We start from the raw sequence: 57,671 nt of genomic DNA, 5'->3' as shown, positions 1-57,671 counted from the left end.
AATACCGCGTCGTCCGCCTTTTCGGGCACCTTCTCTAAAAGTTCGAGCAAGACGTGATCAGTATCGAGCCCTTCAGCTTGGGCTTCGAAGTTAAGGATCACGCGATGACGCATAGCCGGCAAGTAAACACGCCGAACGTCTTCGTAACTCACGTTGTAGCGGCCATCTAACAGGGCACGCACCTTCGCGGTTAAAGCCAGCGTCTGGGCACCACGAGGACTCGATCCCCAGCGCAGATACTGATTGGTAATCGGAAGAGCCAGAGGACCTTCCGGATGCGTCGCCAAGGTCAATCGTACGATGTAGTCCTGGACGTGCTTGGCCAGAATTACCTCGCGGATGACCTGCTGCCACTTCATTATTTCGGACCCTTCCATCACCTTCTCTGCTTCCACCCTGGTTCCTTTGGTGGTGCGATCGATGATGGTGCCCAGATCGTCAGCTGACGAATAGCCCACGACCAGCTTGAACATGAAACGGTCCAACTGAGCCTCGGGAAGCGGATAGGTCCCTTCCTGTTCAATCGGGTTTTGAGTGGCCAGCACGAAGAAGGGCTTATCTAGTTCGTACCGATGACCACCCACCGTGACGCAACCTTCCTGCATCGTTTCCAGCATGGCCGACTGGGTCTTGGGCGTGGCTCGGTTGATTTCGTCTGCCAGACAGATCTGCGTGAAGATCGGTCCTTTCTGGAACTCGAATATGCGTCGACCGTCTGGCGTTTCCATCACCATGTTGGTGCCCAGAATATCGGCCGGCATCAAGTCTGGGGTGTATTGGATACGACTGAAGTTCAGATCAAGCGCCTGCGAAAGCGTTCGAATGAGCAGCGTCTTCCCCAGCCCGGGAACACCTTCCAGTAAGCAGTGCCCACCGACAAAAAGACATGTCAGTACGCCATGGACAATATCTTCATGCCCGACGATCACCTTCTGAATTTGCTCTTTGACGGCCTGATAGCGACTGCGAAATTCGTCAGCTTGCTGCTGCATCGATTCAGCGACACTCATGCGGTTTCCTTGCTGCGGCTTGGTTCTCGGGGGTGTAGTTCGGGTTGTGTTCTCTTGAAGTTGGCAGCCAGGGCAGCCATTTCCATCGTAACTGAAATTGTTTCTCGCAGGTCGAATCGGACAATCTACGACGAATCGTTGTCATCCAGATTTCCGCCAGGACGCTTGCGTGCTTGTTTCTTCGCTTTCAGCAGACGCGAAGTGTACGAGTCGTCATCCGGCGACGTATCTGCCATCTGTTTTGATTTCTTGGGCGGACCGCTGGAAGCCGGCGTCTTTGCAGCCAGTTCTTCGTCGACCGCCGATGTTTCGCCAGGTTGATCCAGGCCTACTTCAAATCTTGCAGACGATTTCCGCTCGTCATAGTCGGCCGTCGCACGCTCTTTGATCATGCGTAGACGTTCCATCCGATCTTCTTCGTCTTCTTTCTCAGGAGCACCAAACACACGAGCATGTACCCATTGGTAGCTGTGCTTGATCCACTCGGTACCCAGGGTGACACGTCGAACAAAGACGTCCTCGAAGAAGACGAGCCCGCAGAGGACCAAAAGAATGGGCCAAATGTGCTGACTGCTGATCGCTTTGGGAAGTGTGTGCCGAAACGTATCGACGTCCAACAATTCTTCGACGCGTCCAATCGCAAAGTCGCCGTCGATCACCTGGCCAACTTCACCCCCTGCCGGCTTGAGCGCCGCAAGGCTATCGACCAGTGCCGAATTCAAACGCTGCTGACGGAATTCCGCCGAGTAAGGGACATTGGCTCCGGTGCGAATCGGTGCTTCGCCCGGTCCCGGCAAGATCGAAAGGAAATAGCTTCCTGACTTATCCGCAGGGAACTCACCCACATAACGTCCCGATGCGACCTGCTCCAACTGGAAGTCCTTCGACTCCATTTCGGGATCGACCGCTGTGCCGGAAAGTTTCAGGAAGTTGAGATATTCATCCTTCTCATCGGTGGCAGTCACTACCACGCGGACCTTGCCATCCTTGACCTCGCTGGCAACTGTGAAGTTCCCTTGATTGTCGGTCGGTCGCATCGCGTAGCGAACGAACTGGGTGAAGAACTTGTCGTAGCCTTCCCACGCGGTCCACTTGTTCGCCCAGCGTTTGCCTGCGTCGGTTGTCAGCACGCCTGTCCGTCCAACCCCATAGGTCCATGTTGCCATAACGGTCGCATTCTCTGGGTGCTCGGCCGGAACGGGCGCGACCATTCCGACATCGACCAAGGCATTGTCCTTAACGGTCGTCATCACGTAACCGTCGAAGGATGGAAAGCCCTCGATCCCTTCCAGAACCTCGTGCGGATAGGTGATCGGAACCATTCCAGGATGGTCTTTGATCAGCGGTTGTGCGATTCGCCTGGCCTCGCGCTGATAGATCCGTGGCAGCGCTTTCGGATCGGTCACGGCGTAATACTTTCCGCCGGTTTGAGCAGCTAATTGTCGCAAGGGAGTACTACCAGCCGGACCATGCGTTCCGATAGCGACTGTAGTGATCTTGATATTTGCATTGACGTAACCCATCACTGTCGCCGGGTTGGGCGGCGAAGGGTCCCCATCGCTGATCACGATCATATGTTTGATCGCGACATTCGCCCCCTTTGCCTGAATAGCATTGAAGCCTGCCAGCGACATCTTCATGGCCGGGTCGAACTGCGGCATGTCACCGGGAGTCATGCGGTTGAGGCGGGCCAACATCTGATTCCGGTTGGGACCGACCGGGATCAGGCCGTCTGGTGCTCCCCACATCCATTGATCGTTGCCGCTCCAGTGAATCAGTCCGCAATAGTCTTGCGGACCCAGGGCCTTCAACGCTTCGCGAGCCACAACCTTCTGCCAGTAGTTGCCCTGGGCAAGTTCGGAAGCGTGCATCATCATCACCAAGGCACCCACCGGCACGACCTTGGCATCCTTGATGTTGAAGTCGACAGGCATCGACTTCTCGATTTCGGTATTCGACCAACCACCAGCGCCGAAAGCTCTTGGACCACCGATCATCAGCAGTCCGCAGCCCATCTGCTGCGTATTGCGGACAAGCATCTCGATCTGCTGATCGCTAAAGCTCGACACGTCCCCTGCCCCGGCTCCACTGGCCCGGGGAACATCACCCAGAATGACACAATCAAAGCGTTGCAATTCAGCAAGCGAAGTGAATAACCCATTGCTGGGCATGACCTCCACCTCGATGTTGTTCGCGCGGAGACGCGAGATCAGGAAATCAAACTCACCAGGGTTTTCCCAGTCTTCGATCAGCAGCACTGATCCTTCGCCACGAACGTGCGCGAAAGCCGAGGCCAGGTTGTTCTGCGGCATCGAATCGTCGAGGCGATCATCCGGAACAAATCGAGCTTCGTACGTGTAGAAATCACTCTGGTCAATCGTATGCTCGAACGTCAGCACCTTTTTGCCAGGCTCGAGTTCCATCGGCTGCTCGATGAGCACATCTTCCCGCTTCCCGTGCTTTCGGACGACGACAACTTTGCCACTTACCTTTCCGTCGTCCTCTGCGGATGCCTCGGTCATGTTATTCAGGACCACATTGACCTGTACCGGCTGACCTTTGCGGATGTCGCTAGGAAGGGAAATCTTCTCGACCGCCACTTCGGCCCGACTCGACAGTTCGACAGGGACCACGTCGATACCAATTCCGCTTTCAGCAAGTTGCCGGGCAATATTCGTCGCGTCGCCGTATGTTTCGTTTCCGTCGGTGACAATCACCACACGCTTGGCCGTATCCTCCGAGAACGATGCCTGAGCGAGTTTTAATGCACCCTCTAGGTTCGTCGCATCGGTACGAACCTGCATCATGGCTTCCAGACGCCCTTGCTGGATCGGCAAGTTGTCATCGTAGGGAGGAACTTCGATCGCAGCTTCTCGACCAAATACAACGACGCCGGCTCGATCTCCGCGCGCGGCTTGGCGGTGCTCGACGACATCCTTCACAACGTACTGCACCATGGCGGCACGTTTCTCGCGAGGAATACTCTCTGATTGATCCAGAACATAGATAACCGTTACCCGATCACTTGAGTGTCGTAGCTGCATCTCGGCCAGGCAAAAGACCAGCAGCAGGTACACCAGCGAACGCAGACCTAGCGCGAAGAATCTTCGCACGCGGCCCAGCCCCGAAATGCTACGAAAGCTGAAGAACCACAAGAGCGGCAGCCCGGCCAGCAGCAGCAAAAACCAAGGCTTGTTGAACGCAACATCGACGCCAAACATGCGGCTGGGTGACTCCAGGGGTGCGAAAACAGGGACGAGACCAGGTAGATCCACTTCGGATTCTACCTGACAATTCGAGAAGTCCTTTAATGGTAACGGTTTTGTGCGCACGTGCCCACAATTTCATGGGCAAAAATCCGATAAGCAAACACAAACCCGCCACCCAGAAGAGAGGGGTCAAATTCATCCCGCTCTGTTTCCAACGAACCAACGTGTTTAGCCGTCATGCTCTGGATTGTTACTGCGGTACATCACGTCGCTACGAAGTACGTATTTCACACCACTTGAAACGACTTCCCCTTCGTGGAGTTGGGGATGATGAAACAGTAGGGCGCTACCGGCTTTTGGAGCAATCCGGAACGCTTGCGGCTGAAAGAACCTGGTACCGCCCCCCTCGAAGTCATCGTTCAAGTACACAAGAAAGGTGAAGTCACTTTTCTCGAATTCGCTTCGCCGATAGCGACCATCGAAGTGAGGAGCAAACGACTGCCCCGGTTCATACTTATAAAAGCGAAGACGCTCATTCAAACCAATTGCGCGGCGATGTCGCCAAGGATCGATCACCCACGGATGGATTCGCTGCCACAGCATTTCGGCGGTTTCCGGATCATCCGACATCAGACGCAAGTTATTGCGGATATCCTTCCGAATAACGGTCCCTTCCGATGTCGAAATGGGCGCCTCGCAGAAGCCAATCCCTTCGGCCATCTCGATGTAGCGTGCGCATTCTGCCAGATTCAAGAAATCATGAATGACGTAGACGTAGTCGTAATAGAATGTCTCGCGATGCATCGAAAATCCCCTTTGCTGGGCGTGTAGTTCTTCTAAAAAGAAGAGATAACGCCGTATTGCAAAGGTTCACCTAAGTTCTATGCGTCGATGACGAAGACAAATGCCCGCCGTTTGGTGCCGCAAAAGCGATTCAAGTCTCTACGACTGCTTCTCCTTGCTGCGTGATAGTGCTTTCTGACGAATCTCTGCGCGGGCCTTATCCAAGCGTTCCGGCCAAACAAACTTGGGAGCCTTGGTCGGATCATAGTCCTCTAGATGATCCTTCAGTCGCGTCACAGGCTTGGTGTATTTCAGCTCGGTCTTTCCAAAGACTTCCTCGCATAGCTTGGCCAGGCCGGGGTCGTATTCCTTCAGTTCCTTACGCGTATCCACGTGATTGTGATCGTGATCCGGGGCCCGATTGTTATTGAACCATGACTGAACCCCTTCGGCGAAGTATTCATGGTGATTCACCGAAGCGTACTTCCCTTTCCAGAGTCCTGCATCCATGGCCTCGTCGTAGGCCTTCTTCACGCGATCATCAAAGGTGGAGTCGATATTCACCATGCCACGCAGATGAATGTTGTGAGCGAACTCGTGAATCAAAATGCACTCGGTCGAGTAAGGATCCCCTTCGAAGCCCAGCAGGTTTTCTTCGCCGCACGTGCAATATGGATCGGTCTGGGAACCGCCCGTTCCGCGAGCCCGAGCGTCCCAATAATCCTTAGGCTTAAAGTGAGCAAACTCAGGCAGGTCGGTGGTGTACTCGTTGTGGGCGATAATCAACATGCGCGAACCACTGGCCACCATCGCATGCTTGATATCGGGCCGCTCGCTCAACATCATTTCGATCAGGTAGGCGGCTTCCTTCAGTGCGTAATCGTCGACGGTACTGGAGGCCAAAACGGGATATCCGCCCGCATCGACATACTTCCCGTAGAACTCAGGGGCTTTCATCTCATCTGGCGGTGTCATGACGCGATACGATTCTCCCGCAATCGCTCCTAGCGTCATGAAACCCAACAGAAACCCCCAGGCGGCAATGGATCGAAGAAGTAAGCCAGTCATAGTCGCTTCTCACTACAGGTAGATTTCGGGCGAGGTGCATGCGCAATATAATACACCGAAAATGCCCAAGCTACATAACAAATTCACACTAGCTGTCGTAGCTGGTCTGAATCTCAATGCCTTTGGCACGCACCAGTTCAACAGTCTCATCCAGAAACCGCTGCCCGCTCTCAGGTGGTCGACAGCGACCGCGAATCTCGATCCGTGCCGTTCGTCCCTGGGCTTTGGGATACGCTTTGTGCATATCTCCACTCTCGATAAACCTCAGATAGTTGGCGAGTTTGTCCCGTAGCAATTTCACGTGCTCGCTTTCCTCGCTCCAATCTTCTTCATCCATCAAAGAGAGGACGACACAACCGGTTTGCCTGCAGATACCAACAGCGTCGATGATGTGGGTTTTGGTGAGTGCCATAGTTATTGCTCTTTCTGACTGGTACTCAACTTCTGGCCATATGTATCCACTACAACCGAATCCGCTGTACCCGATGATTCTCGGAATCGATCACATGAATCCGCCCGAACCGATCGAGTATCAATGCCCAGGGACTGTTAAGTTGCCCTGGGTCGTGGCCGGAACTTCCCCACGTACCTAGGCTGTTGCCTTCAAGGTCGAACTTCTGCACGCGGTGGTTGCTGTACTCGACGACATACAGATGCCCTTCTCCGTCGAGGACCAGGTCATAGGGGTAACCAAGTTTGCCTGGCTCACTCCCCTGCTCTCCCCAGATCTTGATGAGCTTCGCCTGGTCTCCTGTGGCGTCGAAGACCTGGATCCGATGGTTACACGCATCGGCGATCCAGATGTGGTCGTTCTCGTCGATGACCATATTCTGTGGGCGGATGAACTGCCCTGGCTCGCTGCCATGGCCGCCCCATTGAAAGAGGAAGTTACCGTTAGGATCGAACTTCTGTACACGGTCGTGCTGGCCGTACTCGCTGATGTAGTAGTTTCCCTGGGAATCCTGCACGGCCTCGGTGACAAAGCCGAACTCACCGGGCTGCGAGCCTTCGACGCCGCCGATCGTTTGTTCGTCCAGCCGCTTACCATCAGGCGTATAGACCAACATGCGGTTGTAGTGGGTATCGGCGACCAGGAGGTTGCCGTTGTTGTCGAAGGATAGTCCTGAGGGGCGACCTTTATAGAATTCTGGGATTTGCCATGCCCGGCGGAAGTTGCCATCGAGGTCGAAGACCTGGATGCGAGCCGTCATGTCGACAATAAACAGCTCGTCGTCCGGGCTGATCGCGACAGCGCGTGGTTTTTCGAACAAACCTTCCGAAACGCCACGTCTTCCCCATACGACCTCAGGCTCAACGCTGGGTCCCGATGGTGGAAGACAGCCGGAAATGGTCGTCAATCCAAGAGATAACAGCACCACGCACCAAGTGGGAAACGTTCGCTGAAGGCATGGGTAGGAAAAGATTAGCACGTTGGGGCGTATTTAAGGGAAAGATAAATGGCGAAAACGCTTGTGGGGGGATCGCCCCTTTTCGTATAGTAACTTCTTTCAAGATAATAACTTCTGCATCTGAGTCCACTCAACTGCCGATCAAACCCGATAAACCGCAGGCGATCCGCGGAAAAGCAGGCATTGGTCGCCGTCATTATCAGCTATTCCTAAGAACCAACCTGGAAATTTAAACGTTGCCCGCCACAGTCATTGACGTAAAAGCTGCTGATGACCGCCGAGATGTCGTCCATCGTGCCGTTCAAGCGCTTGCCGAAGGACAGCTTGTCGCTTTTCCCACCGAAACCGTTTACGGCTTGGCAGCTTCAGCGCTAAACCCACAAGCGATCCACGACCTTCGCCATGCCAAAGGGCGCCCAGAAACCAATCCTTTTAGTTTATGCGTTTCGGGCGCGGATACGCTCTGGGACTACGTTCCTAACGCTTCGCCGTTAATGTGTCGTCTGGCGCGTCGCTGCTGGCCTGGTCCGGTGACGCTGGTAATGCCGTGTGACGAGGGTTCGGTCGTTTCTCAGTTTACCGAAGAAGTACGTCAGGCGGTCTCGCCGAGTGGACTGGTCGGACTACGTGTTCCGGCTCACGACTTGATCGCCCAGGCAATGCACTTTTTGCCAGGCCCCCTAGCATTAACGAGCGCGAATCTGTCTGGGCAACCCGATGCGATTCATGGAAAAGAGGTCGTAGAGGCCCTGGGAGATCGGGTAGGATTAATACTGGACGACGGCAAGTGCCGGTATGGGCAACCTTCCAGTGTCGTCAAAGTGGAAGGCAATCACTTCCAGATGTTACGTCAAGGTGTCGTTTCGGAGAGTGTCTTGAATCACCTGAGCAGCTACTTTGTCCTGTTTGTATGTACCGGAAATACGTGTCGTAGCCCCATGGCCGAAGTGGTCATGCAAAAACACCTGGCAGATAAAATCGGGACAACGATCGATCAGTTGGATCAAAAGGGGATCTTGGTCGCCTCGGCTGGCATTGCAGCCTATCCGGGAGGTCGTGCGGCCCCGGAAGCAATCCACATCCTGGGAGCTCGCAGCTTGGATTTAAATGGCCACGCGAGTCAGCCGCTCAGCGATCGACTGGTTGAGCAAGCCGACCTGATATTGACGATGACCGCCGGACATCGCGATGCCATTTTGGCACGCTGGCCGGAAGCACGTGACCGAATTCAAACGCTAAGTAGCGATGGCCGCGACATTGCCGATCCGATTGGAGGTTCGGAAGATGTTTATCGCCAGTGTCTCGAACAAATCGAATCTGAAATCAAGCAGCGGGTCAAAGACCTCGACTTGGACAATCTCCTTCCCTCCTAGTCTTTTCCAGCCACGTCAGCGGAAGCATCCTCTGTTTTCCGTGGCACGTGGCATACCGCCTTTTGTCGAAATGTGACCGCCATGAAAATCGCGATTGGTAGTGATCATCGTGGGTATGAAGTAAAAGCGAAGATCATCGAACTCCTGAGTAAGCTCGGGCACGAGTCGGTCGACTGTGGTGCCCACGACTGTAATAGCATCGACTATCCCGATATCGCTTCGGCCGTGGCAGAGAAGATTGTGAGCGGTGAAGTTGATCGCGGCATTCTTATTTGTGGTTCGGGCATCGGCATGGCCATCACCGCTAACAAATTTCCTGGCGTTAGGGCCGCAACGTGTCACGACGATTTGACGGCCGAAATGAGCCGTCGGCACAACAATGTGAACGTCATGTGTCTTTCCGCCGATCTGCTGGGCGAACGCCTTATCGATCGCATGGTCGAACTATGGATCACGACTGAGTTCGAGAAAGGACGCCATCAGCGGCGTGTCGATAAGATCAGCGATGTCGAAAAGCGTTTCTCGAAAGATGACTAGGCGGTGGGCCTGGCTTCACGATTGGCGCATTCCACACACCACGTCTTGATTGGTTTTCCAGAGCCCCCTCAAGAGAACGGGCATGCTATCGCTTGAGTTTTTCCGCTAATTCCTAGCATAGTTTTTGGGAAACGTGGTTGGTTTACGCCGATTATTGCCGGATTCTTCGGCAAGCTATTCCGTTTATAACGATCGCACTCTCCTCGGGCCCATTTCTGCAGTTTTTCTCCTCTCGGGACGCACCCGAAAATCTTGATGCGAGATCGATTGTTGATAGAGTCATCTAAACAGTCATCGAAAGCGCACGTTTCGATTTCGCATCGTCGTGCTTCGCCTCTTTTTCGGAAAGATTGCCAGGAATGGTTCGGTTTCGTCGACCCCATCCCGAGGATGTTGAACAGCTGCTCTTGAACGCGAAACTGCGCGATGAGTTAGAGCCGTTCTTCGACGAATCGCTGCAGATTTTGGACAGCGGTCGGGTTCCTATCCGCGTAGAAAACGAGTTTCTCAGTGCCATCCTGGCCTGGGAACGTGCCCCGGTCCTGCCCATTGCCCAGTGGTTCACGCCAACTTTAGCCCCTCCCCGGGCTGATCATCTCGCCGCCGAAGAACTCCACGAAGTCCTATGGGACATGATCCACAAGCTGGCTTCGCGGCGGATCTACCTCGACTTCACCGATCACTTGAGTGACGTCGAACTGTATCGCTTAATTGTCCGTGACATCCTGCCATCGCAAGAGAAGATGGTCGATTTGTCCAGCCACTGCATCTATTTCAATTGCGCCGAAGCCGACGGCGACATCGATACGTGGCTGCGGTTTTATGCCTCGGAAGAAGAACGTCTGGGCTGGATGGAAGAAACCGGCGAGCCCCTGCCACCGGTTGAAAGCTCTCCCTATCCTCGAAAGCTTCCCGACGGTTCGCGCTAAACGATCACACGAAAGCGAAAGCGGATTTCACCGCGTGCGGCATCTCGCACCGGGGCATGGTGAAGTCCGCTTCGCTTTTTTACTGAGCGATTTCCTTCTTGTCCGCCGTTTGCAACCAACGGCGGGCCAGGAAGGTAAGCAGTAGAGGAAGCCCGGCCGAGATTGCCAGGGCAATAACCAACCACTCCTGCTCGGCAGCCAGATTACCGAATGCGGAGTACGCCAGAGCAATGCCTGCATTGGCGAGGAGAACCGGCGGCCAGAACTTTCGCCAGGAAAGTCCTTGAACTCCCAGCAGCACGACGGCGGCCTCCGCGAGGATGGGCAGTGCCCTGGTAATCACCAAAGTGACCACTCCCCAGTTGTCGGCAAACTTTTTTAAACTTTGGGCGTCGGAATCGGCCAGCCATCTTCGCTGAAGGGGCGGACCCGCCAATTTAGCGAGGCCAAAACCAATCGCAGCCCCCACAGTGAGGCCCGCGAAACATACGGCAGCCCCGGCAAAAACCCCCAATTTGGCCCCTGCCAACGTATTGACCAGGCTGGAGGGGACCGGAAGCAGCACATCCAGCGAGAGCAATCCAAACAGCACAATCGCCATAACCCATGGACTGGGCTGGGTTTCCTCCCACGCATGGGCCGCTTGCTCCAGCCATTGGCCCCAAATCAGAAAAGGGATGATAGGGATCGCCAACGCCACGGCAACCAAGATCAGGATTTTCACGAATGTCCGCATCGTTTTGCTCGGTGATTACCCCATTTTTCGTGGCATCTGATTTCTCACTTAACTATCATTTTTACTGGGGTAGGATTACCACAGCAAAACAACATTCCCTCGCAATATCGCTGCGAGGTCGGTCACCCTTATAGCTTTCCTGCAAACGATGGATAGTGTCATGGTCTCTCGATTACTTATGGCGGCATTAGTTTTGCCGCTTCTCGCAAGTTCCTGCTACGCACAATATTGGGGCCCATGGGGCGGTGGTTACCACGCCTCGACCGCGGCCGAAGGTTTTCAGCGAGGGCTGGCCGACGTGGTCCGTTCGCAAGGCCAGTACAATCTTGATACTTCGCGAGCTAACGTCAACCAGCAAGAGGCGAATGCGGCCTACATTGAGAATCGTAACCGCGCCCAAGAAGTCTGGTTCGACATGCGTCGTCGTAACGATGCCTATCGAGCTGAAAAAGCTGGTCCCAAGGTCACCAGCGAACAGATCTTCCGCATCAATGCTCAGCGGGCGCCCAAACGCTTGAACGACGATCAGATCGATCCGGTCACAGGCGAATTGCACTGGCCGCTCTTGCTCACTTCGATGATTTACACTCCGTATCGCGAGGTCATCGACAAGGGTTTTGAAAAGCGACACCAGAAAGGTTCGTTCGTCGACTACGACTCGCACCAGAACGTCGTCAAAGCCGTCGACTCGATGTACGAAGAACTGAAGAAGCGGATCCGTGACTACGAACCGCAGCAGTACGTTGATGCGAACCGCTTCATGGAAGCTCTTTCCTACGACGTGCGATTCCCATCGAGCTAAGTCGTCCGCAGAACGTTCGACCCCAACACCTTTGACTTGCAACGCAAACTCTTCTCAATGATTAAGAAACTGGAGACGGCGATGAGTGCCCGTTATTTGTTTGTGTGTGTCGCGCTGTTCTTGTGCGGCACTCTCTCTGCTGCCGAACCGGATGCCGGCAAGCTGACCGCTGACCTGAAAGCCGGAGGTGACGCGGCATATCAGGCAGCCGATGATTTGGCCGATGCCCCTGCCGACGTGGCCATTCCGGCATTAACCGAGGCACTAAGTAGTGACGACTCGGAACTACAACGCCGTGCCGCACGAGCACTCGCTCAGTTCGGCAAAGACGCTCATACAGCCTCGCCTGTGTTGGCCAAGCTCTTGGACAGCCCCATTCCCAAAGTCCGAGCCTACGCGGCTTACGCTCTGGGCAAGATTGGCAATGGCAGCAACAAAGCGTTGCCAAAGCTGATCAAGCTGATTACCGATGAAGATCCAAACGTCCGCCGCGAAGCTCTGGAAGCGATGATTGAAATGGACGCCGACCCAGACGTTACCTTGCCAATCATGGTAAGTGTTCTGGAGAAGGCCGATCCAGCGATGGTGCTTCCCGTTCTGAGCGAAATGGCTGAGAAGGGAGACAAAGCAATTCCTCGTCTCCGTAAGGCTCTGCAGTATGAAAAGGCAGCCTACTGGGCTTGTCTCGTGGCGGCAGAAATGGGTCCCGATGCGGCTCCTGCCGTTCCAGAGCTTACCGCAGTGCTCGATAGCAAAGACCCTGAAGTCCGCATGCATGCTCTGATCGCCCTGGGCGAAATCGGCCCGGCCGCCAAGCCAGCTTTGAGCCGCGTTGTGACGGCCCTGCAGTCGGATGACGTCCCGGCGGTAAAATACTCGGCCGCATTTGCTCTGGCCGCGATGGAAGATTCGCAAGCGACGGAAGCTCTACAGAAGGCAGCTGAAGGTGACGACGCTTTCTTGAGCCTGATGAGCTACTACGCCGTCGCCAAGCTAAATCCGGAAGACAAGCAAAAGATGACCACGGCAGCGACCTTCCTGGTCGAAGCCATGAAGAATGAGAATCCGAACGTGCGTGCTGCCGCGGCTCGCTGCTTGGCCAATCTCGAAGCTCCTGCGGAAATCGTCCAACCGATTATCGCGGACGCACTGCAAGATGCTGACCCACGTGTTGTGGTGAACATCACCGATGCGATCGTGAAGATGGGTCCCCAGGTCTTGCCAAAGGTTGTTAAAGGCCTGAAGAACGAAAAGATGAAGTGGGTCTCGGTGGCCATTATCCGCCAATGGGGCGAAGCAGCTCCTGAAGCAGTGGCTCCGCTCACCGAGGCGTTGTCCAGCGATGACGAACAATTCCAAGCCGAGGTTTTGATGGCACTCGGAGCCATCGGCGGAAAGTCGGCTGGAGCAATCGAGCAGATTCGTCCGTTCCTCAAGTCGGATTCGCGAACCCTGCAACTTGATGCCATGTATGCATTGGGGCGTATCGGTGCCCCAGCCATCTCGACCACGGATGAGATCGCACCGATGCTGTCCAACGACGATCCCTTCACACAGTTTGCCGCAGCCTGGTCGCTAGCACACATCGCACCGGAAGATGCCGATGTCGCCGCCAAGGCGGTTCCTGTGTTGATCACGCATCTGACCGATGCATCGCAAGAGTACATCCCCGGCGAAGCCGCTCACGCTCTGTCGCTGTTCGGTGACAAAGCCAAGTCAGCGCTCCCAGAGCTGAAAAAGGCTGCCGAAGCTGGCAATGAATCGGCTGCTGAAGCAGTCAAACTGATTTCGATGTAGTGCTACTCAACCAAATCGAAAACTCGAGAGGCCACCTGAATCAGGTGGTCTTTTTCTTTGCTAGCAGACGAGACGTCGGCAAAAGGGACGTTTGACTTGAACTGATCTTTTACCGAATTGGCAATTTTGCTAGTAATTTCGGGCCGACACTATTTTCTTGAGAATGGATGCCAGAAAGAAGTTTCGCATGTTAGGCAAGGATGCCATGAAAAACATTTACTTACGTTTGGCCGTGATTGGTGGAGTGGTTGCCCTGGGTGCCACCGCAATCGGACAATCGATGATGGCATCAAGGGATCCGGATCCCGAGCCAATTGAGATTTCACAAATTCCCCCAGGCACGTCGCCGCAGCAACTAGCCGCGTCGTTTCCTGAGTCTCAGGTTGTGCTGGCGTCGAACGACACGCCCGCGACGGAGAGCTCTGGCGAACCAACGCCTGCGAAGCCTCCGGTCGGCACAGGAACGCCGACTCCAGCGACACCGGCGCCGGCAGCAAGATTCAGTATTTCTGATTCTGAAGAACCCGCGCAGCCAACACCCGCAACATCTAATCCGGCCGCCACCGGTGAAGGAAGCGCCCCGCCAAGTCGATTCAGTCGATTCCTGGGTAATTCCTCTGCCAATCCAGCCACTACCGAAGCAACCGAAGTATCGGACACTGCTCCATCAGCCACTGCGGCAGCAAGCGGAAGTCGATTCAGCATCGGCGACAGCCCGACTCCTGCAGCTGAAAACCCAGCAGCTGGTGCCTCGGCAAATCCAGCTGCGGCCACGACTCCCATGCCTCCTGGCCCACAGAGCTTTGCCACCGATTCACAAAATCCAACGCCGGCCGCTCCAACGAGCATGTCTCCTCCGCCGGTCCGATTTCAGACAGGGGGCCCAACCGCTGCGGACAACGTAGCAGCGCAGGTTCAGGACACGGCCAACACCATTGCCACGGAAGCCAATGCCGCCGCCGGGGAAGTATCTTCCGCCGTGCAAGGAACCGTCGAAAACGTCAACAATCGCTTCTCGTCGATGGTCGATTCGACAAGGCAATCGATTGCCGATCAAGCAGGCGCCGCAGCCGATGCGGTGAACGGGCAACTTCCACAAACGGCTCCTGCGCAGCCGAGGTTCAGCTCGAATGCAAGTGTCAGTCCAGCACCAACCGCTGCGGAACCGATGACTGCTACGCCCCCAACGACACCCAATCCAACTCGATTCTCGGCAACGAATACCGCAACCAACACGCCGCAACCAAGCGTGATGGGTTCGGCAGCTCCGCCATCTTATGGACAAACTCGCGGCTTCTCGGCCTCGCCTTCTCCGCCACCAGCGGCGATGGCAGAACAGTCTCAGCCGACCTATCAGGATACTCCCCAGCCACAACCAACGCGATTCTCGCAGCCAACGCAAATCGCCTCGCTACCTTCGGCCGCGGACGGTGCGATGGTTTCGGCTCGCCCAGGTGATATTCATCTGGAAGGGGATCAACAGCCCAGCATACGACTGGAGAAAGTTGCTCCTCCCGAAGTTCAAGTCGGCAAGGTAACAACCTTTGAAGTGCACGTGGAAAACAACGGGCAGGTAGACGCCTCAAGCGTCATCGTCCGTGACATGGTGCCAGCCGGAACGAAGCTGGTTTCAACAAGTCCTCAAGCTCAACAGGGTGCCGATGGCAGCCTGGTTTGGGATCTCGGTACCTTGCGACCGCAAGAACGTAAGACGCTTAAGCTAGAGATCCTTCCGCTGGAAGAAGGAAACATCGGTAGCGTCGCGAGCGTCGTTTTCTCGGCCAAAGCTTCTGCCAAATCGATTGTCACGCGGCCGAAGCTGGAGATCACGCAGTCGAGCGCCGCAACGGTCTTGGCTGGCAATCAGCTCGGGATCACCATCACCATTACCAATCCCGGCACCGGTGCCGCCACTGGTGTCGTTCTCGAAGAAAACGTCCCTGGCAATTTCGCTCACCCAGCCGGCAATGAATTGGAATTCGAAGTCGGCACGCTCAAGCCAGGCGAATCGCGTCAGCTTGATCTCGTGCTCAACGCAGTCTCCGCAGGTCGCGTTCAGAATATCCTTCGTGCCCGAGCCGATGGGAACCTTACCGCCGAACATGCTGTTGAGCTGGAAGTTGTCGCACCGAAGCTTCAAGTTGCCATGACCGGCCCCAAGCTGCGATACCTGGAACGGCCTGCCAAGTATACCGTTTCGGTCAGCAACCCAGGCACGGCCCCCGCACATGAGATCGACGTCGTCACGTACCTGCCCAAGGGCTTGAAGTTTGTTGAAGCCAACAACGCGGGTCAGTATGACTCGACGCGACACGCCGTCTTTTGGAACTTGCAGGAACTGCCACCAGCACAAACGGGTACGGTTGAACTGGTCGCATTGCCGATTGAAGCTGGCGATCAACGACTTCGCGTTGAGGGCTCCGCCAACAAGGGCCTGACAGCCGAAGATGAATCGACCGTTCGCGTCGAGGGTCTAGCTGCCATCTTCTTCGAGGTCGCCGACGTCGCTGATCCGATCGAAGTCGGTAAGCAGACCACCTACGAAATCAAGGTCGTCAATCAAGGCTCGAAAGAGGCCAAGAACATCCAAGTGGCAGCTGCGTTGCCGCAAGGCCTGCGTGCCATTGCCGCGGACGGCGAAGTCCCTGGCCAGGTACAAGGCCAGCAGGTTGTCTTCCAACCGATTGGACGCATCGATCCGAAGCAAACGGTTCGACTACAAATTCAAGTCCAAGGAACCATGCCGGGCGACCAACGCATCCGCGTTCAAGTTCGCACCGACGGCATTCCAGATCCGATCACCAAGGAAGAAAGCACCACGGTATACACGGATCAGTAAAGACGCGAGTCGTCTCCTTGAAACAAAAAAAGGCCGTCATAATCATGACGGCCTTTTTCGTTTAGTAGTTCCTGGTCGGCTAGAAGCTTTCGGCCATGTCTCGAGCATGGTAGCTACTTCGCACGAACGGACCGCTGGCAACCTTCACAAAGCCCATACTCTTCGCCTGCTCGCCAAGTTCTTCAAACTCTTCCGGGCGAAGGTAACGAACAACCGGCAAGTAACGCTTCTGATCTGGCTGCAAGTATTGACCGAGCGTCAGGAAATCGACATCCGCGTCTCGCAGATCTGCCAAAGTGTCCAGTAGTTCTTCGCGTGTCTCACCCAGACCAAGCATCAATCCGCTCTTGGTCTTCGTATCGGGAGCGATCTCTTTCACACGCTTCAACAGGTCCAAAGTCCACGAGTAAACTGACTTCGGCCCGCGAACTCGGCGATAGAGTCTGGGAACCGTTTCGGTGTTGTGGTTAAAGACTTCCGGCTTGGCTTCCAGAACTCGTGCCAGGGCCTCTTTGGAATCGATAAAGTCGGGAGTGAGGACTTCAATCGTGGCCCCCGTTCGTTCTCGGACGGCTTCGATGCAGCGGAAGTAGTGATCAGCACCACCATCCGGCAAATCATCTCGAGTCACCGACGTGATCACGACATGCTTGAGCCCCAGACGGTAGGCGGCTTCGGCCAAACGTTCTGGCTCGTCACCAGATAGCTCTTGCGGAGTGCCACGTGATACCGAGCAGAAACTGCAAGCACGCGTGCAAACGGCTCCCAAGATCATGAAGGTCGCAGTCTGCTGCGAATAGCACTCCATACGATTGGGGCACTTGGCTTCCTCGCAGACCGTTTCCAGACCCAACTCTTTCATCAAGTTGGTTGTCTTGTGGCCGGGATCTCCCTTGGGGATATTCCGCTTGAGCCAGCGGGGAAGACGTCGCCCGGAATCAGGCGACGGAATATCGGACGAATCGATGATTGGCAGCTCAACTGGCTGCTTGGCGGGTTCGATCACGAGTATGCTTGACTACTTCAGGAAACAGAGGATGGCTCGAGTGCCAAACTGCCTGGGCAGACTCGAACCGTTGCGCCAAATGGTACGCCACACTCCGTGCGACCTCTCCTATTGTAGGGCACGTCTCTGTTTCTTCCAGGAGACTGCTCATAGTGGCAGGATCTCCGGGACAGGCAAGCTCTGCCGGATTCGCCTCGACACCCACCTGACTGTGGGGTCCGCAACTGACATTCAGGAACGCTCCGTGGCTGGTAATCCAGTTTTGAACGGCCACGCCGATGGCTGCCAGCATGCCACTTCGCCCCCAAAGACCGAAACGGCCAGGGCGTTTGTAGCTGGGAACCTCGAACTGGCGAGCCGTGTCCAAGAGTCCATTCTGCAAGCGTTGTAGATATTCGCCGACAGACCAGCCGTAATGCTTGAGCGGAACGATTGGGTAAACGGCCAATTGACCTGGCGTATGAGCCACGCAGGCACCTCCACGACCGATCCAACGCATTTCGAGCTTGCGGTGTCGCATCTCTTGTGTGGTCAAGCGGATATGTCGCCGCGAGCCCGCTCTGCCTATACTAATCAGCGGTGGATGTTCGCAAAGCAGACAAGTAATGTGACCATCGTCACGTCCCCCCGATTCGTAAACCAGACGTTTTTGCAAAGCGATACAGTGATCGAAGTCGACGATTCCCATGTAATGGAAGTCGATGACTGTCGGCCGCTGCCGGAGTAAATCGGAAGACTGAAATTCGAATATTTCCACGCGCTCGATATACCTGAGAAGTCGTCGTTGCGAGGTCTTCGTTGGAGGGGGGGAGATTAGCAGGAGGCGCGTTCTGAGCCTAGGTCGAAGTTCAGAAAAACTCCCTCCATATGCTGGCATCGCTGACACCCTACTGCCCCATCTGGAAAGCATTGGAAGTGGCCAAGAAGTCAAAAGCTGCGAAAAAAGAAGAAAACAAGAACGAGAAGAGCATCGGCGAAAACCGCAAAGCTCGGCACGAATACCACATTCTGGAGCACCTGGAATGTGGTATCCAGCTGACCGGCAGCGAGGTGAAGAGCCTTCGCGATGGCAAACTTCAACTGGCCGAATCGTTTGCCCACGTGGTCAATGGCGAGGTCTTTCTGGTCAACTGCGAGATCTCGCCCTACTCGAATTCCAGCGAGTTTCTCAATCACGAGGCCCGTCGCAAGCGAAAACTGCTGTTGCACAAGCGTGAGATCATCAAGTTTGCTCTGAAAAGCGAAGAGAAGGGGCTCACGCTTGTGCCTCTGAAGATGTACTTCAAGCAAGGACGAGCCAAGGTTCTGCTGGGCATCGGTCGTGGTCGACAAATGCATGATAAGCGCGAGAAGCTGAAGAAGGATGTCGCCAAACGAGACATCGATCGAGCCATGAAACGGAGATAACGCCTGCTGCCAATGCCGAACCGATCGCTAGCAGCATGCGTAAATGGCTTCGTAGCCAGCCTCTTAACAGAAACATGCGAACAAGATGCACACGCAACTCATTTGCATTTAGGGGTTGGCGCCAAACGCATCTCGTATTTCAATAGATGCTTGCGCGAGTCGCCGTTCCCCTGCCCTATGCCCCCATAAGTGGCCATGCTTAAGATCTCGAATCTGAAAAAGTCCTTTCGATCGCCCACCGGCGAACGAGTACCGATCCTGGACGTTCCTCAATTCAACGTTGCGGCCGCCGAACAGATGGTGATCGTTGGACGCAGTGGTTGCGGCAAGTCGACTCTGCTTCATCTGATCTCAGGGATTGGCACGCCTGACTCCGGCGTAATCTCCATCAATGGACTCGATATTACGCGACTCTCCGAAGAAGGACGCGATCGCTTCCGAGCAGAAGTCATGGGGTATGTCTTCCAGACCTTCAATCTGTTGCAAGGTTTCACGGCCTTGGAGAATGTGGTTTTAGGGATGTCCTTCTCCCGCGGCCGAGCCGACCGTGATCGGGCCCGGGACCTGCTCCGACGCGTCGGGCTCGAACATCGCCTGAATGCCTACCCACGCACCATGAGTGTCGGTGAACAGCAGCGAGTCGCCGTGGCTCGTGCTTTGGCCAATCGACCAAAGCTTCTGTTAGCCGATGAGCCGACCGCCAATGTCGATCCGGCCAACCAACAATCGATTGTCGATTTGATTCGTGAAACGTGCCAGGAAGAAGAGATCTCGCTGGTGATGGTTACCCACGCCACGGAAGTGGCGGAGCAATTCCAGCGAATCGAACCCCTTGAGAAACTGAACATGGTCGCCCAAGCGAATAAGGCACACGCATGAGTATCTGGCAAATCGCTTGGCGAAGCGTCCGACAACGAGCTCTGGCCTCGTCGTTAACTTCTTTTTCGATGGCCCTGGGGGTATTGCTGGTAACGGCAGTCCTGCTGGTTTATGGCCTGGTTTCGAAGTCGTTTACCGACAACTCCGATCTCGGTTACAACATGATCGCTGGTGCCAAAGGGGGCAAACTTCAACTGGTGCTGAACACCACGTTTTACCTCAGTGAACCGGTTGAAAATGTTCCCTACACGTTCTACCAGGAATTCCTCACCAAGGAGGAGCAGGAAAAAGAGCTGGAGCTGATGAAGCCAGCTGGTCGTGGCGAGTTAGCTGACGGCACCTACGCGAAGAACACCGAGTTTGCCATTCCTGTCTGCCTGGGCGACTACTACAAGACGTACCGCGTTGTCGGAACGCTACCCAAGTTCTTTGAGGTCTTCAAAGATTACGACAGTGACGAGCCGAAGTACTCCTTCCGAGAAGGACGCAACTTCGAGACCTGGAACGACGAGCACGGGTACTTTGAGGCGGTCGTTGGTTCGATCGTCGCCAAGCAAACCGGCTTGAAAATCGGCGACAAGATTGCCGCTTCGCACGGTGGTGATCCCAACGATATTCATACCGACTCGCCGTTTACCATTGTGGGAATCCTCGCTCCGTCTGGTACACCCAACGACCGAGCAGTATTCGTCAACATGGAAGGCTTCTACCTGATGTCAGGGCATGCCAAGGTAGAAGAAACCGAAGAGGTTGGGGCCAACGTGACTGGCACGACCATTTCGCGGCGGCAACCGCTGCCGATCAAGCAGCGAGAAGTTACGGCCATCCTCATTCGAACGTCCGATCCGTTCTCGCCGATCATCATCAAGAACCGAGTTAATGAAGGGAATATCGCTCAAATTGTGATGCCGGTGATGGAGATTACCAGCCTATTCGAGCTGATCGTCAAGCCAATTCAGACGCTACTGCTGGTCATAACGGTCCTGATTTGCTTTGTTTCGGGAATTTCTATCCTGGTCAGCATTTACAATTCGATGAATGACCGCAAACGCGAAATCGCCGTTATGCGTGCCCTCGGGGCTCGTCGTCGGACCGTGATGGGTATCGTTTTGTCCGAATCGATCATTCTGTCCGTTGGAGGGGGTATTCTGGGCTGGTTGGGCGCTCATTTACTGTTGTACGGGGCGAGCCCGATGATCGAAGCCCAGACTGGCGTTCAGATTGGGCTGTTCGACTTGGCTCCACTACCCAGAAAGCTTGAAGTTCTGATACCTTCGGCGATAATAGAAAATGATTGGATCGGCCCCCTATTCAGTCTGGAGTTGGTGATTGTTCCGGCTCTGATTCTGTTGGCAGTACTGGTCGGCTTTTTGCCTGCCTACACGGCGTATCGTACCGACGTGGCAGAAACACTCAGTTCGTCTCCTTAAAGACGAATCTGGTGGGGCTACATCCCAAGCGATGATCCCTCCCGGCGTACGTAGATGCGTACGGCAACCTCGCTATTTTGCCTCGAACCTAAGAGATTTGTTCTTATGCTCACGCGGCTCATGATTCTTTGCGGAGCGTTGGTATCCACCGCGGCTCTGCTAACAAATGCCCTGGCATGTCCCTTCTGCGCGGCCGTATCGCAAACCTTCTCGCAAGAGATCGATTCGATGGACGCGGCCGTGATTGCCAAGTTGGTAGAAGCTCCCGCGGTCACCGCCGAAGGTGCTGGTGTCGAAGCGACCTTTGAGATCACCCAGATCCTCAAAGGGAAAGAACATCTGGGCGACACCAAAACCATTAAATCGCTCTATTACGGCGAAGGACGCAAGGGGCGAGAGTTCCTGATCTTGGGAACTGAGCCTGAGAACATGATGTGGTCGACACCAACGTTGCTCACCGATCGTGGTGTGAAGTACATCAATGATGTGATCAAGTTGCCAGCAACCGGCAATGACCGCTACGCATTCTTCCAGGAGCATTTGGAAGACGAAGACGAAATGCTGGCTCGCGATGCCTATGACGAATTCGCGAATGCCCCCTACAGTGCCCTGCACGACCTGAAACCGAAGATGAAGCACGACCAATTGGTCAAGTGGATCGAAAATCCAGACATCGCCGCCAATCGTCGCCGCTTGTACTTCACGATGCTGGGCGTCTGCGGTACCAAAGCCGATCTCCCCTTGCTGGAAAAGATGCTCAACAGCGAAGAGCGAGCGAACAAGTCCGGTCTGGATGCCATGATTGGTTGTTACCTGACGCTGGCAGGAGCAGATGGCCTGCCGCTGATCGAAAAGCTTTATCTTGCCAACAAGGAAGCCGAGTACGCGGATACCTACGCTGCGATCATGGCACTGCGGTTCCACGGAACGGAAACAGACATCATCGAAAAGGATCGCCTGCTGAAGTCGCTGCACTTGATGCTCGACCGCCCACAACTGGCCGATCTGGTTATCGCTGACTTTGCTCGCTGGGAAGATTGGTCGGTGATGGACAAGCTGGTGAAGCTATTTAAGGAAGCCGATGAGGAAACAAGCTGGGTTCGCGTGCCCGTCATTCGTTACCTGATGGCGTGTCCGAAGCCGGAAGCCAAAGAGCACTTGATCGAACTGGAGAAGATCGATCCCGATGCGATGAAGCGTGCCCAAACGTTCTTCCCATTCCAATCGCAAGCGGTACCAACGCGAGCCGACGGAGAGAAGATGCAGGAAGAGAACCTGTTGGCCATGGCAGAAGTTGATGACAACCAGCTTCCTCCCGAGGAGGAAGATACCGAAATTCGCCAGCCGGAAAATGTGGCTCCTTCAGCCACGCCCAAGACCGGCGAACAAACCGCGATGGCGAAGCGGCAGGTTACACGAGACGAACTCTCGACCGACGGTGACCGAGCTCTGGCTGCGGCAATTACCGGCGGCAGTGCTGCGAACCTCGAAGAAACGTCCACCGTAGGACTTCTACAGCGTATTTTTTCGACGACGATTCCCATTGTTGTGACATTTGTGTTAATGCTCGCAATCTCGGGCATCCTTTGGAACCCTGGTAGCAAAACGTCGCTATAAATGCGGGGTAACTTTATCCCGACAATTCCCCGTAGCGAATCAAATCAATCAATGAGCACCTCCACCGAATCCCAACCTGCATTCACTGGCGATGTTGATCCGGCGATGTACGAGCAGTACCGCTCCATTAGCTCGTTAGCGGTGACGTCTCTGCTCATTGGCTTTATCAGCCTAGTGACCATTCTGGCCGTCGTGATGGCACCCATCGCCGTGGCCGGTATCGCCTTGGGTATTTGGGCGATCATCACAGTACGCAAAAACACCGCCACCCAAACCGGCTTACCGTTGGCCTATGCAGGGCTCGTTCTTTCTACGCTCGCTCTCGTAGTAGGCACCAGCCGCTACGTTTACGAAGAATACATCAACCTGCCTGAAGGGTACGAAGTCATCGCTTTTGGCCTTCTGCAGGAACAGCCAGGGCAGCCCGTTGGCCAACCCGTGCCAGACTCGGCGTTGGCTTTGGACGGCAAGCAGGTCCTAATTCGAGGGTATGTTTACCCTCATGCACAGAAGTCGGGTCTGACTCGCTTCGTGATGGTTCCCGACTTTGATACCTGCTGTTTCGGGGGCCAACCCAAACTGACCGACATGGTGGAAGTCCGCCTTGTCGAACCCCTTTCGGTTGATTTTTCCTTCAACCGACGCAAGATTGGGGGAACGCTACGGGTTCATACCGATTTGAAAAAGATCGAAGACCTGACCGGCGTATTTTACGAATTGGAAGCCGACTACGTCGATTGATGCATCCCACCTGTAAACCGCTCTCCTGGATCTGCCCTCTGATTCTGTGCCTTGTTGTCAGCCTTGGCTGCCGACCTCCGGAACCACTACGTCCAGCCAACACTACGCACGGTCCTGCTACGTCAAATCTGACCGTCGAGCCAGCGACCGAAGAGGTCGAGAACACCAGCCCGGATGAAGAGCCGCCGACCGAAGACTCGAACTCCGAGCAAGAGAAGACCGAACCAGTAGAAACCCAGCCAACATCGACCGAGAAGAAGCCTTCGCCCGCTGCAGAAGTCACCTCGCCCAAACGCCCCGTTCCTAAACCGCAACCCGGCAAGACACTCGACCTGACGTTTGATGACATCAAATTCGACATCGAGCCAGATGCTCCTTTCAAACGCGAGATGCTCCCTCAGGCAATCGAAGATCTGAACGGGCAAAAGATTAGTATCGGCGGTTACATGCTTCCCAGCTTTCAGCAGCGGGACATCAAGCAGTTCGTTCTCGTCCGCGACAACATGGAATGTTGCTTTGGGCCAGGCGCGGCTCTCTATGACTGCATTCTGATTGAGATGGACGGACGCGGCGTCGACTTCACCGTTCGGCCGGTGGTAGTCGAAGGGGTCTTCACCATCAAAGAATACAAGGACGACAGCGGGAAGCATCTGGCAATCTATCACATGCAGGGCACCGGCGTTCGTTAACCTGCTTGCCTGATCCGCGGAGAGTCGCGACGTGAATCCATCTTCCGCGGAACTTGAACGCACTTCGCGCGGGGCGAATGAGAACGCTGGGATTTGGGCCCTGGGTAATGGGCTCGTCTCGACCACGCTCGTCTCCTACTTCGCCCAAAGCCTGGGTGCCCAGTCAGCGGCCGTCTCGTGGATTATCGCAGCTCCGAAGCTGGTCGGCGTTCTGCGTTGGTTCGCCCCCAACCTTTTGAAGCTTGGCGGAAGTTACCGTACAACGAGCACCTGGGCATTCCTTGTATCGACGGTCTTCCTACTGCTTTTGCCGCTTTGTTCCGTCCGAGAGCTCTGGCCATCAACGACGGTCGCCATCCTGGCAATCGTCTTCTGCTGGTGCATGTACCACTTGGCCGAGTACTGCGGCTACGTAGTCTTTATCGCTTGGCTAATGCAGTTGGTATCGCCCGAGATCCGCGGTCGCTTTTTCGGTCTTCGTGAACGATGGTTAACGGCCGGCAACCTGGCCGGCTTCCTCTTCGCGGGCCTGCTGGGCGCTGTGCTCCGCAATGCGTTTGAGATGGATCTCCGCTGGATCGCCTATCCACTGCTTGCCATCTATGGGGCAATGGCGATCGGCCTCTCCGTCTTGCCGCTCCGGCGCATTCCCGAACCAGAAACGACCGCGCCGCCTGGCCACTCGCTTATCGATGACTGGAAACATTGGAGCGGCTCGCGTGCTCGCTGGTTCCTTCTTTATGGAACCTGGTTTTCGGCAGCTAACGGACTCTTCTCGACCTTGCTCTATATCTACCCTTACCGTGCCCTCGATTTGTCGCTCTTCCTTCCACTGACTATGGCCGCATCGATGCGACTTGGGCAATCGCTCATTAGTCGCCCGGTCGGGGTCACCATCGACCGATTTGGCTGGCGGTCGGTTATGATCTGTGGGCAAGTTCTAATTGCCTTTGGCCCGCTGCTGTTTAGTTTTGGTACGGTGGGATACATCGCAGGCAATCTGATTTGGATTGCATATGCGTTGATCAACGTGGCCCTTCCCATCGCGATTGTCGATGGCCGTCACGATCGAAGTGCGGCACCGCCGCTGGCCCTCTATTTTGCCTGGACCGGACTGGTTTATGGCCTCACTGCACTCGCAGGTCAGAGCGTTGCGGACTTTTTCGTCTCGACCCAGTACCGTAACGATCCCTCGGCGTACGACACCTACTTCTTCGTGGCAACCCTGGCTCGACTTTCGGCTGTCTTGCCGCTAGTTCTGCTCCCCGCTGAACGCAACCGCCACACCTGATAAACTTGAGGGAACACCTCTCCCTCTCCAAGGAACGAACATGGCCATCCAATCCTGGACCGGTTACTGCACCAACGTCCATGCCGGGGCAAACCTCGAGCAGACGCAACAGAACCTGATTACCCACGCTTCGCGCGTCCAGCAAATCCTTGGTCGCGATCAGCCTCTGGGGGTCGGACTGTGGCTCTCGAACTCGACCGCCCAGTCGCTGGTCGAGCCAGGCAAATTGGACGAATTCGCCCAATTGCTGCATGACAATCAGTGGATACCGTACACGTTCAATGGCTTCCCCTTTGGCGACTTTCACAAATCGATCGTGAAGCATGACGTTTACCTGCCAACGTGGTGGGAGCCAGAGCGTTTGGCCTATACCAAGAATCTGGTAACCATCCTCGACCGTCTGCTTGCCCCGGGAGAAGAAGGAAGTATCTCGACGATGCCGATCGCTTGGGGTACGCCTGAGCCCAGCGACCAGCAGTGGTCAATGACCGTACAGAACATGCTGGAGCTTGTGCGGCACCTGCACGAGTTGGAGCAATCGACCGGTCGGCTTATCTACATCTGCATCGAGCCCGAGCCTGGCTGTCTTCTCGACACGACAGAAGATGTGATCGATTTCTTCCAGCAGCGTCTATTCCCAGCAGGCGATGCCGAACTGATTCGCCGTTATCTACGCGTGTGTCACGATGTTTGCCATGCGGCGGTCATGTTCGAGGACCAACTGAGCGTACTCGAAAAGTACGCTCAGGCTGGCATCCTGATTGGGAAGGTTCAGATCTCATCCGCCATCGAGATTCGTTTTTCCGAACTGAGTGAAGACGAACGCCACAACGTACTGGCCGAAGTCGCCGAGTTTGCCGAGGATCGCTACCTGCATCAAACGACCTCGCGAGCTGCCGACGGGACAATGCGTTACTTCGACGACCTGCCGTTCGCATTGCAGGAAGCTTCGCAAAAGGTTCCCGAAGATGAAACATGGCGGATTCACTTCCACATGCCCATCTATCTCGATCAGTTTGGTTTACTCCGAACAACTCAGTCGCACATCCATGACTTCCTTTCCGAAATCAGGAATCATCCTGAGATTCGCCACTTCGAGGTCGAAACCTACGCTTGGGGTGTGCTCCCGCAGGAACTGCAACATAACGAGTTGGCCGAAGGAATCGCTCAAGAGATTCATTGGCTCCGGCAGCAACTCACTCACAGCAAACAGGTCTAAGGATCGTTCATGCAAACCGTTTCCAAGCGTCAGGAGACGCACGAATTCGTTTGGTTTGATAGCCAAGGCAAAAAGCGAAGCTTTCCTTTTCTGTGTTATCAGCCTCGCGAGTTTCAAGCAGAAACCAAGCTTCCGCTGCTCATCTTTTTACACGGGGCAGGGGAGCGGGGAACGGATCTGGAACTGGTCAAGAAGCATGGTCCTCCGAAGTTGATCGACCAAGGCGAAGATTTTCCGTTTGTGGTCATTTCCCCCCAGTGCCCCATGGACCAGTGGTGGGCGATGAAGGAGAACATCAACGGAGTGGCGCAGCTTACCGAGCATATTCAAAGCGAATACTCCGTCGATCTCGAACGGACTTACCTCACCGGCATGAGCATGGGTGGCTATGGAACGTGGGCAGCCGCGGCCTCATATCCCGATCTATTCGCGGCGATTATCCCGATATGCGGAGGCGCCGACCTGGCGATTGCTGCCGATCTGAAAGGGATGCCGACGTGGGCATTTCATGGCCGCGACGACGACATCGTTCCGCTTATTCGAAGCGAAGAAATTGTTGACGAGGTTTCCAAGATTGGTGGTGACGCGCGGCTGACCATTTATGACAATGTGCAGCACGACAGTTGGTCGGTCACCTATGCCAATCGCGATATTTACGATTGGCTCCTTTCTCACAAGATTCGCAACCGGAGGAAAGCCTGATGTCGACGTCTGGAGACAACCCGTTCGCTTCGCCCGAGGGCACCAACTACGAGCCTCAGCCAGCGGAAGGAAGCGAGACCGTCGTTCCACGTTCCTCTGTCGACTACATGGAAACGGTCGGAGATGTCTTCAATAACCCCAACTGGTTCGTCAACATCTTGCTGGCAGGTATCGCGATCATCATCCCGATTATCGGCGGCATGGTTGCCCTGGGATATGTCGCGGAAATCATCGGTGCTCGAGCCTATGGGCGGATGAAATCCTACCCGGACTTCGACTTCAATCGCTTTGGCGAGTACCTGACACGCGGTTTTTGGATGTTCCTGGTGACGTTCGTCACTTCACTCTGCCTGATGCCGTTGACCATGCTCGCCGGGGGAATCATGGGCGCGATGCAAGCTTCTGACAACGAAGCACTCATTGCGATCGGTTTCGTGATCTACTTTGGATCGATTTTCGCAATCAACCTGATTACGTTTTTCATCACGTGCCCCTTGGTGATTCGCGCTGGCATGCTCAACGATTTCGTGGGGGCGTTCGACTTCAACTGGATCATGGACTTCATCAAGAAGATGTGGGTCGAGCAGTTGCTAGGCGGCATCTTGCTCTACATCTTTGCCATCTTCTTTATGCTGGTCGGCTGTTTAGCGCTCTGCGTTGGATATATCCCTGCAGCTGGCGCCGTCATGATCATGTGGTCCCTCTTTCTCGCACAGCTTTACCAGGTGTACGTGCACCGTGGCGGTCGGGGACTGCCGTTCAAAGAAGCGACGAAGCTTTAATCGCTTGAACATCTAAGCAAGGCGGCCGTCTTCTGCTAAGACGACTGCCGGAACCACATCGGCGTCGGTGTACCCCTCAGCGAACTGAAGAAATTCGGGGCTGGCGCCACGCAATTGGAATTCGCCTTTCTTGTAGGCTTTCACTACGAGTGGGCCGTTTGCGCGAATGGCAAACGTGAGCATCGCCACAAAAGCTATGATGACGCCGAGAGAGAACCAGCCGTTCTCAAGGCTGATCATGAGCGCCACCATTCCGATAAAGACGGCCAATGATGCCACGCAATAGACGATGTTGATTCGCTGCTTGGCATTGCACTCTCGACAGAGAGAATACTCGACGCGACACTTCTTGCGCGTGGCGAGATAAACAATCAGAAAGATCAATAGCTGGATCACCAACACGAAGATCGCCGGATGCACCCAATACAGATCCTTTTTGCGACGGCTGGAACTGTCCTGCTCCGATAGTACATCACCACACTTCACGCACGCATGCGGAAGGATGATTTTGTCCGTCCCCAGAATCCGCTCTCCCTGGATCTCGTAATTCCCAGCAACGACCTTCACGGTCTCGCCAATCGACGGTGGGGAAGCGAATGGATTCGTGGAATTCTGGCCAGTTGTCATACGATTCAAACCCACATTGCAGGGGGACACTTTGCTACTTAAGGGGAAGTTTAGTGACTTTCTAGGTGAGAATCGAATCCCAATCCGGTTCCCACCGATGAATTTTCAATCCGGATCTGCTATACCAGATGGATTAGACACTCAAAATTGCTGATACCCTTTCCTATAGTGCACCCCCACCATGTCGATCGAACTCCGAAATCGCCTCTTCCAGCAGCTCGACCAACTCGTTCTGATTGACCCCCATACGCACATCAACGCACTTGATCCGTCGTCGCATACGCTCGCCGACATCCTCGGGTACCACTACTACACCGAGCTGGCTCACTCAGCCGGTATGCCCAAAGATCGGATCGAAGAGGAGGGGATCTCACCTAAGGAAAAGGTGGGCCGCCTGATCGAGAATCTCGGCCCGATTTCCAACACGATCCAATACAGCTGGTTCATCGAAATGGCCCAGAAGCTGTTGGACTTCGAGGGAGACACGATCGATACCAACAACTGGGAATCGTTCTACGATTCGGCCGAAGAGAAGATGTCGGCGGATAGCTGGACCGATACTGTCTTCAGCAAGAGCCGCCTGGAAAGTGTCTTCCTGACCAACGACTTTGACGATCCGCTGGAAGGTTTCGACACCTCCAAGTACATCCCATGTCTGCGAACCGATGACTTGGTGTTTCATCTCACCAATCCTCGCACCAAGGTACGGCTTTACGAAGCTACAGACGTCGACGTCACCGACGTAGCCTCGGCACGCCAGGCGATAGGGAAGCTGTTCGACCACTTCGTCAGCAACAACGCCAAAGCCTGTGCGATCTCGCTGCCACCGACCTTCGCCCCTTTGAAGGTATCGGACGCTCGGGCAAACACGGCCTTGTCCAATGTATTCACCCAAGGCCCTAATGCTGACGAAGACGATCAACGAGCCGTCAGCAACTTCATCTTCTGGACGCTGGCTGAAAACTGCCAAGAGCGCAAACTGCCGTTCGATCTGATGATTGGCGTCAATCGCAAGGTCTTCCCCGAAGGCGTTTTCCAAGGCCAGGATCTCTACGACAGCCGGGTTTCCTTGATTCAGTACAAGGAGTTGCTTAACGCATTTCCCGACGTTACCTTCCCGATCTCGGTGCTTGCCAGTGTGACCAACCAGGAACTGGTCAGCTACTCGTGGATCTTCCCGAATGTCGTTGCCAATGGTCACTGGTGGTATAGCAACACACCAACCTTCATCCAGCAGGATTGTGCGTCCCGCTTGGAAGCGATTCCACGCACCAAGCAGATCGGCTACTACAGCGACATGTACAAAATGGAATTCGCCTTGCCGAAGTTCGCTATGTACAAGCGAATCCTGGCGAAAGTCCTGGCCGAGAACTTTGTCATCGACCGTAGTTGGTCGGAGGAAGCGGCAGTCGAGCTGGGAACGCAACTGCTGCGAGGCAATGTCGAGACGATTTTCAACGTCGGAAACTAAGCCGCGGCCCAATCCGAACAGAAAAAGCTCGCGATGCTATCATCGTGAGCTTTTTCATGGGTTCACCGTGAAAGACAAGAAGTTTCCCGAGAAACTCCATTCGGACGTAAACTCCTTGACAGGCATCACTTGTGGGCATCCGCATGGTCATTTCTTGACCGGTTCGGCCAGGTTCTGGACATTTTTTCTCCCCGCCTGCGAACCTTTTTTAGGCACCTGGCATCTATCGGGTATCCCCGCTGACGGCAATTTCGCCGCACGCTGGGAGAATCTTTGTTGTTGCCGAGTCCTTTTCGGCGATTTAAGATTCATGATCCTCGCACTTGGAAGGTGCCAGGATTTCAAACTTCCACTTCATAGTTCTCTCACTGCGCGTAGACGCGTAGGAGGATGAAACAATGCGTTCCAACATCATCAACATTCGCGCCAATTTTGCCGCCGCCGTCGCCCGCGTTTTCGTGGTCGCCGTTGATGTTATTCGCAATGCATCCGCCACCTGTCTGCGCCTCTATGGCCATACATGGCAACAGTACGGACCAAAAACGTGGGGCAAGCAAAGCCCCCCGAAACCGTCCGAACACGATTTGCCGTGTGATGCTCTGCGATGTCTTGGCGGCAGCCTACTACTAGGCAGTAGCCCGTCAATGTCGCTCTCGATGCGATTCCGAAATGAGGGATCGCTGGGCCTGATACCCAGAAGCTAAAGGACCGGAAAACCCAAGCAATTTCGCAAGGGTTGGTCCCGCACAATTCGCGAAGCTTCTGAGACGCTAGGCCCCCGAGAGCTCGAGTTGTCCTGCTGTGATGCGCTTCATGCCATCCGTTTTCAGGCCATCTCGCCGCCGGGTTCCTTTGTGCCGTGTGCATAGCCGTCGTTTGCCGCCGCATGCACTTATTTCGCCAGAACTGCCCTGAATATATACGTCTGGAAACTATGATGAACGGAAACTTGTACAACGATGAACGGGATCGGATCGTCGATTTGGTCCTTGCAGCTCAGAACGGTGATCGGGATGCATTCGGTCAGCTGGTGGAAATCTTCCAGCCGGTCGTCTTCGCCATCGCTTTGAAGCGTCTGCGTCACTACTGGGAAGCCCAGGAACTGGCTCAGGACGTGTTCATCCAGGCGATGCAGAAGCTGGACCAGTTGCGTGAGCCGGCTGCCTTCCCAGGCTGGTTGCGTTCGATCGCGGCCCGGATGGCTATCAACCGGGCAGTTCGTCGGCCGCACGATTTCGCTACCGAACCGGAAGCCTTGGCTTCGGTCTGCGTAGAAAACGAAACGCCGCTGCACGCGATTTTGGAAGTCGAACGTCGGGATAACCTGGCAGTCGGCATCAGCCGCCTCGGCGCAATGGACCGGGATACGCTCCAGGCCTTCTACGTCGAAGGACAGTCGCTGCGTGAAATGAGCGATGAATTCGAAGCTCCGATCGGAACGATCAAGCGTCGTCTGCACGTCGCTCGTAAGCGGCTGGCAAAGGAGATGGAAGAATTGGAGGCGGTCGCCGTTTAGGCGACCAACACCTAAACTTCCGTTTCTAAATAAGATTGAGTTGACCGCGCTCTTGGGCTCCACCGAGCCCAGGGGCGTTTTTTATGCGCGGTGTCCAGTCAGTCGGTTTGGTCCAAGTGTTCTAGGGGTTCTCTTCGCCTGGACAATAGCTCGACAGAACTTCATTCAGTTGCTGATAGTCGCTTCCTTGAAACCACTTGCAGTAGAACTCGTAAGTTTCGCCGTCCTTAGTTACCAGCCTAAGTGTCGCAGGCGAATTGATCAGTTGAGGCAACCCTCCGAATTCAAATGACTCGACCTCTCTCAGATCAATCTCGTCGTAAATTTTGTATCGATCACGCCGGAATCTGCCACAGAGTCGGTGATCTACCAGTTGCAATCGGCCGTTGTACCAAGAGTCTACCGCCCCTTTCAGAACAAAGATGCCGAGAAGCGTGAACCCCACCACGACATACCAGAACGCCGACGGAATATTGTCTCCGGACATGAAGGCAACAAGAGCAAGCCAAGCTCCCACTAAGATCGAGAAAACACCAGCGATTGCCAGGGTGATCGGCAGACTAAAGCGAAGAGGAAACGTGCTCTGTGAATCGAGGCTCTTCTGAGTGGGAGACGCGAACGGATTGGATTGGCTTTCACTCATCCGTAGTGGCCATCGCGTCCGAATAAAATCGCAGCGTCTCCTTCAATGGGTGCCACTTTCGCGATCCCATCAAGCTAAGGTCCGCCACAAACTCTTTTCCATTCACCTCGGTCACCACCATTCGATTCCGCGGCGCGAAGGTGACTTTAGTAATTTCATTCCAAGCGAAGTAAAGCCCTGTCCACTTCCCACCGTCTTCAAACTTCGCGCGGACACCTTCATCATTTAGCTGAAGTGGGAATCTCTCCCAGGCTCGACGTGCTCGTACGGAATGATTGACAACAGTTGCCACGCAGCTAAAGGTCATAAAGGCCAGTACGCCATGACCAATGAGAACATCACTCGCAAAGAAACCAGTCTGAATGAACAGATTGATCCACATGCCTGCGAAAACCAAGACGAGAGCGCCCGCGAATACTGCCTGGTATTGCTCCCGCGAGGCGACTTCCCGATCACTGACGTGAAATTCACGATGCTCCTTCGCCGATACTGTGGCCGGAGATGCGAACGGGTTTTCGGAGGCCTCATTCACAGCATCAGGTCGTCAGCGGGATTTCTGATTCACAGAATGCCTGGTACTTGGCCGCCAACTGCTCCATGGCGTCTTTGCCTTCCGCCCGAACGAATTGAATCCGCGATCGTCGAATCACGCCCTTTTCCAGGTGAAGCGAGAAGAGAGGAATCGTGACCTCGACGGTTTCTTCGTTGGTGCGCTGGGCCAGAATCGAAGCGCAATCGCCGGGATAAGCAAATACAGCATATTGAATCGCATCGAGGCACCCAATCGCGACGATCATAGGATCACTCAACTCGGCGCGGTTCTCATGGCCTAACCCCGGCGCATTCCATTGGCCTGTCGCGTTCATCGTGATGACCGAGTTCGCGTCATCGAAACGAAACTTGAGTGCCATCTCGGCATCCGAATCGAGCGTTGATGTCTGACGCGAGAGAATCAGTTCGACACCATCCAGATCGGGCAAAACCCGGGAATAGATCTCGGTGGAAAGCTTGTCTTCGTCCGAGGTGTACCTTTCGACGAGATCGTTTCCACGAATGTAGAACTCTTCGCGATTGCCGATACCTTCCAGATTCCACTCGGCAACCTGCCAGTTTTTGGGCTGCGAGAGGAACTTGGCGTTCATCTTGCCGGGGAAAGCCGCCACGGAAAGCTGGAAGTTATCCGTTTTGCAGCGGTGAACGATGTCGTAGTCAGATATCCAAATCGAGTTGCTCATGGGCTCGATTTTGTTCGATGCGGGCGTTAGTCGGAAGACCACCGGCAAGAAATAAAAAACCCCGTCGCTCACTAAAGCAAGTCGACGGGGCCGGAACAGAGAAGAGGCCGAAGTTTTGCCCTGCGAAATTTTCCTTCGCAAAGCGGGTATGGGCGGTATTTAACCGCTGTCCCGGGGATGATGTAGTTGATGATACCAAAAATCGGGAAGGTGTCCACAATAATTTGCAAAGATTCTTGCGAAACCTGTACCCCGCATCAACCTTACGTATTTTACGCGAAGTACCCCTGGTAAAGGCAAGTACCCAAGTCCCAAAATACGTGTTAAAACGCACCCCACACCTCCGATTTTCAAACAACTCACTCAGCCCCCAAAAAGGAACGTAATGTCTTCCTATTTAACGAGTTGCGAAACAGCAGCCAGAGCTGCAGGTGACGTGCTGAAGCAATGGCGAGGCAAGTTCAATGTTCGGGAAAAAGGGCGGTCTGACTTTGTCACTGATGCTGACGACGCAGCCCAGAAGGTGATTGAAGAGATTCTTACGGCCGACTTCCCAGAATTCGAGTTCCTGGGCGAAGAGGGGCCATCCGGGTTGTCGCGCGAGACAGGCAGTCCATTCTGCTGGATTGTCGACCCATTGGACGGCACGATGAACTACGTCCATGGGCTGCCCAATTATGCGGTCTCGATTGGCCTTACCGAAGCCGGAAAGGTAATAGCAGGCGTGGTTTACGATCCCGTCTTCGATCGTTGTTTCAAGGCCGAAAAAGGGCAGGGGGCCTACCTGAATAACGAGAAAATCGAGGTCAGCGGAGCCGAATCACTCGATGAAGCGTTGATCGCGTTCAGCTTTCCCACCACCGTTAGTCGAGAATCCCAGGTCATCGAAGACTTCATCAATGTCCTGGTGAAATCGCAGGGAATTCGCCGCCTGGGTTCGGCAGCTCTGAACCTGGCCTATGTGGCCGCCGGACATATGGATGCCTATTGGGCGGCGTTTAACAAGCCTTGGGACGTGGCTGCCGGAGCGATCCTGGTCGAAGAGGCCGGCGGCGTTGTGCAGGGATTTGGCAATCAACCATTCGATATTAACAAGCCCAAGATCGTCGCGACCGCTACCCCCCAATTACAGGCAGATCTTCAAGCCCAAATTGCCACTTCGTAGAGTTTAGGGCGTCTTCCTCCCATCGGGCGGCTCTCCTGATAGTTGCGGGTGGTATAATTGGTGCGACTGGATTTTTTTTCGCAGTTTTCGCAGGCCATTGGCGTTAACCTTTCGGGAACAACGGTCATGGCTAAATAGACTTAGATTACAACGCCAGGCAGTGGGAATCGTGAGACAGCGGTTATTACGATCGATCTTCCCATGCGAGTTCAGGACACGTTCTCCAGCGGAACTCGCTCGTGCTTGGCGATCCCCCATGAATCTTTGGGGCACCTTATCAGACTCCTCGTACCACAGATTTCTCCTGACTCTATGAACACCGCGTGCCGAGAACATGGTTCCGCACTGCCGGGGCTCAGCGTTTATTGCTGGTCGCGCAGGATCGGTATCGCGCTACTCGCATGGGTGGTCGTCGCTTCGATCGCCAGCAGCAATTTCCTGTACGCCCAGGTAGGCTCATCAGGAACCAAGATCGAAGAACGCGAACCCGAGATCATTTATCTACCCATCAAGGATGGTGCGATCGCCGAAGGGGGACCACTGGAACGCGTTCTCGATTTCCCTGCTGAATCGTTCCGAGCCTGGTACAAAGATGTCTACCTGAACCGCAATCCCAAGGATCTCCCCAAGTATTCGCTAGAGGGAGTCACGGCCGACATTCAGATCCAGGGCCCCAATGCCGTCTTGGATGTGACGTACGAAGTCATCCCGTACGCATCTGGCTGGATACGAATTCCCATTGGCTTACAAAACGCCATCATTCGCTCAAGCGTGGAAGTCTCGCCGGCTATGCCAGTTCGACCTGATCGTCCGAACGGCAGTACGTCCAGCGGCGGATACGCTTTGTGGTGCGAAGTCCCTGAATCGGAGAGTGGCCTCCTTTCTCCACAACCGGCGGAAACGATCACCTTTCGAGTGACGGCCCTGCTTCCACTCACCACGCGAGGTGACGAAACCTCTCTGGAAACCAACCTGCCGGTTGATACCAAGTGCGTGGTCAAGTTGGATGTGCCTCAACCAGGCGCCAACATCTCGCACAAAGGGAGCATGGTCGTCAAAGATCCGATCGAACCACCGCCGGCCGACCATAGTCTTCAACACTTGGAGTACGCCGGAGGAAGCCTTGGGCTGAGCTGGCGTTTTGACGATCAGGCGATGGAAGAACAGCCGGTCCATCTCAAAGTGAAAGGGGAAGTGGCCGTTTCGGTCGACGTCGATGACACAGTCACCACGGTTGCCAAACTACAGGTCGAAAGCACGACAATTCCATTCGACTCGTTCATTGTCGAGATCGCCGACGACGCTGAGTTCGTACCGCCGGCCACGCCTTCAGCCGTATACGAGATTCATCCGCTCGAACGGCAAGGTCAGGCGTTTGGCAATCGCCTTCTCGTCGAACTCAGCGAAGCAACCAAAGCCCCTGTCTCGGTAACGATCAACACGAAACAGACCGATCCCGTCCCCGGAGAAAGAGGCAAGCGGCGATTTACCGTGGGCCAATTCAACGTCTTGGGATGTGATATCCAAGATGGCCGCTTGAGCCTGACCTCGGCCGGCAATGTCCACGTCACTTGGGATACACCGCGTGTCTTACGAGAACAATCGTCACGTGGGACCGATGGCATGAACTACCGTGCCACGTTCACCTACGACCAGCAGCCGGCGGCGCTTGTTCTGCACACGTTGCCCATCCAATCGACTGCTCGCGTTAAGACCGATTACGAGCTTCATGTTGGCAAGCTCAATTCGCAATTGGTCGGCAAGCTCTCTTATCGTTTGCCGCGTACGTATAACGACGACTTGGTGATTGACCTGAATGGCTGGAACATCGACTCCGTGGATACCCAAGGGGCATCACAGTGGCAAATCGCAGAAGGGGACGCGGACCAATTGATCCTTCCGCTCGCCGGCGAGACTGGTTCCGAAGCAATGACGGTCGCTCCGTACCGCACAATTGAAGTCAACATCAAGGCGCAGCGAGATCACGCGGAAGAAGATCCCACAGAGGTCAGCTTGGCATGGCCCATCCCTCGAGCCGAACCACTGGGCACCGCCACGGTAACCGCCATCCCTGATAACGACATCGAGATTCGCTTTCAGTCTGAAAAGAGTGAAGGCTTTCAACTCGACCGAAGCCGCAGCCAGGAAGTGGAACTCTCGGGCGAACGAGGTACGATCGTCCTGCGTGCCGCACCTTCTCAGGAATCGCTCCTCTTGGGACTTCGCCTGACTCCGGTGGTTCCGCGTTTGATTGTCGGTTCCACAGCAACCGTTCAACTGGCCGAAGGAAACGATCACGCGACGGTCACCCATGAATTCACTCTCGAGCCTTTCCATAGTTCTCCGGAACAAGCGGTCTTCAAGCTTCCCGAGAGCATCTATTTCTTTGAGGTAACAACGGCGGAGATCAACACGAAAGATGTCGCTGGACAGCGTGTCGGTCTGGGCGAAAACCAGACGATGGTTTATTCGCTTTCTGATCTCGCTCCGCCATATCGCATCAAATTGAAGTACAACTCACCTCTGGAAGTAATCTCTGAAGGTGGCAGCGACTATCGCCTGAACTTGATGACCCTGGATTCGACAGGCCTGACCGAGAAGGGAATTGATGTCGACTTCAAACCTCTGGAATTGACCTTTGAGTCTTCCCAAGAGGTGGAAGTCCTGTCTCAAACGGAAGACTGGCGATCGTTCACCATGAGCCATCCGGGGCAAACGGTGCAACTGCCCGGGGATCAATATGAACAAGTTGAATTCTCTGCTCCATTTCTGACCCCGAAAACCGACGATCGCGTTGTTGTCGACTTCCATTGGCTGCAGGTCGCGCTGACTCCAGACGAACGAAGAGATCGCGCCGTATTCACACTCCGAACTCTAGCACCGCAGTTGGACATCCAGGTCCCTGAAGGTGCCCGACAAGTTGAAGTGTATTGGAATGGAATCGAGCAACCATTGACCTTGAATGAAGATCGTATCCAACTCGATATCCCCGAACGCCGCGAGACTGGACGAGACCGTTTAGAGATTTGGTACAAGTTCCCCGCGGGTGATGGGATGCAATCTTCCCTCACGATCAATTCGCCGACCATCAAGAATTCGGTCCTGGGTACCAGCCAACCAGGACGCGAAGGTGGCTACACGTATCTGCAGATCGTTTCACCTGGTAACTGGCTTATCCTTTCCGCCTCGGGCATGTCCGATGAAATGGACTGGGCCTGGAGTGATGGGCGGTATCGTCGAACGGCTCGCCTGACGCAAAAGCAGCTAGAAGCACTGGCGAAGACCAACATTTCGACCGCCTACCCAGAAGGCATGCATCGTTCTTTGTATAGTACGATCGGGCCCGTCGAGAACGTGCGAGTTTCTTCCGCCAAGACAAGCTCGTTGATGCTTTTGTTTTCCGGAATCGCCCTGGGGGCGTTACTGACGCTTTTCTATCTACCACAGTCTCGGCATGTTCTGGTCTTTGGGGCCGCTGCGATCTTGGCGATTGGCATTGCCGTGACGTATCCCGATTTCGCCGTGCTTGTCGGAGAGATGTCGACGTTGGGCATCATGTTGGCCATCTTCGGAATTGTCCTCTATCGGCTCGCTTCGTACCGTGCCCCTGTCAAATCGGCTGTACGTGCGCGATCTTCCAGTGACAGTCAGGCCTCGGTTCCTGCGACCTCTCAGTCTGGTGTGGCAGGGAACTCAGCGGTTTCGACAACGTCCATGCCAGCCGCGGTTCAATCCAGCGGACAATCTCGATGATCGTTTGGCTTCGTAAAACGCTCGGCATGCTCCTGGCGGTATTTGTACTAACAAGTGCCGTCGTCGCCCTATGCGCAGCGCAAGAGAAGCCTTCGAGCCAGGCCATCGAGTTCCAACGCGTATACGTGCCGGAGAATCGCTCGCAAGAGTGGCCGCGGTCAGGCTTCGAATTTGCTCCACAGATGAAACTGGAAGACTTCGAGAAGCTGATCACGCAGTTTGCCAAAAGCCAGAACGACGTCGCCGACGATCTGGCGTTAAAAAGCCTCACGTATCATGCGACGCTTGATGGTCGTACGCTTCAAGGGGAAGCCGAATTCCAAGTCGAGGCACCGCAAACCGATGCGTCCGGGTTTGTCTCGCTCAAGAGTTCCAACCTGTTCTACTTCGATCAGCATGAGCGGTTGTCGACGATGCCCACGTTGTGGGTCGGCGGGAATGGTTCGCGGATGGGAGTCTTCTTAAAACAGGTCCCAGCTTCGTTCACCCTGGATTGGAATTACCAAGCCTCCGCTCGAAACAGCGACGAGTTAACGGTCGACCTGAACCTGGCATTTGCACCGAAAGTCGATTTCTACCTGGAACTCCCTTCCCAATGGCAAGTGGTCATCCAGGAAGGCATTTTGCTGGAAGGCCCTGGCGATTCGGATGACAGCGACGAAGAGACTAACGTTTGGCATCTAAGCCCACAATGGCAGGGAAAGCTTAAGTTTTCGCTACTTACCAGCGATCGGCTCTTTCAATCCGATGCCGCCGTCGCAACGCAATCGACACGTTATCACGTGCAAGATAACGTATGCGAAGTCAACACTCAGGTTTCGCTTCAGTCGCCGCCCCAAGCCACCTTGGATCTTTCAATACCGAAAGAACTGGTTGTCACTCGAGCTTCGGTTAACGGTCAGATCCTTGACAACCTCGATCTGCACGAAACGCCGGAAGGTCACCAGTCACTGATCATTCCCCAAGCGGTCTTCACGATGGGAGAAACCGCGGCGATCTCGGTTCAAGGATTAACTCCAATTACCCTCGGGGATTATTCTCACATCGATCTTCCCATTATTAGCATCACTTCGCAGCCAACCGAATCGCATGTCGTCGCGGTGCAATTGGATGAGGGAATCAACCTTTCGTTCTGCACACTCAAGAACGCCCAACAAGTCGACTTCGTCCCGCATAATTCGCTCGGACGATCCAATCTTAAGTTTCGACTGTTCGACGAATCTGCTCAGATCGGCCTGCAGTTGTTTCGCCGACAAAGTAAACTTCGCACGTCGATGGGGCATAAGGCGACCGTCAACGACTTGATGATTCAGTCGGACAGCGTGATTCACATTCTCGAGCGAGATGATCCGACCGATCACCTCGAGTTGCCACTGTCGCCAGGCTGGCAGGTAGAGTCGGTACAGCGATTCCCCGAAAGCACAGCCGTTCGATGGGAAGAAACAACTCGTGACCAGCAGCGGCTACTGCGTATTGAAGATGTGGCCGAGCTAGGCGATTTCCAGGTCACACTGCGTCGCACGCGTGAAAATGACTTCGGAAATTTGAAAATTGCCGACTTCCGCCCCTTCGACTTTCCTCCGGGAATTGGTCATGTCGAATGGCTCTCGGTGAAGCCTGCCCCAGGATTCGATCTTCAGCTTGAACCAGAAGGACTGGTCGCACGCCGATTGATCTCGGAAGCTCCCGTAGAAATCCAACGGATGTTTGGGACCAAGTGGCAAATACCGGCGTTTGAGATTCGTGGAAGATCCGATCTGCAGCACCTGACTCGCGTGACTCGAAAACGTGCGACCTACGATGCCGAAATGGACGTGCAGATTACCGCCAACGAAACATCCACGCGTCGCCAGGCAGCCATCCGCTTGAGTGGTACAGGCCTCTTGCCCGAGACCATTTTCGTCTGGTCGACGCAACCTTGGTCCGAGGATGTTTCCTGGACGACTCCTGACTTGGCGCCGATTCGTTGGACGGCCATTACGACTTCCGCTGGCGAAGGCCCCAATCAGCGCGAACCGTATTACATCTACGAAATGCGACCGCCATCGGATAGTTCGTTTCCCTTGATCTTGCGTGGCAGTTTTCCCCTGCAGGAAGAACAATTCTCCGAACCACTGCTGCTTGCCGTTCCTTCAGCGGAAGCCCAGTCCGGCGTGCTTACCCTGACCACACCAGAAACATGTCGACTGACGATTGATCCGGTACTGCTGCGAAAGATTTACCTCGATTCCGATTTCGACACCTCGTTGGAAGTCACGCGACTTGATTACCGTCCGGACGAAATCCGACGATTGGCCGAGAACATCTCGCAGTTGGTTACCTGCCAGTGGCAAGGGGCCCAGCCGCTACCGGATGTTTTCTCGACCCAAGCCAATCACTGCGTCAGCATCGAAAACAACGGTCGGCAACGCATGAACTCGGTTTGGACAATTGTCAGTCAAAGTACTTCGTCGGCTGTTTTCACGTTGCCGGAAGATGCCAAGGTCGAACTGATTCAATGGAATGGGGAACCCTGGACGCTCTGGACGCAAGACGGACAAAAGGTCGAGGTCGAATTACCGGAAGCCTTGTCTTCCGGCGAACTAGAAATGCATTACCAGATCAACCCTGGCCCCATTTCGCTGATTCGGTCCGTCTCACCGAAATTTGCTACGGCCGAGTTCCCCACCTCAACGGAGGAACGAGAGTTCGCATTGGGTAGCCTGATCCAGCAAGTTCAGTATCCTAGCCCTCGCTGGTCGAAGTTCGGCGATCGCATTCGTAACGGGCTTTGGTCGGGACTTTTCCAGGCCGATCTGATTTCAAGCCACCAACCGGCCAAGATTGCCGAGGCCAATACCTTACCGCTTCCGCCAGGTTCCATTTGGGTCGTCCATCGAGTCTCTCTCTTGATGGTCAGCCTTGCGATTCTCATGGTCGCGCTATTTATTGGTGCCTTTGGGTTCCTCAGGGTGCCTCGCGTGTTTTGTGTCGTTCTGCTCGTGCTACTCGTGCTCGTGCCATGGCTGCCGGATGTGACGGCTCCCATTTCGTCGGCCTGTTTTTTGGGGCTGATCTTGGGTGGCCTGGGCTCCTATCTCCTCATTCGACCGACCGAAGCCGCCTGGAAGTACTCGACGGGTTCGACGGTTACCGTGACCAGCTTGATCTTGGCTCTCACACTATCCTGGCTGGGGCATGGAGCTACGCCAACCATGGCACAAGATCCGGTTTCAGATTCCGTCACAAAACCCACGGTCTATCCCGTGCTTATACCGATGGACTCCAGCCGTAAGCCAGTCGGACAAGCCTATCTTCCGTTGCCGCTCTATGAACGACTCAGTGATTTGTCGGATCAACCTGAGGACGTCATTCCGCTTTGGATCGTGGAAGGGATGCGTTATGAATTCGCGCTCGTTGATTCGCTCGAGTTGACGCCAGAGATGACCGTGACGACCCATATCGAACTCGTTACGACGAAGACCAATCAGACGATTCGACTTCCGTACGATTCTCAGCTGGGAACCGGCATCAATACAGCTGTTGACCAAGTCGGAAGCGTCGCCGATACAGGAAGCATTCTTCCGAATCCATTTAACACGGACGAGAACGAGCTTGTCCTTTCCATTAAGGAAATGGGACATCACACGATCGTGATCAACAGTAGTGTCCCCTTGCAGCAAAGCGAAGATGGTCCTCTTCGCTTACACATTGACACTCCGTCACTCACCAGCACGGCTGTCACGATCGCCGATTCCATGCAATTGGGGTCACCCTTGATACGATTTGACGATCGCGAGGTTTCGATTGAAGCATCGACAATTCGGCAAACCATTCCCCTAGGTACCGTGAACGGATTCGATCTGGAGTGGAAGTCATCGGAACTTCAATCGACCTTTGAATTCCGAGAGCTAGACCTGCTCGAGTTCAACGATGAGAACGTTCAACTTCGCGTCCGGCTTGACTTGACGAGTCGCCCTGAAGAGATGGGACCGATCGTGCTGGCTGTCGACTCCCGTCTAACGTTGGATATGCAGCAAGCTCTTGGCTGGACGGCGGAAGTGAAATCGACCAGCCTTTCCGCTTCCACACGGACCTACGCCATTCACCTGCTGGATGGAGATGCGCCAGTCGAGCAAGTCGATCTAAGGTTCTCGCTGGAAGGTGCTCAACAGGTTGGCCAGCTTCGATTTCCCAACGTCGAAGTCATCAACGGATTGCTCCAACGCCGCTGGGTGGCCGTTGCCGCAACAAGCCAGTTGCAGGTACAAAGTCAGGCCCAGTCACGTGTCAGCATCCTGTCTCAGGAAGAATTTCTCAGAGAGTGGGACGAAGACGAACCACGCTTCCGCTTTGCCGTGGCGGTGGGCACCCTCGAGCCGCTGGACTGGCTCATCTCGACTCGTCCGATCGCAACACGCGGCAACGCAGACCTGCGATATCGCCTGATGTTTGATGAGGACGGCTTCGATTTTGATATCAAAGCCCAGATCGAAACTTACTCGGGCAAGGCCAAGCAGTACGTTGTCGAGATGATGCCTGGCTGTGAAGTTGATTCTGTTCAATACTTGGTCGACGGACTCTTGCGACCGATCCAGTGGCACTACGACATAAAGAGTGGGGAACTGGGGATATTGCTGTTGTCCGATGTCAGCGGGCTGCAAGAGCTTGCGATTACCGGAAGGAACTGGTTATCGCCTGAAGTTCATGAAGTGAAGATGGCTCCCATCAACATTCATGAAGTCCATACCCAGTCGAGTCGTATACAGATTGTCCGAGATCATTCGGTTCTGGTTCGCCCAGCCAGCACGATGAACCTGATTCCCATCCAGGAAGAAATCTCGGAACCGAACAACGACCAGATCATGAACGTTGGGATCTGGCAATCGGTTGATCCGGCACTCCCGCTCGAGTGGCAAGTTCTTCCCAATAACGTGGTGATCTCCAGCGATCTCCTAACAGTCGTAAATCGAATCGATAGCCAATGGCAACTTAAGTGGGTTGGCAAGATCGACATTCGTAGTGGCAGTGTCGGCTATCTCCAATGGTTAGTTCCCAAGGAGATCGAACTGGACGTTACTTCGATTGACGGGTTCGATGTTACGTCGCGACTTCTTCCCGATGAGTCCGCGTATGTTTATACCCTTATCCCGCGATCGACTTTGCCGAGTTCCTTCGCATTCGAATGGATCGGCACACTGAAGACCACACCAGGAAGACGCGTGTCCTTTTCCCCGATTCGATTGATTGGGCAACACCGCGTCAGCCAATGGGTGGCTGTGCCACGCGAAGTGGATGACCAGGAGGTCCTATGGCTTTCCCAGGCACTGCGCCCCACAACGGTGTCAGGTCGCTGGTTGATCGCAAACACCCCGGAAACGCATCAACTACTCAATGCCACGCGGCCTGACTACTTGTGTCAGATGATGCAGCGAGCCAACCCTACGGGCAATCCCGTGATTAGCAGCCTGGAAACGACCCTTCAAGTTGATTCCAAAGGAAGAGCGATTGGGCTGACGCGCGTCTCGGTTGTTCCGCAAGGAAACAACGCGGTCGAGTTTAAGATCCCTCAAGAGGTCGAAGTCCTGGGCATCTCGGTCGATTTCGATCGTCAGCGTCATATCGAAGAACAGGCTGAACGCATCGTACGGGTTCCGTTGAAGTCGAATAGCCTGCCGCAGGTGGTGGAAATCGCGTTCTCGTCGAAACTGGTTCCAAGCCAAAAGGAACTTTACCAGTTAGAGCGTCCGTCACTGAACTTCCCGATCAAAGTCGAAGAGATGTTGCGGGCTTCCCTACCACCCCAGTGGACACTCGAAAACGCCCCCCATCTCGATCGAATGGCTTGGAGCCGCGATCAGGTGACTTCGGCGTTTCAGTTGAAAGACGCGTCGCGAGATACGCAGTCTGGACTCTCAACGGCCGAAATTCAACGCTGGGATAAACTGCGGATGGAGCAGGCCTTCGCTGCCGTAACTCAATTCCAAGAGATCCTCCGTAAGCGAGGCGAGACACCTGACAATACATTAGACATTGTCACGAAGTTACTGGGTGATAATGTGACCGAAGTGGAATCCTGGACTGTTTCCCCAGACGCCGAGCAAGGGCTAACATCCGATAGGTTTTATTCGGCCGCAGAAGGGACGAATGACCGTTTCCACTACTATCGACTTTCGTCGAATTCCGGTCCGCTTTCCATCCGCCCATCCTCTCCCCGCGCGTATTCCTACTGGCCGCCGATCATGACGAGCCTGCTGGCCCTGGTTGCGATCGGGCTTCTTGTGGCAACTCCCCCGCTTCTGGTCCAGCAAGTACAACATGCACGAGATTGGATGAGTCGCAATCCACAGATTTGTGGTGTTTTAGCCGGGCTTTTCTGGTGGCTTTTCCTTCCCCCGCACTTCATTGGTTTACTGCTAATTGCGATGGTTGTCTGGGCTTCGCTTCCCTTCCGAGCCAGTGCCCTGTTGGGGCGAAGTTAGCCGGTTAGCGGGACTTTTCGACGTGGTTTGATAGCTAGCGTCGGGTGCATCTAGTTCGCTGTGCAAAGAGGCCGTCTTTCGGCTTGGCACATTTCGCCAATTCTGATAGGTTACCGCTTCCTCAGACAGACAATCCGAGCCGGTCGTGAGGAGGATGCCTTTCCGAGATCGATGCGAAAGGCAACCAAACGATTGGCACTAAACGCTCTCGGCTAAATACAGCTTTGGCTATTTCGGAAGGAGTCCGGCATGAGTCAAATTAGTCAACGAACTTTGCCTGTTCATATCCGCTGGATGATTCGACGCGATATGCAAGAGGTTCTCGATATTGAAAGCCTCAGCTTCGAATACGCCTGGAGTGAAGAAGAGTTCGTCAAATGCCTTCGTGAACGCAACTGCATCGGTATGGTTGCCGAGCACGAAGACCGCATTGCCGGCTACATGATCTATGAGATCCTCAATACTCGATTGCACCTGTTGAATCTCGCCGTCGCTCCTTCGATGCGTCGTGCTGGTGTTGGTCGCCAGATGATCGGCAAACTGGTTTCCAAGTTGACTCATCGTCGACGACGCCAGATCCTTCTCGAAGTTCGCGAAACGAACCTGGAAGCTCAGAAGTTTTTCCGCAGTCTCGACTTCAAAGCGATTTCACTGCTGCGTGACTTCTACGAAGACACGACTGAAGACGCCTACCTGATGCAATACAAGCAGATGGAAGCAGGCGGATACACTCCGGTCAACCGAATCGCACGTCTGGCCAGCTAAACTTCCACGATCTCGTGATGCATGGTCACAAGATCGACGATGGCAATCGTGTGCCTGACAGCGCGAAAGAGTGCTCCAGGATTTAGAACCAGCGTATGCCCAACCTGGCGCACATTCACCTGGTGAGTATGACCCGAGCAGACCAGGTCATACTCTTCGCTGCGGATCATTCGCATCAATAGGGCCGGATCGTCTCCATGGGTCATGCCTATCCGGCGGCCGCCAAGCTCGATGTCGGCAACTTGGCCATAATAGCGGCCTCCACTTGCTTCGATCTCCTCTTGGAGCACACTTCGGCTATCATCGGTATTTCCGTAGACATAGTGTGTCGGCCACTTCGAGAAAATCTCGACGACGCCCGTACTCCCGATATCACCGCAGTGCAAAACTTGCTCTACTGAGAACGTTTCCAGCATGTATGCAGCGGACTGGGCAAAACGACTGTGCCCGTGTGTGTCGCTGACAATTCCGATTTGCACTTTGTACCCCCTAATCCCGATCAAGAATTGAACGTTTCGTTGGTACTCGGCTTGGTAGTATCCACCTTACTGGTGGCATTTACCGTGCTTTGGCTTTTCGCTCGCCGTACAGAGTACACCATAGTCCAATTTCTGTTAGATCGCACGGCTTTTATCTTATTGCGATTCCTTTGGCATACTAAGGCCCCCTACGGACTACCGCTATCGGAGGATCAAGGCGCGGTCATTGTTGCGAACCATCGAAGTAGCGTAGATCCCTTTTTTATCCACCTGGCCGCCAAACGAAGAGTCCGCTGGTTTGTGGCCAGAGAGTTCTTTAGCAACTGGTTTTTCGGTTGGTTCCTGAACGAAACCGGCGCTATTCCTACACGTCGCGGAGGAATCGACAACGCATCGATTCGCGAAGCGGTCAGGCTCCTCCACGAGGGAAAATGGGTAGGCGTATTGCCGGAGGGACGAATCAATACCTCGGACCAGTTTATGATGCCCGTTCGCCCTGGTGCGGCACTTTTGGCCCGCAAAGCGGACGTCCCGATCCTCCCGGTCTACATTCAGGGTGCCCCCTATAACAAGACGGTGACCAGTCCCTTCTTCATGCGAGCCCAGGTTCAAATCACCGTGGGTGACCTGATCTACCCAAGTGATTTCGAATCGGACAAAGAGATGATTGTGGCGGCAGTCAAAGCGATCGCCCAGTTGGCTGGCCAAGCCGACTACGAACCAACCCTGGCCGGCAAGAAGTGGAAACCAACGCCGGAAGAGTTGGCCCAGAATCACCAGTCCCCAGAGGACTAAAACCCAGCGTAGATGATCTCCTCGAGCATCTCTTGGCTACTTCGCAATTCTTCTTCGGCCAATTCCTCGGTCTTACCGTCGGCATACAACGTGCAAACGGGGCTGCCAACATCGATGATTGTCCCCGGCATGGGAATATCACCAACTCTCGGATTGGCGAGAAAACTTTCTTCGGTCAGTGAGAATGCCTCCTGAATCTTGCGCAGCATCCGATCAGTAAACTCCAACCGCTGCGACGCATAGACAATCCTGGCTCCACTGGACCAATAGGCGAACCGCTCGCTCAGTTTGACCTCCGCATCAAGACAAGCCTGAATATGACAAGGCATCAAAGGATTCTCTCGCATCCGCTCATGCAAAGCGATACTCGCCGTCCAACGAGGATTGACTTCGAGCAGTGTCGGACGATCGGTTTGCAGAAAGTCGATTCCCCAAAGCCCAATCATGCCTGCCTCGTCATGAATGGCACGGACAATCGGATCGAGCGCGATCGTCGACGGTGTTCCTAGGGTAATCGCTCCAACAAAAACATACGGACCAGGAGCTCCGAACTCGTTTCCCCCGTGCAGCCGATTAACACCCACGATCTGGCATCCTTGTGAGGTCGACAAGACCACGGCGGACATCGGCACGCCCGGCAACTTCCGCTGCAAATAGAATCGGTGAGCCAACGCCGGCAAGGCACTCACCCTTTCGATATTTAATCCGCCGGCCGATCGATACGGCTTGAGCAGCCACTGATCACTTGGCCTGGGATGGATGGGATCATAGTCCGGATCATGAACACGACACGTTTCCGGAAATTCAAAACCATAGCGTTTTGCTAAGTCCGCCAGCCAGAACGGATCGCGAACCATTCGCAGTGTCTGCGGCGAATTACCCAGCAACCGCTTCTCGGCGGCCATCCGCTCGATTAACCGGGGGTAATTCTCTAGCCCACCTGTGTAGCACCAAGCATCCAGTTCCGTCTCGCGCAGCCATCTTCGAGCCGACCAGGGATAGTTGCGCAAGCCCTTGACCTCACCGATCTGCCCCAAGTCATAGTCGGCAAACATATCGGCAGCGGTGACGGAAAACCCGCCACGCACAAGAGATGCGGCCATGGCTCGGCAACTAGCACCGATCAATCCGATTCGCTGTACCATGCTCTTCCCAAATTCGTGTCCACATTTCGCGCAATCTGAAAGGTTTTTCCGACCTCGAGATCAGACGTAACCTACGTTTTTAATTAGCAAGGACACTCGTCATCTCTCTCCTTCAGAGAGGTTTACCGCAGAAAGCTGATCACCACATGTTGCGAAAAAGCATCATCGATCAGATGGAAGCGAACTCTCTAAATCTCGTTTCAGCCCCTTTTAAATAGTTCAGTTGCCCCGAGCACGCCAGCACGAATTTCCATCGGCTCGCCGCGACCCAACAAACTTCTTCCAACGTCCAGGAGAGAGTCTATGTTTCGCCGATCTACTTCCCCCGACGAGGAAATGTCATACGTAGGTTCCCACCGAAAACGTGGCATCATTGTCGTCCTGTCCGCGGTACTCATGATCGTCATGATGGCCATGCTCGCGTTCAGCATCGACGTCGGCTACATGTATACTTTGCAATCCCAGCTGCAACGCAGCGTCGACGCGGCCACCTTGGCCGGTGCTGGCTCGCTGATCAACGGCGAAGACGCGGCCACCGACGCCGTTCACGAATATCTTGTTCGCAATCCGGTCGGGACTCAATGGAGAGAATACGAAAACCAAGCGGTCGAAGAAAGTGTGGCCCACTTCATGGACCACTACGCCCAAGGGCTCGACGTTAATTTCGGTGAATGGGATGACACCACCAAAGAAGTTGTCCCCTCGGATCGGCCCGCGTCCACCGTCAAAGTGAGCATGCGGTACGACAACATGCCTTTCTTCTTTGGTCATCTGCTGGGTCGCGATACCTTCAGTATCCAGGCTCAAAGTGCCGCGGCCTACCAGCCACGCGATATTATGGTGGTGCTGGATCTCTCCGGGTCGATGAACGATGACAGTGAATTCAAAGCCTTCAATACACTTGGTGCTGGCCATGTTACTGCCAATCAGTTCCAGATGTACGAAGAACTAGGTTCTCCGATTTACGGAAACCTGGAATTTGACCCGCAGTGGGCAGTCGCCAAGGGACCGGTTCCTCAAATCGATGCCCAAGCTCAAGTCACCGTCGAATACCAGTACGACACGGTCGTCGTCAATTCGACGAAATCGTACAACCGAATTCGCGTTCGTCGAGGCAATGGAGACATCATCACTTACTACCCAAGTGGCACCACCGGTACCTACAGCCCTGGTGGCCAGGTTCGGGAAGTCTGGGCCTATAGCGGTAAGAACGCGGATGGCTCCAACCAGATTCACTACTTTGACTTTACTCGCCGCGATACATTCCTCTCTGCCCTGGGACTCGATACGGTTGACTATCCCTACAGCGGCAGTTGGGACAGCTACATCAACTACTGCACTTCCAGCAGTGGCCAGAACAACAACGCTGGCTTCCGCTACAAGTTCGGCTATCAGAACTTTATCGTCTACTTGCTGGAAAAACGAACCCTGCACGCACAGTCTACCGATATGTGGAAAGCCAGTGCTCAACCAATCACGGCTTTGAAATCCTCGGTCGCGATGTTCGTCAACTTCATTCAACAAGCCGACTCCGACGACAAAATGGGCCTTTCGATGTACAACGGCCCCGGTGGAGAAGGCATTCTCGAATCGACCCTGTCGGATGACTTTGGCTTCATCACAGCTCAGGCCAATCAACGCCAAGCTGGTTACTACCACAACTACACCAACATTGCCGGCGGCATGACGGTCGCTCGTGAAGAACTAGACGCTCGAGCACGTCCTGGTGCTTACAAGATGATGGTTCTGATGACCGATGGAGTGGCCAATTGGCATAACGGTGGTGTTAATAGCTCGGCGGCTCGTGACGCGGTGATCAACGAAGCTCACCTGGCCGCAGAAAAGGGCTATGTGATCGTCACGATCAGCATGGGAACTGGTGCCGACAAAGATCTCATGCAACAAGTGGCCGACATCACCCAAGGTTCACATTTCAATATTCCCGGTGGTAAGACTGGCGATGAGTATGCGGAAGAGCTAACGCAAGTCTTCCAGCAAATCGCCGGATATCGCCCACTGCGACTCGTCCAATAAGACCGTCGCAGGGAAATCGACTCTTCCCGCCAGAGGCCGTCGTGCACCGCTGCCCGCGCGACGGCCTCTTCTCCTTTCGAAGCCGCTGATTGCGGCGTTCACCTTTTCCAGGGTTCGATCAAGAATCACGCAAAATGAGTCTCGTGATTCCTGCCCCACCCCTCATCACAAGCGATTTGAAGCATGAGTTGGGCGCGGAAGCTTCTCTCTACTGAAGACTGAACGCCAAGAACTCCCTCCGAAAGCCGAATATCCACCCGCGAGATGTCGAAACGTTGACGAGCCCCACTACTTGCAATTCGGGCATAGTTTGCTATCGTCTTGGCTGTCAGCTGGCCCAAAGTCTTTTCGTACCTCGGCTTGCCGGGGCTTTCGATGCGCCTTGGGCCTCGTTAAATTGGACAAATCCAATAAGCCTGCGCACTGACGTCTTTGCATGAAAGTCGTCGCGGGCATCACCCCGTATCTTCTTAGTTCCCGCACGGAGAATCCCGGATGTCGATGTATATCGGAGAAGCCCTCGCTGGCGATGGCAACGAAGTCGCGCATATCGATCTGATGATCGGTTCCAAGGATGGCCCTGTCGGCCATGCGTTTGCTTCGGCGCTGGTCAATCAAACCGCCGGTCACTCCAACCTGCTGGCCGTTTTGACCCCCAACCTGGCTGTTAAGCCAGCCACTGTGACCATCACCAAGGTCACCATCAAGAACTCGAAGCAAGCCGTTCAAATGTTCGGTCCAGCCCAGGCTGCCGTCGCCAAGGCTGTTGCTGACGCTGTTGAAGAAGGCGTCATTCCTAAGGATCAGTGCGAAGATCTCGTGATCGTCTGCGGTGTCTTCATCCACTGGGAAGCCCAGGACGACAAAAAGATCTACGACTACAACTACGAAGCAACGCTGCAGTCGATCAAGAACGCCATGGCTGGCAAGCCGACTGCCGATGAAGTCATCGCTGGCAAGGAACAAGCGGCACATCCGTTCCGCGGTTTCTAAATAAGTGTCCAGTTACGGCACCGTTATCAAAGTCCCGCGAGGCCTCATCGATGGCCACGCGGGACTTTTTTGTATCGGTGCTGTTCGAAATCCTTCCCGATGAGCCTGCACGACAATCGAAGTCCCTTTTCATTGAGCACCCCCGATGAAAAACATCCTACTTCAGCTAGATACCGATACCCAACCAAGTACCTTTGATTCGGTCGTCGCCGTCGACTCTGGTGCCGACATCATGTTCCGCCATGGTGGAGTCAGCCCAGATCAAGTCGCCGGACTTGTGCACGGGCTCATCTTCACCCGTGCGCCAAGCAAGCTGAAACATTCGGCCATCTACGTAGGTGGCTCAAATGTGGACAAGGCCGAAGAGTTGCTCACTGCGGTTACCAAAAGCTTTTTTGGTCCCATGCGCGTCTCGGTCATGATGGACGGAAACGGCGCCAACACGACGGCCGCGGCCGCGGTCATCTGCGGTGCTCGCCATCTTGAACTCGAAGGGGCTCAGGCACTGGTCTTGGGCGGCACAGGTCCCGTTGGACAGCGTGCCGCTCGACTCTTGATTCGGGCAGGTGCCAACGTCCGACTCGCTTCACGGTCGTTGGAGAAAGCACAAGCAGCCGCTAAACAAATTGCCGAAGACATCCAGATCGGCTCTCCCGAACCCGTTGCCGCAAACGATCCCGATTCGACTGCATCGGCACTTGAAGGGGTGCAGCTATTGATCTCGGCCGGAGCTGCCGGTGTAACCTTGGTCCCGCATGCTGTTCGCCGAGAAGCCAAGGACCTTAAGGTCGCGATCGATTTGAATGCCGTTCCACCGCTGGGGATTGAGGGAATCGATTTCCAAGACAAAGCGGCGGAGAACCTCGGCCAGATCTGCTACGGAGCGATCGGCGTGGGTGGCACCAAAATGGCCATTCACAGAGCAGCCATCGAGCGTCTTTTCAGCCGCAACGACCAAGTTCTGAACGCGGAGGAGATCTTCGCCCTGGGAATGGAGCTCGAGGGTTAATTTTCACTGCGTGCTATCACCTGCGATCGGTCGACAATAGAGGAGTCGACACATTAGGTTTCTGCTGCAGGGAGAGAACGCATGCGAAAGTGGATGCTGGCATTTGCCGTGCTTGCTAGCTCGGTCGTAGGATCATCCGCCCAGGCCGCTGGTCCAGCTCAATACTGGATTATCGCACCAGAATCGACGGCTTCGCCCATACTGACACCACGCCCAAAAACGCGCTATTCGTATGGCTGGTTCGGAGTGAGCCAGCCCTATCGAACCGCAGGCTACCATCACGGGTATCAAAACACGTACGTCGATTGGACGTTTCGCTAAACGATTAGCGAGCTGCACCCACGAAGAAGCTGAAGACCTGCGTCTGATCGGTATCGGCGTGATTGACTGGGAAGGCGAAGTCCAACGCGATCGGAGCCTGCCCCAAGGCGGGTACCGAAATGCGGAGACCAAAACCTGGTGCGACGTCGAAGTCGTCCCAGACGATCTTGGTGGATTCTTCCACCGCACCCACATCGGTGAAGATCACACCTTTGACCATGTCGTCGGCGGTAATGGGGAAGGTGTATTCCACCGATCCCAACACACGGAACGGACCACCGACAAACACGTCACCCGATTTCGGACCAACACGTCGGAAGTCGAAACCACGCAAGGTGGAGAAACCACCAGCGTAGAAGTTTTCGAAGATCGGTGTGTCGGCTCCCGAGAAACCGGCTCGCGTCGAGAAGCCCAACGTATGCCGCCCGGAACCGTCGGGGCGTTCACCCAGCAGGAAGTACTGTCGGAAGTCGAATTCCGCCCGCGAGTAGCTGTATTCGCCGAACGCTTGTTCCAGGTTGATCTCAAACAAGTGACCTTCGGTTGGGGCGAATGCCGTGTCGCGCGTATCGTGCGTGACACTCCAACTTCCCGTGTAGAGATCCTGGTGACCCAACACAGCATCCAGTTCAGGTACGCCTGGGACGCGTGGATCACTGATCTCGACGTCCTCCATACGCAAGCTAACTGCCGTCGAAAGGTCAGGCGTCAACCGATAGCCAAGACCCACTCGGCCACCGACGCGCTGTTCGTCCCAGTCGCGGTAAATTCGGTTGAAGAAGTAACCACTCAAGTTCAGGCTCACCCGCGTATCAAACAGGTAAGGTTCGCTGAAGCTGACCATGTATCGCTGAACCTGGGTACCTGGCATGGCTTCAATTCGGAACCCCTGCCCTGCCCCACGCCACGCGCGGCCATTCCAGATGTCGTCCACGCTGGACGGATATCGTCGCCAGTCGAAGTTTCGTTCGTCGATCACGATATTACCGGTCACACCAGCGTCGGAGTTAATACCCACGCCAAACTGGAAACGCCCGGTCTGAGCTTCTTCTGCACGAATCGTCAGGTCGGCCGTACGACCAGGATCGTAGTAAGGGTTCGGCGAAATGATCGCATCAGGACCCAGCGGAGGATCGTAGATACGAGCACCACCCAGTGGTCGACCGTTAACTGGTGGGTAGCCATAAGGATTCATAGGCCTGGTAACAGGTGCCGGAATCGGAGGACTACCGTACCCGGATGGGTCCTGGCTATACATGCCTGTCTCGGGACTGGATGGCGACGGATATCCTTGCTGGTACTGAACCGGTTGGACCGGTTGCTGGTACTGCTGATAGGGATCGTAGTTGCCAACCGGAGCACCGGAAGCTGGCATGCCATTTCGGTACTGGTTCGGATTGCCGGGTGATGACTCGTAAGCTGTGCGATCGTACGAATCCCAGTTCTGTGCGCTTCCAGGATAACCTTGATTGTCGCGTCCCTGCACATTCCAGTTGGGAGCCGCTTGTTGCCCGTAGCTTCCGCCAGTCCAATCCTGAGCCGAAGCCGAGTTCCATCCGGCACATAGACCTGTGACGAGACTCAGAGCGAGGGTTATCTTCAGCAGTTGTCCGCTTCTGTCCACCTAGGGGTCCTCATTCAGCGTTGGCGCTCGGGGGGGAAATCGAGCTGAACCAGGCTTCTTAGTTGCTGGGCACGGATGAATAAACGGAAGTAGGATGTTGCTGCGGCGGTGTAGGCACAGCAGCTTCCCGATAAATAGGCTGCGAATAGCGACTCACTTGCGGCACCGCCTGCTGGGGAGGCATTTGCTGCGTTGGAGCCGGTTGATAGCCGCTGGGCTGCCCTGCGTATTGCTGGGGCGGATAGGCCTGCGGCTGATAGTTCGAAGTTGGGCTCTGACCACGGTAGGTCTGGCTTCCGCCTCGCTCGGCAACCTGAGTTTCGACATCCGTCAGCTCAGGTGGAGCCACGGTAATCGAAGGGGCCACGCCGCGATGCGGTTCGTTGACAAACAATTGCGAAGCTTTGATGCGGCGTTCGTCGTCGCGAATCTTCGTAATGTCGATGATGTCGCCAGGCTGCAGCGACATGCGATTCAAAATCACGGCGTGCTTCGTGTGAGGAAAATCACCGGAGATCTCGATGTTGATGTTACCAACCCGATACTGATCCCCTTCTCGGATGTCATACACCAGGTCCAAGGTACCTGGCGTTTCCAAGAAGCGTGGCTCCGCTTTCACGTCCGCGTGGATGTAACCCTGCGAACCATACAAATCGGAAATCGCACGCACATCGGCGGTCATGTTCTTTTGATCGAAGTACTCTCCGCGTTCCATCTTGATCTGCGAGAATAGTTGTTCAGAGTCAAACCGAGTCTGGCCCACGAACGAGATGTTTCGCACTTCGTAGCGTGGACCTTCGTCAATGACAAACGTGACATAGGACCACTTGCCGCTGTCGCTGTACTTGATGATTCGATTGATCTGAGCTTTAAAGAACCCAAGGCTTCGATAGTATGCCGTCAAACTGTCGACATCCTGTTCGACCTGAGTCTTGTCGAGTTCGCCATTGATTAGATAAAACAAGCCAGGCTTGCTTTTGATCTGTGTTTTCAGGCGTGAATCCGACGCAATCGAATTGCCAACAAAGTTCGTACTGCCAATTCGAGCCAGCGGCCCTTCGTGGATCATGAACGCGACGCCTTTGTCTTCCGGCTTTAATCCTTCGACCACCTGAACGGTCGCTTTGCCGTGTCCGCGGGTATGGTAGTAATCTTCCAGCTTCAGCCGAGCTTCTTCGATCACGTACTTATTGAGGGTGCCTTCTAACTTCATTTCCGACTTCTTCAGCAGCGTCTTGTCGCGTACCGATTCGTTGCCGAGAAACTTGATGTAGGCAATCCGCGGGCGTTCCTCGAATTGGAACGTGACGTAGATTCCCTCGGCCGACTTGTCGGTCAGAATCTGAACATCGCGAAACAATCCCGAGGCGGCCAAACGGCGAACATCAGATTGGATCTGTTCCGGATCGAACTCACGACCAACGCGTGACTTGATCATCGAACGAATCCGAGTCTCTTCCGTTTGGGCATTCCCCTGAAGGCGAATCCCGGTAATCAGAGGTCGAGTCGGAACACTGGGTGTAATCGGCGATGGAGCGGTGAGTTGCGGCACAATGTCCTGTGCTGCAACCTGTCCCTGTGCTAAGCCGAGATAACTTAGCGTGGCCGATATAACGACGCTCGTCAGCCCGTGGCGTATCCACTGCATGCGTTAAATCCCTTTATCAACTTCTCTGGCTGGCTTCCGTGCCTACCATCGCGTCCCTTTCGCGCAAAGCTTTGGGACGCAATGTGGAGAAATACTGAAACGCCAGACTCCTGGCAAGACGAATATCGCCTAGGAGTTACGATGAGCTGAGATACGCATCGGAAAAGTTTATGGTTCAGGCAAAATGTGACGCTAGCGATGCCTGCAGAAGGCCCATTTTCCGCCTACTGCACCGGCAGCAACTGAATCGCGTCCAAAATGACAAACCCATCAGTATCTTTATTCCGTATCACAATGGTGGTTGGCTGGTCAGCCGTAAGATTCACGGTACCGATCTTCCGAAAGGCCTCGCCACTAGGCAGCGGTACCGTTTGATCGACCGATAACGCAAAGGTTTCCGATCCGTTGATAAACGTCACCGGGACCTGCTTGGCCCGGGTAGGATGAGCTGAGTAAGCCATCCGCACCTCGTACTTGCCACTTTTGGGGACCTTCACCTGGAACGTCGCGGCCGATGTGGCGTCCCCCTTGGCCTCGTCGTGCACGTAGCTGCCGTCGATGCATGGTTTGAAGTTGGAAGAACTTGCCCACGTTCCCTCTAATTTGGCCGCCGAATCGTCCAGCACAATGCCGGGCAGGCTCTTCGAAGCGATACCACCGGCAACTGAAGGACGAGGAAGTTCGGCCAACTCCGGTAGTTCCAGGACTTGGCCTTGCGCCACGAGACGCTCACGAAGATCCGCATAGGGCAACGTCTGAACAGTCGTCCCTTGTTTCGCCGACATCGCAGCAGCAATGCCAGCACTCTGCCCAATGATCATCCAGGTAGGCTCGACCCGAATCGAAGAGATCCCAACATGCGTGCATGACATGGCCACCGGCACCAGCAAGTTGTCGCACTCACTTGGCTTCGGCAGAATCGACCGATAAGGGATGTGATATGCGTAACCATGTCGTCGGCCAGGCATACGAACCGGAAAGATCGTCCCCTCGTCAGCGACTGTCCCATCGGCAAAGGCCACACGTTGGCAATCGTGGGAATCAATTGGAAAAGACGAGATTGCGATCGGGTCTTCCTGCTCCGGCGCCTCAAGAATGTCCTTCTGACTGACGACGTACATCCCCTGCATACGTCGTCCTTCACGAACATACAATTGCGGCGAGAAGTGATCAGTCGCAGCGAACTCGTCTTTGCATAAGCCAAGTCGGGCGTACTTGTCCTTCACATCCTGCGGCACAGCAGGATCGGTGGTCAGGAAGTGATAGAACTCGAGCGTGTATTGTTTGTGCTGTTCGAAGATCTTATCGCGGCCCGCCTGATCGGCTTCGCTCCAGCCGTTGCAAGCCCCGACGAGCCCCAACGAGAACTGCCCGCCAATCGAGTTGTTACCGTCGAATTTGTTGCCTGGCAGTGGATACAGGTCGATACCATAGCTGCGACCACCCGTAGCAATGTAGCGCCTGATCGCTTCGAACCGAGCCGGATCGTAGTTATCAGGCTTGGGCATGGGAACCTTGTTATCCGCCTCGGCGGTCAAGCAAAGCCGAAAGCTGTAGACCATCACCAAATCATCACCGGCCGCTTCTTCGCCTGGCTGATCCGTCGTTACCAAAGGAAGCAGACTTCCGTCCGCAGCGAAACCGTCGATCTTCATCTTTCCCTTGGGATAACGTTTCCCGGCGAGCGATTCGCCAAAGTCGGCTTTGCCTTCGCGGCCGATCGTCCAGCTGA

Annotated in this window: 45 protein-coding genes (2 of these 45 running past the window's edge); 27 read left to right on the top strand and 18 right to left on the bottom strand. The window is 54.8% G+C overall.

The features are described 5' to 3' along the window. The 6 genes from PSR63_RS16455 to PSR63_RS16430 form a co-directional block, all read right to left on the bottom strand. A protein-coding gene (locus PSR63_RS16455; protein WP_274326767.1) for an AAA family ATPase crosses the window boundary here: on the bottom strand, positions 1–1,010 show its 5' portion. The gene continues 19 nt to the left of window position 1, outside the view; the window shows 1,010 of its 1,029 coding nt (coding positions 1–1,010); its start codon is at positions 1,008–1,010; the stop codon falls past the left edge of the window. A 125-nt stretch (positions 1,011–1,135) separates the two neighbouring features. Further along, entirely contained in the window at positions 1,136–4,285 is a 3,150-nt protein-coding gene (locus tag PSR63_RS16450) for a VWA domain-containing protein (RefSeq protein ID WP_274326766.1), read from the bottom strand. 162 nt (positions 4,286–4,447) lie between these two features. Continuing rightward, on the bottom strand, positions 4,448–5,023 hold the full coding sequence (locus tag PSR63_RS16445) for a prolyl hydroxylase family protein (RefSeq protein WP_274326765.1): 576 nt from the start codon (positions 5,021–5,023) through the stop codon (positions 4,448–4,450). Between the two features lie 138 nt (positions 5,024–5,161). Further along, on the bottom strand, positions 5,162–6,070 hold the full coding sequence (locus PSR63_RS16440) for a hypothetical protein (RefSeq protein ID WP_274326764.1): 909 nt from the start codon (positions 6,068–6,070) through the stop codon (positions 5,162–5,164). An 88-nt stretch (positions 6,071–6,158) separates the two neighbouring features. Continuing rightward, positions 6,159–6,482: a DUF6572 domain-containing protein gene (locus PSR63_RS16435; RefSeq protein WP_274326763.1), complete on the bottom strand. Its 324-nt coding sequence runs from the start codon at positions 6,480–6,482 to the stop codon at positions 6,159–6,161. 49 nt (positions 6,483–6,531) lie between these two features. Beyond that, complete coding sequence (locus tag PSR63_RS16430; protein ID WP_274326762.1) at positions 6,532–7,446, bottom strand: NHL repeat-containing protein; 915 nt, start codon at positions 7,444–7,446, stop codon at positions 6,532–6,534. Between the two features lie 269 nt (positions 7,447–7,715). On the opposite strand from PSR63_RS16430, the gene PSR63_RS16425 reads away from it, so the two are divergent. The 3 genes from PSR63_RS16425 (at position 7,716) to PSR63_RS16415 (ending at position 10,318) form a co-directional block, all read left to right on the top strand. Next, positions 7,716–8,852 (top strand): L-threonylcarbamoyladenylate synthase, encoded by a 1,137-nt coding sequence (locus PSR63_RS16425; RefSeq protein ID WP_274326761.1) that lies wholly within the window; start codon positions 7,716–7,718, stop codon positions 8,850–8,852. An 81-nt stretch (positions 8,853–8,933) separates the two neighbouring features. After that, complete coding sequence (gene rpiB, locus PSR63_RS16420) at positions 8,934–9,389, top strand: ribose 5-phosphate isomerase B (protein WP_274326760.1); 456 nt, start codon at positions 8,934–8,936, stop codon at positions 9,387–9,389. Between the two features lie 359 nt (positions 9,390–9,748). Then, positions 9,749–10,318: a hypothetical protein gene (locus PSR63_RS16415; protein ID WP_274326759.1), complete on the top strand. Its 570-nt coding sequence runs from the start codon at positions 9,749–9,751 to the stop codon at positions 10,316–10,318. Positions 10,319–10,397: 79 nt separating this feature from the next. Here PSR63_RS16415 and PSR63_RS16410 read toward each other — a convergent pair whose 3' ends face one another. Beyond that, positions 10,398–11,042, bottom strand: coding sequence for a TVP38/TMEM64 family protein (locus PSR63_RS16410; protein WP_274326758.1), 645 nt, complete (start codon positions 11,040–11,042; stop codon positions 10,398–10,400). Positions 11,043–11,214: 172 nt separating this feature from the next. Here PSR63_RS16410 and PSR63_RS16405 point away from each other — a divergent pair, with 172 nt between their 5' ends. The 3 genes from PSR63_RS16405 to PSR63_RS16395 all read left to right on the top strand — a co-directional run bounded on the left by PSR63_RS16405 (position 11,215) and on the right by PSR63_RS16395 (position 16,492). Continuing rightward, complete coding sequence (locus PSR63_RS16405; protein ID WP_274326757.1) at positions 11,215–11,856, top strand: hypothetical protein; 642 nt, start codon at positions 11,215–11,217, stop codon at positions 11,854–11,856. An 81-nt stretch (positions 11,857–11,937) separates the two neighbouring features. Next, on the top strand, positions 11,938–13,653 hold the full coding sequence (locus PSR63_RS16400; protein ID WP_274326756.1) for a HEAT repeat domain-containing protein: 1,716 nt from the start codon (positions 11,938–11,940) through the stop codon (positions 13,651–13,653). Positions 13,654–13,858: 205 nt separating this feature from the next. Further along, a complete protein-coding gene (locus PSR63_RS16395) occupies positions 13,859–16,492 on the top strand; it encodes a hypothetical protein (RefSeq protein WP_274326755.1) in 2,634 nt (877 codons plus the stop codon). A 79-nt stretch (positions 16,493–16,571) separates the two neighbouring features. On the opposite strand, the gene lipA is transcribed toward PSR63_RS16395, so the two are convergent. Both lipA and PSR63_RS16385 read right to left on the bottom strand, forming a co-directional pair. Further along, positions 16,572–17,468 carry a lipoyl synthase gene (lipA, locus tag PSR63_RS16390; protein ID WP_338000677.1) on the bottom strand — a complete coding sequence of 299 codons (897 nt, stop codon included), beginning with the start codon at positions 17,466–17,468 and terminating at the stop codon, positions 16,572–16,574. A gap of 1 nt (position 17,469) precedes the next feature. Further along, complete coding sequence (locus tag PSR63_RS16385) at positions 17,470–18,255, bottom strand: lipoyl(octanoyl) transferase LipB (RefSeq protein ID WP_274326754.1); 786 nt, start codon at positions 18,253–18,255, stop codon at positions 17,470–17,472. 110 nt (positions 18,256–18,365) lie between these two features. Between PSR63_RS16385 and smpB the strand changes: the two genes are divergently transcribed. The 10 genes from smpB (at position 18,366) to PSR63_RS16335 (ending at position 28,255) form a co-directional block, all read left to right on the top strand. After that, the gene (gene smpB, locus PSR63_RS16380) at positions 18,366–18,905 is read left to right on the top strand and encodes an SsrA-binding protein SmpB (RefSeq protein ID WP_274326753.1); all 540 of its coding nucleotides are present in this window, start codon (positions 18,366–18,368) and stop codon (positions 18,903–18,905) included. 195 nt (positions 18,906–19,100) lie between these two features. Beyond that, the gene (locus tag PSR63_RS16375) at positions 19,101–19,784 is read left to right on the top strand and encodes an ABC transporter ATP-binding protein (RefSeq protein WP_274326752.1); all 684 of its coding nucleotides are present in this window, start codon (positions 19,101–19,103) and stop codon (positions 19,782–19,784) included. Further along, positions 19,781–21,214 carry an ABC transporter permease gene (locus PSR63_RS16370; RefSeq protein ID WP_274326751.1) on the top strand — a complete coding sequence of 478 codons (1,434 nt, stop codon included), beginning with the start codon at positions 19,781–19,783 and terminating at the stop codon, positions 21,212–21,214. The genes PSR63_RS16375 and PSR63_RS16370 overlap by 4 nt, the downstream gene beginning before the upstream one ends. Positions 21,215–21,319: 105 nt before the next feature. After that, positions 21,320–22,831, top strand: a complete 1,512-nt coding sequence (locus tag PSR63_RS16365; RefSeq protein ID WP_274326750.1) for a hypothetical protein — start codon at positions 21,320–21,322, stop codon at positions 22,829–22,831. A gap of 51 nt (positions 22,832–22,882) precedes the next feature. Further along, entirely contained in the window at positions 22,883–23,572 is a 690-nt protein-coding gene (locus PSR63_RS16360) for a DUF4190 domain-containing protein (protein WP_274326749.1), read from the top strand. Then, complete coding sequence (locus PSR63_RS16355; RefSeq protein ID WP_274326748.1) at positions 23,572–24,261, top strand: DUF3299 domain-containing protein; 690 nt, start codon at positions 23,572–23,574, stop codon at positions 24,259–24,261. Before PSR63_RS16360 ends, PSR63_RS16355 begins: the two co-directional genes overlap by 1 nt. A gap of 31 nt (positions 24,262–24,292) precedes the next feature. Further along, the gene (locus PSR63_RS16350; protein WP_274326747.1) at positions 24,293–25,552 is read left to right on the top strand and encodes an MFS transporter; all 1,260 of its coding nucleotides are present in this window, start codon (positions 24,293–24,295) and stop codon (positions 25,550–25,552) included. 40 nt (positions 25,553–25,592) lie between these two features. After that, complete coding sequence (gene eboE / locus PSR63_RS16345; RefSeq protein ID WP_274326746.1) at positions 25,593–26,771, top strand: metabolite traffic protein EboE; 1,179 nt, start codon at positions 25,593–25,595, stop codon at positions 26,769–26,771. Between the two features lie 9 nt (positions 26,772–26,780). Further along, entirely contained in the window at positions 26,781–27,473 is a 693-nt protein-coding gene (locus PSR63_RS16340) for a prolyl oligopeptidase family serine peptidase (protein WP_274326745.1), read from the top strand. Continuing rightward, positions 27,473–28,255, top strand: coding sequence for a DUF4013 domain-containing protein (locus PSR63_RS16335; protein ID WP_274326744.1), 783 nt, complete (start codon positions 27,473–27,475; stop codon positions 28,253–28,255). Before PSR63_RS16340 ends, PSR63_RS16335 begins: the two co-directional genes overlap by 1 nt. Before the next feature lie 12 nt (positions 28,256–28,267). Here PSR63_RS16335 and PSR63_RS16330 read toward each other — a convergent pair whose 3' ends face one another. Beyond that, positions 28,268–28,882: a hypothetical protein gene (locus PSR63_RS16330; RefSeq protein WP_274326743.1), complete on the bottom strand. Its 615-nt coding sequence runs from the start codon at positions 28,880–28,882 to the stop codon at positions 28,268–28,270. A gap of 181 nt (positions 28,883–29,063) precedes the next feature. Here PSR63_RS16330 and PSR63_RS16325 point away from each other — a divergent pair, with 181 nt between their 5' ends. Next, positions 29,064–30,353 carry an amidohydrolase gene (locus PSR63_RS16325; RefSeq protein ID WP_274326742.1) on the top strand — a complete coding sequence of 430 codons (1,290 nt, stop codon included), beginning with the start codon at positions 29,064–29,066 and terminating at the stop codon, positions 30,351–30,353. Positions 30,354–31,287: 934 nt separating this feature from the next. Next, positions 31,288–31,869, top strand: coding sequence for an RNA polymerase sigma factor (locus tag PSR63_RS16320; protein ID WP_274326741.1), 582 nt, complete (start codon positions 31,288–31,290; stop codon positions 31,867–31,869). Between the two features lie 121 nt (positions 31,870–31,990). Here PSR63_RS16320 and PSR63_RS16315 read toward each other — a convergent pair whose 3' ends face one another. Genes PSR63_RS16315 through PSR63_RS16305 form a run of 3 tightly spaced genes read right to left on the bottom strand, consistent with a single transcriptional unit; the run spans position 31,991 to position 33,747 of the window. Further along, on the bottom strand, positions 31,991–32,512 hold the full coding sequence (locus tag PSR63_RS16315; protein ID WP_274326740.1) for a hypothetical protein: 522 nt from the start codon (positions 32,510–32,512) through the stop codon (positions 31,991–31,993). Continuing rightward, complete coding sequence (locus PSR63_RS16310) at positions 32,505–33,044, bottom strand: hypothetical protein (RefSeq protein ID WP_274326739.1); 540 nt, start codon at positions 33,042–33,044, stop codon at positions 32,505–32,507. The genes PSR63_RS16315 and PSR63_RS16310 overlap by 8 nt, the downstream gene beginning before the upstream one ends. A 4-nt stretch (positions 33,045–33,048) precedes the next feature. After that, positions 33,049–33,747, bottom strand: coding sequence for a hypothetical protein (locus tag PSR63_RS16305; protein WP_274326738.1), 699 nt, complete (start codon positions 33,745–33,747; stop codon positions 33,049–33,051). A 385-nt stretch (positions 33,748–34,132) separates the two neighbouring features. Here PSR63_RS16305 and PSR63_RS16300 point away from each other — a divergent pair, with 385 nt between their 5' ends. The 4 genes from PSR63_RS16300 (at position 34,133) to rimI (ending at position 45,891) form a co-directional block, all read left to right on the top strand. After that, complete coding sequence (locus PSR63_RS16300) at positions 34,133–34,912, top strand: inositol monophosphatase family protein (protein WP_274326737.1); 780 nt, start codon at positions 34,133–34,135, stop codon at positions 34,910–34,912. 312 nt (positions 34,913–35,224) lie between these two features. Continuing rightward, positions 35,225–38,665 (top strand): hypothetical protein, encoded by a 3,441-nt coding sequence (locus PSR63_RS16295; RefSeq protein WP_274326736.1) that lies wholly within the window; start codon positions 35,225–35,227, stop codon positions 38,663–38,665. After that, positions 38,662–45,126 (top strand): hypothetical protein, encoded by a 6,465-nt coding sequence (locus tag PSR63_RS16290; protein WP_274326735.1) that lies wholly within the window; start codon positions 38,662–38,664, stop codon positions 45,124–45,126. The genes PSR63_RS16295 and PSR63_RS16290 overlap by 4 nt, the downstream gene beginning before the upstream one ends. Before the next feature lie 249 nt (positions 45,127–45,375). Continuing rightward, entirely contained in the window at positions 45,376–45,891 is a 516-nt protein-coding gene (gene rimI / locus PSR63_RS16285; protein ID WP_274326734.1) for a ribosomal protein S18-alanine N-acetyltransferase, read from the top strand. Here rimI and PSR63_RS16280 read toward each other — a convergent pair. Next, a complete protein-coding gene (locus PSR63_RS16280; protein WP_274326733.1) occupies positions 45,888–46,370 on the bottom strand; it encodes a YfcE family phosphodiesterase in 483 nt (160 codons plus the stop codon). The two genes, rimI and PSR63_RS16280, sit on opposite strands and share 4 nt — an antisense overlap. On the opposite strand from PSR63_RS16280, the gene PSR63_RS16275 reads away from it, so the two are divergent. Next, positions 46,335–47,165: a lysophospholipid acyltransferase family protein gene (locus PSR63_RS16275; protein ID WP_338000649.1), complete on the top strand. Its 831-nt coding sequence runs from the start codon at positions 46,335–46,337 to the stop codon at positions 47,163–47,165. The two genes, PSR63_RS16280 and PSR63_RS16275, sit on opposite strands and share 36 nt — an antisense overlap. On the opposite strand, the gene PSR63_RS16270 is transcribed toward PSR63_RS16275, so the two are convergent. Continuing rightward, complete coding sequence (locus PSR63_RS16270) at positions 47,162–48,310, bottom strand: ATP-grasp domain-containing protein (protein WP_274326732.1); 1,149 nt, start codon at positions 48,308–48,310, stop codon at positions 47,162–47,164. The two genes, PSR63_RS16275 and PSR63_RS16270, sit on opposite strands and share 4 nt — an antisense overlap. Before the next feature lie 303 nt (positions 48,311–48,613). Here PSR63_RS16270 and PSR63_RS16265 point away from each other — a divergent pair, with 303 nt between their 5' ends. The 4 genes from PSR63_RS16265 to PSR63_RS16250 all read left to right on the top strand — a co-directional run bounded on the left by PSR63_RS16265 (position 48,614) and on the right by PSR63_RS16250 (position 52,667). Next, positions 48,614–50,344: a pilus assembly protein TadG-related protein gene (locus tag PSR63_RS16265; RefSeq protein WP_274326731.1), complete on the top strand. Its 1,731-nt coding sequence runs from the start codon at positions 48,614–48,616 to the stop codon at positions 50,342–50,344. Between the two features lie 495 nt (positions 50,345–50,839). Then, complete coding sequence (fae, locus tag PSR63_RS16260; RefSeq protein ID WP_274326730.1) at positions 50,840–51,337, top strand: formaldehyde-activating enzyme; 498 nt, start codon at positions 50,840–50,842, stop codon at positions 51,335–51,337. A 145-nt stretch (positions 51,338–51,482) separates the two neighbouring features. Then, positions 51,483–52,346 (top strand): methylene-tetrahydromethanopterin dehydrogenase N-terminal domain-containing protein, encoded by an 864-nt coding sequence (locus PSR63_RS16255; protein ID WP_274326729.1) that lies wholly within the window; start codon positions 51,483–51,485, stop codon positions 52,344–52,346. 81 nt (positions 52,347–52,427) lie between these two features. Further along, positions 52,428–52,667, top strand: coding sequence for a hypothetical protein (locus tag PSR63_RS16250; protein WP_274326728.1), 240 nt, complete (start codon positions 52,428–52,430; stop codon positions 52,665–52,667). A 4-nt stretch (positions 52,668–52,671) separates the two neighbouring features. Here PSR63_RS16250 and PSR63_RS16245 read toward each other — a convergent pair whose 3' ends face one another. The 3 genes from PSR63_RS16245 to PSR63_RS16235 all read right to left on the bottom strand — a co-directional run. Next, positions 52,672–54,291 (bottom strand): BamA/OMP85 family outer membrane protein, encoded by a 1,620-nt coding sequence (locus tag PSR63_RS16245; protein WP_274326726.1) that lies wholly within the window; start codon positions 54,289–54,291, stop codon positions 52,672–52,674. A 58-nt stretch (positions 54,292–54,349) separates the two neighbouring features. Further along, complete coding sequence (locus PSR63_RS16240; protein ID WP_274326725.1) at positions 54,350–55,939, bottom strand: BamA/OMP85 family outer membrane protein; 1,590 nt, start codon at positions 55,937–55,939, stop codon at positions 54,350–54,352. A gap of 224 nt (positions 55,940–56,163) precedes the next feature. Next, positions 56,164–57,671, bottom strand: the 3' portion of a protein-coding gene (locus PSR63_RS16235) for an FAD-dependent oxidoreductase (protein WP_274326724.1). It continues 562 nt past the right edge of the window; only the last 1,508 of its 2,070 coding nucleotides appear in the window; its start codon lies beyond the right edge, outside the window — the gene reads right to left on this strand; it ends in the stop codon at positions 56,164–56,166.

Source organism: Bremerella sp. P1, from assembly GCF_028748185.1.
Lineage (GTDB): Bacteria > Planctomycetota > Planctomycetia > Pirellulales > Pirellulaceae > Bremerella.
Note: the sequence above shows the minus strand (reverse complement) of the source record. Positions and strands in the feature narration are given on the sequence as shown.

What these genes read in the sequence shown, in the direction of transcription:
- PSR63_RS16270 (WP_274326732.1), bottom strand. Translation starts at nt 48,310, where the DNA reads ATGGTACAGCGAATCGGATTGATCGGTGCTAGTTGCCGAGCCATGGCC.
- smpB (WP_274326753.1), top strand. Translation starts at nt 18,366, where the DNA reads ATGCTGGCATCGCTGACACCCTACTGCCCCATCTGGAAAGCATTGGAA.
- PSR63_RS16360 (WP_274326749.1), top strand. Translation starts at nt 22,883, where the DNA reads ATGAGCACCTCCACCGAATCCCAACCTGCATTCACTGGCGATGTTGAT.
- PSR63_RS16335 (WP_274326744.1), top strand. Translation starts at nt 27,473, where the DNA reads ATGTCGACGTCTGGAGACAACCCGTTCGCTTCGCCCGAGGGCACCAAC.
- PSR63_RS16240 (WP_274326725.1), bottom strand. Translation starts at nt 55,939, where the DNA reads ATGCAGTGGATACGCCACGGGCTGACGAGCGTCGTTATATCGGCCACG.
- PSR63_RS16375 (WP_274326752.1), top strand. Translation starts at nt 19,101, where the DNA reads ATGCTTAAGATCTCGAATCTGAAAAAGTCCTTTCGATCGCCCACCGGC.
- rpiB (WP_274326760.1), top strand. Translation starts at nt 8,934, where the DNA reads ATGAAAATCGCGATTGGTAGTGATCATCGTGGGTATGAAGTAAAAGCG.
- PSR63_RS16320 (WP_274326741.1), top strand. Translation starts at nt 31,288, where the DNA reads ATGATGAACGGAAACTTGTACAACGATGAACGGGATCGGATCGTCGAT.
- PSR63_RS16325 (WP_274326742.1), top strand. Translation starts at nt 29,064, where the DNA reads ATGTCGATCGAACTCCGAAATCGCCTCTTCCAGCAGCTCGACCAACTC.
- PSR63_RS16355 (WP_274326748.1), top strand. Translation starts at nt 23,572, where the DNA reads ATGCATCCCACCTGTAAACCGCTCTCCTGGATCTGCCCTCTGATTCTG.
- fae (WP_274326730.1), top strand. Translation starts at nt 50,840, where the DNA reads ATGTCGATGTATATCGGAGAAGCCCTCGCTGGCGATGGCAACGAAGTC.
- PSR63_RS16405 (WP_274326757.1), top strand. Translation starts at nt 11,215, where the DNA reads ATGGTCTCTCGATTACTTATGGCGGCATTAGTTTTGCCGCTTCTCGCA.
- PSR63_RS16265 (WP_274326731.1), top strand. Translation starts at nt 48,614, where the DNA reads ATGTTTCGCCGATCTACTTCCCCCGACGAGGAAATGTCATACGTAGGT.
- PSR63_RS16290 (WP_274326735.1), top strand. Translation starts at nt 38,662, where the DNA reads ATGATCGTTTGGCTTCGTAAAACGCTCGGCATGCTCCTGGCGGTATTT.
- PSR63_RS16440 (WP_274326764.1), bottom strand. Translation starts at nt 6,070, where the DNA reads ATGACTGGCTTACTTCTTCGATCCATTGCCGCCTGGGGGTTTCTGTTG.
- PSR63_RS16315 (WP_274326740.1), bottom strand. Translation starts at nt 32,512, where the DNA reads ATGAGTGAAAGCCAATCCAATCCGTTCGCGTCTCCCACTCAGAAGAGC.
- PSR63_RS16330 (WP_274326743.1), bottom strand. Translation starts at nt 28,882, where the DNA reads ATGACAACTGGCCAGAATTCCACGAATCCATTCGCTTCCCCACCGTCG.
- eboE (WP_274326746.1), top strand. Translation starts at nt 25,593, where the DNA reads ATGGCCATCCAATCCTGGACCGGTTACTGCACCAACGTCCATGCCGGG.
- PSR63_RS16445 (WP_274326765.1), bottom strand. Translation starts at nt 5,023, where the DNA reads ATGCATCGCGAGACATTCTATTACGACTACGTCTACGTCATTCATGAT.
- PSR63_RS16300 (WP_274326737.1), top strand. Translation starts at nt 34,133, where the DNA reads ATGTCTTCCTATTTAACGAGTTGCGAAACAGCAGCCAGAGCTGCAGGT.
- PSR63_RS16365 (WP_274326750.1), top strand. Translation starts at nt 21,320, where the DNA reads ATGCTCACGCGGCTCATGATTCTTTGCGGAGCGTTGGTATCCACCGCG.
- PSR63_RS16395 (WP_274326755.1), top strand. Translation starts at nt 13,859, where the DNA reads ATGAAAAACATTTACTTACGTTTGGCCGTGATTGGTGGAGTGGTTGCC.
- PSR63_RS16340 (WP_274326745.1), top strand. Translation starts at nt 26,781, where the DNA reads ATGCAAACCGTTTCCAAGCGTCAGGAGACGCACGAATTCGTTTGGTTT.
- PSR63_RS16250 (WP_274326728.1), top strand. Translation starts at nt 52,428, where the DNA reads ATGCGAAAGTGGATGCTGGCATTTGCCGTGCTTGCTAGCTCGGTCGTA.
- PSR63_RS16305 (WP_274326738.1), bottom strand. Translation starts at nt 33,747, where the DNA reads ATGAGCAACTCGATTTGGATATCTGACTACGACATCGTTCACCGCTGC.
- PSR63_RS16400 (WP_274326756.1), top strand. Translation starts at nt 11,938, where the DNA reads ATGAGTGCCCGTTATTTGTTTGTGTGTGTCGCGCTGTTCTTGTGCGGC.
- PSR63_RS16415 (WP_274326759.1), top strand. Translation starts at nt 9,749, where the DNA reads ATGGTTCGGTTTCGTCGACCCCATCCCGAGGATGTTGAACAGCTGCTC.
- rimI (WP_274326734.1), top strand. Translation starts at nt 45,376, where the DNA reads ATGAGTCAAATTAGTCAACGAACTTTGCCTGTTCATATCCGCTGGATG.
- PSR63_RS16435 (WP_274326763.1), bottom strand. Translation starts at nt 6,482, where the DNA reads ATGGCACTCACCAAAACCCACATCATCGACGCTGTTGGTATCTGCAGG.
- PSR63_RS16255 (WP_274326729.1), top strand. Translation starts at nt 51,483, where the DNA reads ATGAAAAACATCCTACTTCAGCTAGATACCGATACCCAACCAAGTACC.
- PSR63_RS16370 (WP_274326751.1), top strand. Translation starts at nt 19,781, where the DNA reads ATGAGTATCTGGCAAATCGCTTGGCGAAGCGTCCGACAACGAGCTCTG.
- PSR63_RS16295 (WP_274326736.1), top strand. Translation starts at nt 35,225, where the DNA reads ATGAACACCGCGTGCCGAGAACATGGTTCCGCACTGCCGGGGCTCAGC.